We start from the raw sequence: 57,671 nt of genomic DNA, 5'->3' as shown, positions 1-57,671 counted from the left end.
ACAACAAATTTTTCAAGAACAGTATTTATTGGTAGACGAATTTCCATACATCTTTGCTGGTTTAGCCATTTCTGTTGGTTTTGCTACTTTTTTAAATGGTTCATTTGTTATGAAGTTTGGAATGCATAAACTCGTTTCATTCTTTTTAATTATGTTTTCAACTGTTCCCATTATTTATATAACATTATTTTATCAAAAGGAAAATCCAAGTATTGTAATACTATTAATTTTCTTTGCATTACAGTTTTTTTCAATCGGATTTTTATTTGGAAACCTTCGAGCATTAGCAATGCAGCCTGTTGGACATATTGCTGGTATTGGAGCTGCTATTAATGGGTTTGTATCTACCATTATGGCAGTACCAATTGCTACATTCATAGGGAAATATGTTGAAACCACTACTCTCCCACTTTTTATGGGATTTTTTATATGTGGTGCGTTATCTTTACTCCTTTTAAATTTCACCAAATTAAAACCAGTAAACGAATAGTATAATGAAGCTAGATGTTATTTATGAAGATGATTATGTGTTGTGCGTATCAAAACCTAACAATGTAGTTGTACATCACGCGCATCATTCTAGAAATGTTGCTGATGAAGACTCTTTGTTACAAATGATTCAACAGCAATTCAATCAAAAAATGTATCCAATTCATCGTCTTGATAGAAAAACGTCTGGAATTATATTACTAGCAAAAGAAACAAAGTTTGTAGCCAAGTTTCAAGAGCTGTTTACCAAAAACGAAATACAAAAAACGTATTACGGAATTGTTAGAGGTCATGCTCCTGAAACTAAAATTATAGATTCTCCAGTAAAAGGAAGAGACGCTAACGTACATAAAGATGCAGAAACACATTTAAGTACTATAAAAACGGTTACAGTAAATATTCCTGTAAAACCTTATGACACATCTAGGTATAGTTTGGTAAAGCTAGCCCCTAAAACAGGGAGATTACACCAGTTACGAATCCATATGAACAAAATTAGTCACCCACTTGTTGGAGACCCCAAATATGGTGATAAAAATCACAATACAATGTTTATTGATAATTTTGATTGTGAAAATCTTTTTTTACACGCTTATTCTTTAGAGTTCATTCATCCATATTCGAATAAAAAACTATTAATTAAAGCTGATTTCCCTAAAGATTGGTATGTAGTTTATGAAAAGTTTAATTGGAGTTTATAATAATAGTCTCCTTATACTCTACTCTTTTTTATAAATTAAATACTGTTTTTATTTGAATAGAAACAGTTAATTTATTGAAAACAATAAAAAAGGGTAGCATAATTATGCTACCCTTTTAACTTTTATAAAAATAGTTTTTAAATATCTTTAAAAATTGCGTGCATTAAACGCTTTTTATCATTGATGCTTTCTTCAAGAGCAATCATTGTTTCAGTTCTATTAACGCCATGAATATCATCTATTCTATAAATAATGTCTTTTGCATCGTTAGTGTTTTTAGCACGTACTTTACAGAAAATATTATATTTTCCTGCAGTTACGTAGGCTACAGTTACATTAGGAATCAATCTTAAATTGTCTAAAACATGTTGCGTCATAGATGTCTTCTCTAAAAAAATTCCAACGTGAGCAATAAATGAATACCCCATTTTCTCATAATTCAAGGTTAAAGTAGACCCTTGAATAATTCCTTCGTCTTCCATTTTCTTTACACGTACATGTATAGTACCAGCAGATACTAACAACTTCTTTGCGATGTCTGTAAAAGGTGTACGTGCATTCTCTATTAAAATGTCTAAAATTTGATGATCAATCTCATCTAGTATGAACTTCTTCATTTTTTTGTTTTCTTCAAGTAATATTGCTAAAATATAGTTTTTTTCTAAAAAAAATAAGTTTTATTTAAAGAAAGTAGAATTTTTAACTGTTTTTTATGAATTCTTTATGAGCTAAATACATAGATAAGTTACCTTCTTTTTCCTTTGTTAAAACGAGTGCAAATTTATCATTTTCTATAGTTTCTACATACTGATATGCAACATCTTTTTCATTATTTTTTGATCGATAAATCACATCGTAGAAGTTCTTGATATTGTTAGGAATAGCTAAATATTTTTCAAATTCTTTAAAGCTTTCTACTGAAGAAATATGGTATATTCCCTGTAATAGCGCGTAAAAATTGAATTTTCTAACCTCTTCCCTGTCGTAATCACCCGCAAAATGCCCCGCTTCAATTAATATTGTATTGTGTCCTAGCTTTTGAAAATTATCTCCTGTAGCAGTTGGATAAAATTCATCTGTATAACGACCAACATGATTGGGTATAATTTCTTGTAACAAATCATTCATAGCAACAATTACATTCATAGTTTCTTTTCTCCCTTCTGTAATTGTTCTTTTTTCTTCTTCTGAAGGTGCTAAAAACGATATTGTCGCTGGATTTTTAGTTCCTTCAACACCAAAAATGGTTCTTTGATCATGTAAATTGAAGCAAAATTGAGGATTTACTTCTTCTAAAACACTACGTAAAAGTTTACTCTCTTTGGCCTCTAACTCAACAGCATCTCTATTTAAGTCTACATTGTTAGCATTAACACGTGTGTATGCTTGTGCTCCATCTGGATTTAACATAGGAACAATGGTAATACTACAATTATCTATAATAGATTTTGTTATTTGGTGAGTAGGAAAGCGTTGTAAGAAGTTTAAAAAATCGAATACAGCTTTGGTTCCTGTACTTTCATTACCATGCATTTGACTCCAAACAAGAATTCTTTTTTTACCCTTTCCCAGTTTTAATTTATAAATGGCCCTTCCTTCTTCAGATTCTCCAATAATTTTTGTTTGAATTTCTGAGTTTTGTAAGCCTAAATATAAAGGCTCTATATCTGTTAGTGTTATCCACCTTCCAGATATAGAGTCTTCTTTAATTTTTGAATAATTGTCTTCTAAAAAAGAGCTATTTAAGTGTGTCATATCATAATTATAACGAAAACCAATCAGTTACCAGTTGCTTTTCAATTGGTTCAATGGTTTTATGTACATAATCATTTTTAGCAATGTCGTACTCATAGTCTTTAGACCATTCTTCAATATTTTCAGCTAACGCTTGTAACGATTCACAAATAAATTGTACTTCTTCATTTGTAATTGTTGGATGTACTGATAAACGTACCCAACCTGGTTTTTCTGTATTACAACCTTCTAATATTTGACCTTTTATTTCATTTGATCTTATTTGATCTACATTTAATAAGAAATGTCCATAAGTTCCTGCACATGAACATCCACCTCTAGTTTGAATTCCAAATCGGTCATTTAATAATTTTACAACAAGGTTAAAGTGATATTTTTCAAAATAGAAAGAAAAAATACTCAAACGATCTTTATGATCTGGAGCTAATATTTTAACTCCTTCCAAATTTTCTAAACAGTTAAAAATAATTGGATTGATTTCATCTTCACGTTCCTTTATTTTATTTGTACCCATTTGATCTTTTACCTGAATACATAAAGCTATTTTAATAGTTTGTAAAAAAGCTGGTGTTCCCCCATCTTCACGCGTCTCTACATCATCAAAATAATCATGCTGTCCCCATGGGTTTGTATAACTAACTGTGCCTCCTCCAGGGTTATCAGGAACCATATTTTTATACAACTTTTTATTAAAAATCAACACCCCAGAACTTCCCGGGCCTCCTAAAAATTTGTGTGGAGAAAAGAAAATAGCATCTAAATATTCATCTTCTTTTTCAGGATGCATATCAATATCAACATAAGGTGCAGAACAGGCAAAATCAACAAAGCACAAACCTCCATATTTATGAATTAATGAAGCTACTTTATGATAGTCAGTCTTTATTCCTGTTACATTTGATCCTGCTACTATAGAAGCTATTTTAATAGGTCTATCTAAGTACTTTTTTATAGTTTCTTCAAACTTATCTAAACACACTAAACCTTCATCATTACAAGGAACAACCTCTACATCTGCTATAGTTTCAATCCAAGATGTTTGGTTTGAGTGATGCTCCATATGACTTACAAAGACAATAGGTCTTTTTTCATCTGGAACCTGTGTGTTTTCTTTTAAATTTTCATTTATTTTTAGCCCTAAAATACGCTGAAATTTATTCACAACCCCCGTCATACCAGACCCTTCCGTAATTAATACATCGTTAGAAGATGCATTTACGTGACGCTTGATGATATTTCGAGCTTCATGATACGCTAAAGTCATAGCTGCTCCTGAAGTTGAAGTTTCTGTATGTGTATTGGCTACAAAAGGTCCAAACTTATTTAAAAGTTGTTCTTCTATAGGTCGATATAATCTTCCGCTTGCAGTCCAATCTGTATAAATCATTTTCTTTTCACCGTATGGTGTTTGAAAAGTTTGATCTATACCTACAATATTTTTTCTGAACTTATCAAAATACTGTTCTAAATCCATAGTTGAAATCTCTAGTTGTTTGTTATGTTACGTAAAATTAGCAGTATACTACTAGTTAGCCTAAAATAGTTATAATATTAACGTATTTATAACACTTTGTTATTAAAGTCTAAATTTACCTCCTATTAAAATGGTATTCTCAAAAAAGTAAAAACTTTGTGAGGCGGAATCTACAGAACTTTTAGTTGTCTTAACATCTGGCATATAAATATACCCTCCTTTTAAATCAGCCTGTACAAAAAAGTGTTTTAAAAATGTGATATTTAAACCACCTCCAATAGAAGCTCCGTATCCTGATAAATGAAAATCGTCGTGGCGCTCCATACCTAATAAGGTTGTATTAGTTCTTGGATATAAAATACCAAGCCCAACACCTTCTGTTAAATTGATTTGTAAGTTTTCTAAGTTTAAACCAAACCAGTGGCTTACATCGTCAAAACGCTTTACTTCTACATTAAGGTAATTTAAACCGTCGGTATGCTCAAAACGTAAAAAATCGCCTGCTAAATTGATGGTTTCATTATTATATGTTCCATCATACTTTGTGTTTCCTATATTAATGTTTCCATTGATTTTTACATCTTGATCAGCTATCATTACATATTTCATATGATCTACTCCAATAGATACAGTATAGTTTTCTTTGAAAAAATATCCTATTCTATAGTTAGTTTGAGGAATAGTCACTCTACCTGGATTAAAATAATCATTAAAAGAAAACTTTGTTTGTCTGTCTTGAGCTTTTACATTTTGTAACGTAAAATCGTAATTTGCTCCTTTAAAACGAATATCTGAATTAGAATAACTAGCCCAGTTCCATCCCCAATAGACGAAGAATTTTCCTTTGTTAGTTACTTTTTTCTTTTGAATGATTTCTTCGTTTTTCTCCTGCGCCATTATTGATGCTGAAACCATCAGCATTAATAAACTTACTATTTTTAATTTCAAAGAACTATTGTATTATTTGTTGTATTTCAGTGATAAATCTTTTGGCTAAAGCATCTGCATTGTCTTGGCTAGTACTTTCTGCATAAATTCTGATGATTGGCTCGGTATTCGACTTACGTAAGTGTACCCACTCGTTAGCAAAATCAATTTTTACGCCATCAATAGTGTTTACATCTTCATTTTTATAGTTGTTAGCCATGGTTTCTAAAATCTTATCAACATCAATTTGTGGTGTTAACTGGATTTTATTTTTGCTCATAAAGTAGCTAGGATATGAATCTCTTAAGGCTTTACAAGATGTCTTTTTGTGTGCTAAATGTGATAAAAATAAAGCGACTCCTACTAATGAATCTCTTCCATAATGAGACTCAGGATAAATAATTCCTCCATTACCTTCTCCTCCAATTACAGTATTGGTATCCTTCATCATTTGTACTACGTTCACCTCTCCTACTGCACTTGCCGTGTATATTCCTCCATGTTTTTCAGTAACATCACGTAAGGCTCTTGAAGATGATAAGTTAGAAACAGTGTTACCACCTCCTAATTGACCTAAAACATAATCGGCACAAGCTACTAAAGTGTATTCTTCTCCAAACATAGAGCCATCTTCAGAAATTAGAGCTAAACGGTCTACATCAGGGTCAACTACAATACCTAAATCTGCTTTTTCCTTCACTACTAATTCAGAAATATCCGTTAAGTGTTCTTTTAAAGGTTCTGGATTGTGTGGAAAGTGTCCGTTAGGTTCACAATATAACTCTATACATTTTACTCCTAACTCTTTTAATAAAGCAGGAATAGCAATTCCTCCAGTAGAGTTTACACCATCAACAACAACTTTAAATTTCGCTTTTTTGATGGCTTTCTTATCTACTAAATCTAGTTTTAAAACTTCTTTGATATGTTTCTTAATGTAGTTCTTCTTTTTTCTATATGATCCTAAATCATCAACTTCAGCAAACTGTATAGTAGCATCATTTTCAGCAATCTTTAAAATTTCCACTCCATCTTCACCGTTTAAAAACTCTCCTTTTTCATTCAATAATTTTAAAGCATTCCATTGTTTTGGATTGTGTGAAGCAGTTAAAATAATACCTCCATCCGCTTTTTCTAAAGGAACAGCAACTTCAACCGTTGGTGTTGTAGATAAACCTAAATCGATTACATCAATTCCTAAACCGACTAGTGTATTTGCGACTAAGTTACTTATCATTTTACCCGAAATACGGGCATCTCTACCTATTACAATGGTAATTTTTTCTTTTTCGGAGTTTTTCTTTTTTATAAACGTACCGTAAGCTGCTGCAAATTTTACAGCATCTATAGGTGTTAAGTTGTCACCTGTATTTCCGCCTATGGTACCTCTAATACCTGATATAGATTTAATAAGTGTCATATTAATTTTTAATTGGTGAGCAAATATAAAGCTATTTAAGAAAGTATCCTTTAAAAAGGGAGAGCTTTAACTGTAACATTTGTTACATAAGGAATTAAAAAAACCGCTAAGCTTTACAAGCTTAACGGTTTTTACATTTTAAGAAATTGTTCGGATTATTTTCCTTCCATTTTCTTCTTTAATTCAGCTAATCCACCGATATCTCCTAAAGTAGTTTTCTCTACTTCTTGAGCTTTAGCAGCAGCAGCTTTGATGTTCTTTTGTTCTTCTTCTCTAAAGATAGAAGTATGAGAAACAACAATTCTACGGTACTCTTTACTAAACTCAGTTACTTGGAACTTAGTCTCGTCACCTTTAGCTAATTTACCTCCGTCTTCTTTTTCTAAGAAACGAGTTGGAGCGAAAGCTTCAACACCATCAGCAAATACTACAGTTGCACCTTTATCATTTTTCTCTTTGATAGTACCTTCGTGGATAGATCCGATTGTATAAGTAGATTCATGAGCATCCCAAGGGTTATCTTGAGTTTGCTTGTGACCTAAGTTTAATTTACGGTTCTCTACGTCTAATTCTAATACTTGAACTTCTAATTGATCACCTACAGTTACGAAATCTGATGGGTGCTTAATTTTCTTAGTCCAAGATAAATCAGAGATATATACTAATCCATCAATACCTTCTTCTAACTCTACGAATACACCAAAGTTAGTGTAGTTACGTACAGTACCAGTGTGTTTAGAACCTACTGGGTATTTAGTAGTAATATCTGTCCATGGATCTGGGTGTAATTGCTTCATACCTAAAGACATTTTACGCTCTTCGCGGTCTAATGTTAAGATTTGAGCTTCTACTTCATCACCAACTTTTACGAAATCTTGTGCAGAACGTAAGTGAGTTGACCATGACATTTCAGATACGTGGATTAATCCTTCTACTCCTTCTTCAACCTCTACAAATGCACCATAATCAGCTAAAACAACTACTTTACCTTTTACTTTATCACCAACTTTTAAATCAGCATTTAAAGCTTCCCATGGGTGAGCAGATAATTGTTTTAATCCTAATTGAATTCTTGACTTGTTATCATCAAAGTCTAAGATTACAACGTTTAATTTTTGATCTAACTCAACAACTTCGTTCGGGTGGTTGATACGAGACCAAGATAAATCAGTAATGTGAATTAATCCGTCAACACCTCCTAAGTCAACAAATACACCATAAGAAGTAATGTTTTTAACAACACCTTCTAGTACTTGTCCTTTTTCTAATTGACCGATAATTTCACGTTTTTGATCTTCTAAATCAGCTTCGATTAATGCTTTATGAGATACTACTACGTTCTTAAATTCGTGGTTGATTTTCACAACTTTGAATTCCATAGTTTTTTCTACATATTGATCGTAGTCACGGATAGGCTTCACATCAATTTGAGAACCTGGTAAGAATGCTTCAATACCAAATACATCAACGATCATACCTCCACGAGTTCTACACTTAACAAAACCGTTAACGATTTCACCAGTTTCGTGTGCATTGTTAACACGATCCCAAGCTTTGATTACACGTGCTTTTTTGTGAGATAATACTAATTGACCAGAAGAGTCTTCTCTTTTGTCAACTAATACTTCTACTTTGTCTCCAACAGCTAAATTTGGATTGTAACGGAATTCGTTTAACGAAATTACACCTTCTGACTTAGAGTTGATGTCGATAATAGCATCACGATCAGTAATACGTACTACTTCACCTTCGATAACATCGCGCTCGTTTACGAACCCAACTGTACCTTCTAAGGCTTTTTCAAATTCTTTTAATTTAGACTCATCAACTTCATCAATACCTTCTTCGTATTTGTGCCAGTTAAAGGTTGCTAAAAATTCTGCTGGATTTACAGCTTCTGCTGTGTTTTTTGTTTCTTCAGACATGTCTGAAATAAATATTTGTATCTTTTTGCTAACCAGATTTTTAACGATGCTAACGCCAAGAGAAATTAAACTTAATAAATGTTATTTTCTACCCTTTTTAAATCTGTACTCGTAAAAAGGCGTGCAAATTTACGAATAATTCTTGAAGTAACCTAAAATGTTTTGGTTTTTAGGAGGTTAGTTACTTAGATTAAGTAGATGATTTTAATCATCATCATCCGGTTGTGGTTTTAATAAAAATTTTAGTACAACTTTTTCATCCAACTTCATAAAATCATTGTAAAGTATCTCAATTACTTCACTTTTTGATTTTTTAGCTTTTAATAAATCATAGGCTTTAGTAGGTGAATCTTTTATAACATCTTTTACAAGCTCCTTCCCCATTTCTATAATTTCAGATTTAGAAAAACCGTTATCAATAAAAGGTTTCACATTAGCTACAACACTAATTGCTGCTCCCTTGCAAATATTTTCTTTTCTTACTTCAGCTTGTGCTTGCGAAAAAAGTTGAAAAGAAGAAATGAATAAGTATACAATGAAGGTTAGTTTTTTCATATTCGTTTTTTTACAGTTAATATAGGACTAAAATAAACTATTTCAGTTTATTAAAAATAATTTTATTAAATATTAGCCGTAAATTAATGGTATATAGAAAACCTTTCATCTAAAAGCTACTTTATTTCCTTAATCTCCACTTTAAACAAATCATTAAAAGTTTCAAAAATACTTTCAGCTTCTTTTTTTCGCACCGAGATAGTATACTCGCAGTCTAATTCTAATTTTTGATTAATGATATCTAAGTTTCGTTCTTTAATAATACGCTGTACTTTATTCATCATATCGTAACCAAATTTCAGCTTATAGTGAATATCAATAGTTTTCTCTACAATCTCAGAAGCTTCTAATGCTAATTGCGCAGAAGTGCGATAGGCATTAATCAATCCTCCTACTCCAAGTTTAGTTCCTCCAAAATAACGTACCGAAACAATTAAGACATTGGTTACATCAAAAGATTGTATTTGTCCGTAAATTGGTTGACCTGCTGAATTACTTGGCTCCCCATCATCATTAGCACGAAAACGAATCTTTTCTGTTCCCAATTGCCACGCATAACAATGATGACGTGCCGTGTGATGCTGCTTACGAAGTTCTTCTAATCGTTCTTTAATGTCTTCTTCTGAAAAAACAGGAAAAGCATATCCGAAAAACTTACTGTTTCGGTCTTTAAACAAGGTTTCCTCAGAGGGTTTTGTAATCGTTTTGTAAGTGTCTTTTATTTCTTCATTCATTATGCCGAAACTACTAATAAAATACTAATTATGGCAAGCCCAATACCAATCCAATTTTTTTTGACCAATTTCTCTTTAAAAAATGTAAGAGCAAATACCGTGGTTAATATCACTATAGATACATTATTTATGGTGAAAACTGTAGAACTTTCAAGTCCTTTTGTTTGTAAAGCTTTTAATAAAAACTCCATAGAATAATAGTTAGGAACTCCTAAAGCAACTCCACCAAGCAACGTTTTCCATTCAAATCCTCCTTTTTTACTTAGTAATTGGGCCATTAAAAAGAAAAAACCGAAAAGCAATGCGCATCCAAAAATAGTTGATAAGAACATTGGTACGGCTTCTTTAGGAACATAAGTAGTTTCGGTATACTTTAATAATGTATCAATACTTCCTGAACCTAAAAAAAGTAATAATGGAAATAATAAATTCTTAAATTGAACAGGAGAAGTATCACTCTTTGCTGAGGATAAATATACTGCTATCAATGCTAATATTATTCCTACAACTTTCACCAACCCGATGCTTTCGTTATACAAAAAGATTCCGATAAGTACTGGAATTACCACCGACATTTTACCGGCTACTGAAGCTACTGAAAGTCCATTTTTTTGAGCTGTAATCCCCATTACATTAAACACAGTAATAAATAAAAAACCTAAAATAAAAGCTCCTAGAAACCAAGGTTGATCTGGTATCTCAGCTACCGTCATTGAAACTTCAGAATGCACAAAACCAAAAGACAGTGCTACAGCATAATTTAAAACAATAGCTTGTAATGTGTTTACTTTAAAAACATCAAAGAGTTTAAAAATTACAAACAGTAAACTAGAGATAAGAATGCTAAAAATTAAGTATATCACGCTATAAACTCTTTTCGTTTTAATAAGTCGACCACATCCTCTGTTTTTGGACAATTATTCCACACTTGAATTCCTAATTGTTGTGCAGTGTCAGTGTTCTCTTTGGTATCGTCTATAAAAAAGGTTTCAGAAGCTTGTAGACTATTCTCTTGTAACACAAACTCAAAAATATCAGCATTTGGTTTTCTGAAATTAACTTCGTGTGATAAATAAAACTGTTCAAAACAACTTTTAAATTCGTTATACAACTCTTCGCCCCAATCTTTTTGAATCCAAGAAATATGTAAATCGTTAGTGTTGCTTAGTAAAAACAGTCGATATTGATTACTGGCTGCTAATTCTTTTAAAAAACTCAATCGATGCTTAGGGAAATCTAATAAAATAGCATTCCACGAACGGATTAAATCTTCTTTTGAAATATTGAATTTATCATGAAAAAAGGACACAAACTCATCAGTCGAAATCAATCCCATTTCATACTGATAATATTGTTGCATCATTTCTTCAGAAATTTCAGTAACTCCTAATTTTGCTAATTCTTTATATGTTGCTTCTTTGTCTAAATTGATGAATACATCACCAAAATCAAAAATGATATTTTTAATCATTCCTATATATTCTTAAAGTATCGTTATCTACTTTTTCTTCAGAAGATAGCTTAGCGTTAAAAATTGGATGCTTTACTCCTTTTCCAAAAATTACATCACCAATAAAAACCCTAGCTTCATCCCATAAATTTGCATCGATAAATGTTTGTAATGTTTTAGCACCACCTTCAATTATCACTGACTGTATTTGGTGTTTGTGCAACACTTCACAAATTTGTTCCGCCACTTGAAAAGAAAAATTGATTTGTTCGTAAATGACATGTTGATTTTCCTCTTTCTTTTCTTCTGTTACAATTATTGTTTTTACATTTCCATCAAAAACAGTTACTTCTGACGGAATTCGTAAGTTTTTATCAATAACAATTCTTATAGGGTTATTTCCTTTCCAATTACGAACTGTCAGTGACGGATTGTCTGCAATTACCGTATTCGTTCCAACTAAAATAGCATGCTCTTCACTACGCCATTTATGGACTAACTGTTGAGAATATTGGTTGGAAATCCATACTGGTTTTTGCTCATCCTTTTTTAATGGAGCTATGAATCCGTCTTTCGTTTCAGCCCATTTTAAAATAATGTAAGGACGCTTTTTATTTTGAACGGTAAAAAAACGTCTGTGATGTTCTATGCAATCTTTCTGACAAACACCTACAATTACATTTCTACCAGCTTTTTTAAGACGCTCTATACCTTTACCCGCTACTAAACTATTTGTATCTACACACCCTATAATAATGTTAGGTATTCCTTTCTCTATTATTAAATCTGCACAGGGAGGTGTTTTTCCATGATGAGAACATGGTTCTAACGTAACATATATAGTTGCTTCTTTGAGTAACTCTTGATTTTGAACAGCGTTTATAGCATTTACTTCTGCATGAGGACCTCCATAAGGAGATGTAAACCCTTCTCCTATTATTTTGTTATTATGAACGATTACAGCTCCAACAGATGGATTTGGTCTTGTAGTTCCTATTCCATTTTTAGCTAATTCTAAGCAGCGTAATATGTAAAATTCATGATTCATAATGCTAGAATTTAATTTTTACATTTTCTACTTTATCAATAGGATATACATGTGAAAAACCTAAAACCTTATATTTTAAATCTCCTTTAAAATGAATTTTCAAACGCTGATTTATTAAAGAGTTTAAAACACCTCCAAAAATTCCGTTTTTATTATTTTCAAATACTCTTTTTGAAGGAATTACCACTTTTAGTGGAATATGAAATTCTTTACGAGCTGGAACTTTAAACTCTTCAGAAGAAACCTGTGCTACTTCTACTTCATCAATTAATACTTTAATTTCATCAGTAGCTATTTTACCACCTATATCGTTAGGATTTTCAAAATAAGCATTGGCACCAACTCTAATCGTGTCTGTAGAAGCGGATAGTAATTTTATATCATCAACTTTTAAAAAAATCGGTTTTTGTTTTACCGAACAACTAATAATTAGCAATAAAAAAGGTAAAAAATAAATGAATTTCTTCATGAAAACTCGTGTTTTTTTGGGTACTTTGCTCTTGCAAAAGTACTATATTCCTATGACACCATCTGATTTTATTATTAGAGAAATTAAACCACAAGATAATGCCCAAATAGCTAAAGTTATTCGTGATGTATTAATCGAGCTTGGAGCTCCAAAAGTAGGAACCGCTTATGAAGATAAGGCTACTGATGAAATGTATGAGACCTACCAAAAAGAAAAGGCTGGGTATTTTGTTGTTGAACATAATGGTGTTGTAGTTGGAGGCGCTGGTTTTGCTCAATTAGATAATTTTGAAGGGAGTATTTGTGAGCTTCAAAAAATGTATTTCTTACCAATAGTGAGAGGAAAAGGCATTGGTAGCAGATTAATAAATTTTTGTATGAATAAAGCTAAAAACCAAGGTTTCAAGCAATGTTACTTAGAAACTTTACCATACATGAAGGCAGCTACAACTTTATATAGAAAAAATGGTTTTATTGACTTGGAAGAACCTTTAGGCAACACAGGACATTATTCTTGTAATATATGGATGTTAAAAGATTTGTAAAAACTACATTTAGAGAAGCAATATGCAATTAAAACAATACAAATCATATTTTTCCGAAGAGTTAAAATCAGTTTTTCCTCAAACAGAAGTTGATTCATTTTTCTTTTTATTAATAGAAGAATATTTAGACCTCAAACGTATAGATCTCATATTACAACCTAATATTGAAATATCCTCTAATATAAAGGAGTTATTAGACAAAGCTTTGGAACGATTAAAAAAAGAAGAACCTATTCAATATATACTAGGTAAAACAGAATTTTATGGACTTCCTTTTAAGGTTAATGAAAACACATTAATTCCTCGACCTGAAACTGAAGAACTTGTTGAGTGGATTCTAGAAGAAATCAGTGTAAATGATAAACGTAATATTTTGGATATAGGTACTGGTACCGGTTGTATACCTATTAGTTTAAAAAAGAATTTACCTAGCTCAAATTTTAGTGCTATTGATGTTTCTGAAGAAGCATTAGAAATAGCTAAGCAGAATGCTAAATTGAATGAAGTTGAGATTTCCTTTATAAATGAAGATATTTTAAAAACTAAAAGGCTAAATGGTATGTTTGATATTATTGTTTCCAATCCTCCCTATGTACGTGAATTGGAAAAAGTAGAAATAAAAAATAATGTATTAAAAAACGAACCACATTTAGCTTTGTTTGTTAAAGATGACAACCCTCTTCTTTTTTATAAAAAAATAGCCGATTTAGCTAAGAGCAACTTAACTAAAAACGGACTGCTTTTTTTTGAGATCAACCAATACCTTGGTTCAGAAACTGTTGATATGCTAAAAAGCAAAGGCTTTACACAAATAGAACTTCAAAAAGACATGTTTGGTAACGATCGAATGATTAAGGCTTCTTTATAAATACCCTAATAATTGGTTAGCTATTATCAAAAATTAGCAAAGAAGCATCTCTTCATTAGTATCTCTTATTAAACTATACTCAACACAATAAACTGAAATCTTTTTTTTAATCATTTTTTTAACATAAAAAACACTTTTTTTTAATATAAATGGTATTTAAAGTTTTTTTTCAATAATAAAAAAGTTTATATTAGCTGTAAAAGTTATATAGAAATTGGATTTACAAAAATTACTTTTAGAAACTAAAACTACTGCCATTTATCTTATTGACAACGAAGGAAAAATTGTCGATTTTTATCCTCATGACAACGATTTGGTAGAAATCAAAGACAAAATAGCAGCTTTTGACGCTGTCGTTTTTAATATGTCTAGTAATTTTTTTAATCTGTTCTTTAAAACAGAGTTAAATGAAATGATTTTAAAGTCAGATAAGGAAGCTCTTTTGTTGTTCAAATACAAAGAATATGTACTATGCTTTTTGGCTGATAAAAACACCAATATAGGTCTTTTAAACTTAATGCTTAAAAAAGAAACAAATACTATTAACATTTAATATTTATTACTTAACCTAAAAACCCCCGGAATTTATGGAAAAAATCCTAACCGACTTAGTTCAAAATGTAAAAGAAAATATACCTGGGTATATTGCAATTAGTGTAGCTGAAATAGCTTCTGGAGAATCTTTAGCATCTGATTCTGCTGATTCAAATTTTGATCCTGCTTTAGCTTGTGCTTATAATGTTGAAATTATAAATGCCAAGCGTAAAGCTATAGACATCTTAGGTCTAAAAGAAAACCTTAATGATATTCATTTTAAACTTGATAATCATATTCATGTTGTAGATATGTCTCCAAGTGGAGAGTATTTTATTTATCTGGCTGTTGATTCTAACAGAGCTAATTTAGCACTTACTAGAACAATGCTAAAAAAATATAAAGCAGAATTAAATGAAGTCTTATAAAGCTATTGATATTAAAAAAATAAATATCGATAGTGAGTTTCAAAAATATATAAGCTTTTTTCAAAATGAATACAAAACTAAAGTATTGTTAAATGAATCAGCTATCGATTATGAAGAAGCTCCTAACATAAACAATGTTAACGATTTAAAAAATGCTGTTTATGATTTCTTTTTTGAACCTAGGTTTGAGAATGTTCTAGATCTAATTAAATTCAAAAAACAAAAACCACAAGACCATTAACTCAAAAAAATTGAAGTCTTTTAGAATCACCACTCTATCTATCTGATATACTATCTTTTACCTTAATGAAATTGTTAAAAAAATCACAAAGAAATATATCTAGAAAAAAATATTAAAATAACAACTTATTTTTGTGACCCTTTAAAAAAAATAGTGTCTTAAACGGGGAAGGGAGACATGAAAACAAAAAAATAGTTACAAAAAACTTAAATGGGGGAAGTAAACTTACAAACTTTAATACAAGAGTCTGAGGCTGATAAAGGTATCGTTTTTGACTCTAAGGGACAAGTAGTTGATTCTTATAATATCTCTAAAGAGAACAATATAGCAGCAATGGCAAATGTTATTGTTACTATGGCTCATGAGTTTTTTCAAGATGCTTTAGAATCTGGAAGCCTTAATCAATTAGTTTTAACTTCAAACGAAGGCTTGGTAGTTATTAACAAATACGACAACAACCATATTGTTTGTCTATTGGCTGATGATGTTTCTAAATTAGCTATGATTAAACTAACACTTAAAAATGTGACCCTTCGATAAATACAAAATATTTTTTAATTAATTATTATAACAACTATTTAGAATGAAAGAAATTATTAATGATTTTATCGAAAACTTAAAGAGTAATGTCCCTGGGTTTATTGCTGTTTCAATTACAGACGTTAGTTCTGGTGAAGCATATGATTCATTTACAGCAAACCCTGATTTTGACCCTAATTTAGCTTCAGCTTACAACTTAGGTGTTGTTAAAGCTAAATTAAAAGCTATAGATGCACTAGGGTTAAATGAAGAAATTCAAGATATTACTATTACTTTATCTAGTCAAGTTCATATTATCAATATTGCTCCTAGTGGTACTTATTTTGTTTACTTAGCTGTAGACTCTAAAGAAGCTAACTTAGGTATTACTAAGGCTTTATTAAACAAATATAAAGTAGAGTTAAATAACGCATTATAAAAATATAATTGTGAAAAACACAAATCATTTATCTATAGACAAACCCTTAAAAAAGCACCTAAACCAAACTCTAAAAGAGTTTCGCAAGTATCGATTTTCTGAAGGTGAATTAAAGTCAGAAGAAAAGAAGAGTAAAGACTTTTTCGGATTCCTATTCAAAGAATATGATAGTATGAATGATTTAGTAAAAGATATGTTTTAAAAGTGCTTAATAGGCACTTTTTTTATACTCTTAAATGTTTGTTTTAGTTTTTCAATTAATAGTTTAATCTCTTCATCATTGTAACTAGCAAAGCCAATTCGTATAGCATTATGCTTTTTATTTACTAAATCATAACGTTGCCACTCTCCTACTTCAAGTTGATGTTTACTTGCTTCTTTTGCTACTTCACTCCAGGAATATTGTTTGTTTAGATGAACCCAAATAGCCATTCCTCCTTTTGGTACTTCAAATTGGAAATAATCTCCTAATTTATTTTTTAATAACTCACAGAATAAATCTCGACGTTGTAAATATATTTTCATCAGTTTACGTATATGCCGATCTAAATCTCCAGACTTTATAAATTCAGCAAAGGTTAATTCTAATAAAGCATCACCTTGTCTATCAACGTACCCTCTTAGTTTTGCGGCTTCGTTTACAAAATCTTCAGAAGCTACTAAATACCCTACTCTAAAAACTGGCGCTACAGTTTTACATACAGAACCTATATAAATAACGTTTCCAGAACTATCATGACTTGCTAGAGGTAAAATTGGGGCATGATTATAATTAAAATCATAATCATAGTCATCTTCAATAATAGCAAAATTGTGCTTTTGAGCTAGATTTAATAGATGAATTCTCCTCTCAGCAGATAAAGTAACAGTTGTTGGGTGATGATGATGAGAAGTAACATAAACAGCCTTTATAGATTGTTTTTTACATAGTTTTTCAATTTGATCAATTACTAGACCATTTTCATCAACTGAAACCCTTTTAATTTGCGCTTTTTGATACTGAAAAGTAATATCTGCAGAAGAGTAATTAGTCTCTCCAACAACTATTATATCACCTTCTTTTAAAAGTAGTTGAGAAGACAACCACATTCCCATTTGACTACCACGAGTAATTAGAATATTTTCTTTACTTATTTTTAAACCACGTGAATTATTTAAATACACAGCCAACACTTCTCTTAACTTTACATTTCCATGTGTTGAGCTATAATCCAAAAAAGTATAAGCACTCTTTTTAGAGGCTATTTTCCTGTAAATCCTAGCTATTTCTTCTGTTGGTGTAAGTCTTGTATCTGAAGTACCATCATTTATATATATTACTCCTTTTCTTTTCTCAGTTTTTTTCTCTGATAAACAATTGTTGTCGTAAAAATTAAATCCTGAGCTTTTCTTTTTAGATGTTTTAAACGTACCAACCAATGTTGTTTTCTGAGCAAGGGGTAAACTTTTGTTTACAAAAGTTCCTTTTTTAGGAATACTCTCTACCCACCCTTGCAGTAACAACTCCTCATAACAAGCAACAACTGTTTTCCTATGCACTTGTAGCAAATCAGCCAAAGTTCTTGAACCTACTAGTTTTGTCCCTGGAGGTAGATTTCCTTCTCTAATTAATAATATAAATTGATTTGCTAGCTGCAAGTATAAAGGCTCTTTAAGGTTCTTATTAAGTTTTAATGAAGTTTTATAAGGAAACATCTGGACTATTAATTATTTAAAAACTGGATTAATATAATAGACCATAAATATACTACATTTGAAAAAGTAAATAATCTAAACAATGAAAAAACAAGAACTACAACCAACTGAGTTTAATGAATTTTATGCTGGGTATTTATCCAAAGTACCTGATAACACAGATTTAAAAGAAGGCTTTGAAAACGATAAAGAAACTGTTATAAGGTTTTTCTCATCTATTTCAAAAGACAAGCTAGAATATCGTTATCAACCAGAAAAATGGAGTATAAAGGAAGTATTACAGCACATAATTGATACTGAACGTGTTTTTATGTATCGTATACTACGAATTTCTAGAAAAGATATGACTCCAATTGAAGGTTTTGATCAAGAGATTTATATAAAACCATCAGGAGCTGATAATAAAACAATAGAAGCTTTATTGGAAGAGTTTAAAACAACCCGCTCATATTCAATTAACTTATTAAACAGTATATCAAACGAAAACTTATGCAATATTGGAGTAGCTAACAATTCTCCCGCCTCTGCAAGAGCTTGTGCTTTTATCTTATTAGGTCATAGTGTTTGGCATATGGATATTATTAAAGAGCGTTATTTAAAATAAAATTTCATGCAAGAATATCAAAAATTAAAACTTAATAGAGTTAAAAGAGGCCAAAAAAGAGCAGTTTATGATGTTGAAAAAATCAACACTATTTTAGATGCAGGCTTTATAGGTTTTGTAGGATATATACACCAAGGGAAAGCTATTTCTTTACCTATGGCTTATGGAAGGAATGGTAATAAAATATACTTACACAGCTCGCAAGCCAATAGAATGTTATTATCGCTTTTAGATGCTGGAGAAATGAGCATGACAGTAATGCATTTAGATGCTTTAGTTTTGGCACGTTCAGGATTACATCATTCTGTAAATTATCGATCAGCAACATTATATGGTTCAATAAAAAGGGTAGAAAACCCTAAGGAAAAAGAAGCTGCTTTATATTGTTTTATGGAACATATGATGAAGGGACGTTGGGATGATATTAGACCAATGAAAGCTGAAGAACTTGATAGAACATTAGTAGTAGAGATGACAATTGAAACTGCTTCAGCAAAAATTAGAGATGTTGGAGTTAACGATGAGCCTGAAGATGAACTTTTACCTGTTTGGGCAGGATTAGTCCCTTTAAAACAAATAGCCCTCCCTCCCATTTCAGATAAAAAACTAAGAGAAAATATAAAAGTACCAAATCACGTAATAGAGTATTATAATATGCATAAATAAGCATTTTATAACTTTAAAAATAGCGCTACATTGCATATATGAAAAATTACGATGTTATTATTCTCACAGATAAGAGGTATGTAAACCCTCAAAATCTTGACAACTATATCCAGAATGTATTAGATGAAGACAATTATGTCAAAACAGCTCTTGAAAATCAAGGTTTAAAAGTAGCTCGTCTCTCATGGGATGATGCTACTTTTGATTGGTCCACAACAAAGTATATTTTGTTTAGAACCACTTGGGATTATTTTGATCGATTTCCTGAATTTTCAAAATGGTTAAATACTGTAAGTAAACAAACAACACTATTAAATTCGGAAAAAATTATTCGTTGGAATATTGATAAACATTATTTACAAGACTTACAACAAAACGGAATTCATATTTGTGAGTCCTATTTCATTGAAAAAGGAACACAGTCTACATTAAAAGAACTTTCTCTAAAGTATGATTTAAAAGATTTTGTTTTAAAACCTTGTATTTCTGGTGCTGCGAGACACACTTACAAAATCAATTCAGAAAATATAAACGAATATGAAGAGACTTTCTCTTCGTTAATAACAGAAGAAGCTATGATTATCCAGCCTTTTCAGTATAACATAATTGAAAAAGGAGAAATTTCGTTAATGGTTATGAATGGTAAGTTTACACACGCTGTTTTAAAAATAGCAAAATCAGGAGACTTTAGAGTGCAAGACGATTTTGGAGGCTCAGTTCACAACTACATACCTACTAAAGAAGAAATCGCTTTTGCTGAAAATGCTGTTAAAGCTTGTGTAGAAACTCCTATTTATGCACGTGTTGATATTTTTACTGATAATTATGGTAAATTAGCTATTGCTGAATTAGAACTAATTGAACCAGAGCTTTGGTTTAGAAATTACCCTGCCGCAGCAGATGAATTAGCTAAAGGAATTAAACAATTAACAAATAAAAATGAAGAAGTTATTTAAAGTATTAGGGATACTATTGCTAATTGGAGCTATTGTATTAGCTGTTTTTTATTTTAAAAACAATGAAAGTCTTCCTACAGGTGAACAAGGACCTGAAGCAGATGCTTTAGCTACTAAAATGCTTGAAGCATTGAATTATGAAGCTTATAAAGATACTCGTTTTATTGAGTGGAGTTTTAGAGGAAAACATTTTTATAAATGGGACAAACAAGAAAACATTGTTGAAGTATCTTGGGACACCAATAAAGTAACCTTACACACAAAAAGCCCCGAAAAAAGTGTTGTTTTAGTAAACGAAAAAGAAGTTAAAGACAACGAAATACTTCAAAAAGCAATAGACTACTTTAACAATGATAGTTTTTGGTTAGTGGCTCCCTATAAAGTATTTGAAAACGGAATTGAACGTAGAATTACACAATATGAAGGGAAAGATGCTTTATTGATTACTTATACTACGGGAGGATCAACTCCAGGAGATTCTTATTTATGGATTTTAGACGAAAACGGCAGACCTACCAGTTATAAAATGTGGGTTTCTATAATCCCTACAGGCGGAATGGAAGCCACATGGAGTGACTGGATTACAACTGAATCTGGGGCAATACTACCAACAAAACATGAAATGCCAGTTGGTATTCTAGATATGGGAGATGTAAAAGCCTATAATTAACATTATTGAAACTTACAAACAATAAAAAAAGATCGCTATAAAACATTTTAGAGCGACCTTTTTATTTATACTTATTTGAAGAGACTTCTTCTACATAATAAACAAGCGTCTGTCATGCATTAAATCATACACCTTCTCTCCTATTGCCTCTAATACTTCATCATTATCAGCATTCATTAACGCTTCATCAACTAAGTCAACGATTACTTCCATATCTGCTTCTTTTAAACCACGAGTAGTAACAGCAGCAGTTCCTAAACGAATACCTGAAGTTACGAATGGAGATTCTGTATCAAAAGGAACCATGTTCTTATTTACAGTAATCTCAGCTTTTCCTAAAGCTTCTTCAGCAGCTTTACCTGTAATGTTTTTATTACGTAAATCAATTAACATACAATGGTTGTCTGTACCTCCAGAAATAATTTCATATCCTTTTGCTACAAATGCTTTAGCCATTGCTTGGGCATTTTCTTTTACTTTAATTTGATATTCTAAGAACTCATCTGTTAATGCCTCACCAAAAGCAATTGCTTTTGCAGCAATAACGTGCTCTAATGGTCCACCTTGATTTCCTGGGAATACCGCAGAATTAATCAATGTAGACATTTTCTTTAATTTTCCTGATTTTAATTTTAACCCGAATGGATTTTCAAAATCTTTTCCAATCATAATCATTCCCCCGCGAGGTCCACGTAACGTTTTGTGAGTTGTTGTGGTAACAATATGACAGTGAGGTAACGGATCAGATAAAATTCCTTTTGCAATTAATCCTGCTGGGTGTGAAATGTCAGCCATTAAAATAGCACCAACACTATCGGCAATTTCTCTAAACTTCTTAAAGTCTATATCACGAGAATATGCTGAAGCTCCTGCAATAATTAATTTTGGTTTATGCTCTTTAGCTTGCTGCTCTAAATGATTATAATCAATATACCCCGTTTCTTTATCTACACCATAAAATACTGGATTGTATAATTTACCAGAAAAGTTTACTGGTGAACCGTGAGTTAAGTGACCACCATGAGATAAATCAAATCCTAAAATAGTGTCTCCTGGTTGTAAACAAGCAGCAAAAACCGCTGTATTTGCTTGACTTCCAGAGTGTGGTTGTACGTTTACATACTCAGCTCCAAATAATTCTTTAGCTCTATCAATCGCAATTTGCTCAACGATATCTACTACTTCACATCCTCCGTAATAACGTTTACCTGGGTATCCTTCAGCATATTTATTGGTTAAAACTGATCCTTGAGCTTCCATTACTTGGTCGCTTACAAAATTTTCAGAAGCAATCAACTCTAAACCGTTTAGTTGACGTTCTTTTTCTTCTTGAATTAAATCAAATATTTGATGATCTTTTTGCATGTTGTGTGTTGTTACATAAAGTAGCCAAAAGTACTAATTTTATTATTCAAATTATATGGATTTTACAAGAAGTATCTACAAAAATACTTTCACATTTTTTTTACTCATCTTTTTGGGGTAAATTGAAAAAAATATGTAGGTTTGATGAAAATATAACAAAAACGATAAATGGAAATAACTGCTAATAACCCGAATAGAAAATCTTGGTTAACTGTAGCTGAAAACTCAGATTTCCCTATTCAAAACATACCTTTTGGGGTTTTTCTAACTAAAGATGATATCATAACGATTGGTACAAGAATTGGTGATTACGCAATTGATTTAGGTGCCTTACATCAATTAGGATATTTTGATGGAATTCCGTTAACAGATGATATCTTTTTACAAGATACCTTAAATGATTTTATAGCTGATGGACGCAAGACATGGCGTTTAGTTCGTAATAGAATTGCTGATATTTTTGATGTAAAAAATAGTAAACTAAGAGATAATGCTGAGCATAAAGACAAGATAATCTTTAGAATGGATGAAGTTGAAATGCAACTTCCTGTAGCTGTAGGAGATTATACCGATTTTTATGCCAGTAAAGAACATGCAACTAATGTAGGTAGTTTATTTAGAGATCCTGAAAATGCGTTACTACCAAACTGGCTACAAATACCTATCGGTTACCACGGAAGAAGCTCTTCAATTGTACCTTCTGGAACTCCAATTCGTCGTCCTGTAGGACAACAACGTCCTAGTGAGGGAGAAACTACACCTAACTTTGGACCTTCAAAATTATTAGATTTTGAATTAGAAATGGCGTTTATTACAACAGTAGCAAACGATTTAGGGGACAGAATTCCTATTGAAGAAGCAGAAGAATATATCTTTGGATTGGTATTATTTAATGACTGGTCTGCTCGTGATATTCAAGCTTGGGAATATGTTCCATTAGGGCCTTTCTTAGGAAAGAATTTTGCTTCAACAATCTCTCCATGGATTGTAACCTTAGATGCTTTAGAACCTTTTAGAGTAGACAACCCTAAACAAGTATACGAACCATTACCTTACCTAAAGAAAGAAGGAAAAGATAGTTACGACATCAATTTACAAATGGCTATTCAACCAGAGGGTAAAGAAGAAACTGTTGTATGTAACTCTAACTTTAAGTATATGTACTGGACAATGGTACAACAATTAGCGCATCACACGGTAAACGGATGTCCTGTAAATGCAGGTGATATGATGGGTAGTGGTACTATTTCTGGACCTACTCAGGATAGCTTTGGATCTATGCTAGAATTAACTTGGAGAGGTCAAAATCCTATTAAAATGAATGATGGTAGTGAGCGTAAATTTATTAATGATAACGATACAGTTATTATGCGCGGTTACTGTAAAAATGAAAAAATCCGTATTGGTTTTGGTGAATGCTTAGGTAAAATTTTGCCTGCTAAATAAACGTTTTAATCAAAATTGTACATAAAAAAATCCAGTTCTTTTGAACTGGATTTTTTTATTTTGACTTTTACTCTTCCTCTGGTGGTGGGTGTCCGTGAATTTGCTCATATACTTCATCAAAATTACTTCGTAAATAACTATTTAATTTTTTACGATAGTCATCTTGTAACCAATCAATGAAATTATGAGTACTCTTTGATATACACTTTGAATACCTAAAAATTCGATCATCAATATCACCTCCCAACATTTTTGCTAATATTAAAGCATCAAAAACATCTTCACTATTTTCAACACACATTTTAGCGTGGTGCTCGATTGATTTTTCTAGAACTCTTTTTGAAGATTCACCCCCTTGAATAGTATCTCTATATACTTTTTTAACATCAAAATACAAATCTTCTGAGTTAGCAAATTCTGCTTTAACATCTGCTGGCAACTCATATCTAAAGTCACTTTCTATTTCTTCATCAGATAATAAATTATCCAAATAGAAATTTGGTGCTCTAAACATTTTTTGCCAATCTAAATCGGCTCCCCAAGGTCCAAAACGATGGAAATTATTCCCTAGATCAATTACATTAAATTCTGATTTCCCAGGTAAAATACGAGAACCACGACCAATCATCTGGTAATATAAGGTTAATGATTTCGTTGCTCTATTCAGAATAATTGACTGTACAGAAGGCTCATCAAACCCTGTTGTTAAGATACTTACCGAAGTAATTATAGCATTAGGTGTTTTATGAAACCATTTTAAGATAAAATCACGTTCCTTTTTAGTGTTTGTGTTATCTAAATGTGCAATTGGATAGCCTGCTCTTTTAAAAGTATCATACACATGTAGTGATGTATTAATACCGTTATTAAAAATCAAGGTTTTTGTTCCTTTTGCTCTTTCTTCATAAGCTTGTAAAAGCTTTGAAAGCATATCTGTGTTTGTATATAAATCTTCAGATGATTTTACGGTATAATCACCATTCGCCCCTACTTCTAATGAAGTTAACCCTACATTATAAGAATAGATATTTGCTTTCGCTAAATATTCATTTTGAATTAAAGACCCAATACTTTCTCCATCAATAAGTTCGTCGTAATTGTCCTTCATAGGAAGCTTAATATTTGAACTTAAAGGAGTTGCTGTTACGCCTAAAATAAAAGACTTATCAAAGAATTTAAATAGTTTAGTAAAAGAGTTATAGTGTGCCTCATCAATAATTACTAAACCAACATCCGATATATCCAACATATCGTCATTTAAACGATTGTTTAAAGTCTCTACCATAGCCACAAAGCAATCAAACTCATCTTGGTCATCTAAACTTGCCTTACTGTCTATAATTTTATTTACTACACCAAATTCTTTAAGCATTTTTGCTGTTTGCTTACACAATTCTATTCGGTGTGTCATTATCAATACTTTCTTTTGATAATGTTTCAAGTATTGACGTGTAATTTCAGAGAAAATAACGGTCTTTCCTCCTCCTGTAGGTAGTTGATAAAGTAAATGGTAATTTTCGGGGGCATTCTCAAAACTTTTGAAAATTTTGTGCAATGCTTCTTTTTGATAATCGTATAGATTCTTTCCTTTCTTTGGTTGTGAAGTTGCTGTTTCGTTACTCAAATCTCTATAATTTTGAAATATGCAAAAATACGAGGTATTTAAGGAAATCCCATTAAAAATGGCATCTTTTTTAGATTTTTTTCAAATCAATACGAGCAATATCATAATGAGAAGCATGCGAAATTACTTCTCCATTTTTAACTACCAACAACTGAGGAGATTGATGTAAAACCTGAAATGTATACCCTATTTCATTAGAAACATCTCTATAACTGAGTAAGTCAAGATAATACACTTTAAAATCTTTTAATTCCTCATCAAAACTGTTTACAAAACGTTTAATTACCATACTACTAATTCCACACCTTGTTGAATGTTTAAAAATAGCAATTGGTTGTTTATTCGATAATTCTTTTATCTCTTTTATTTGCTCTATCGATGTTAATGGAGTCCAGTTAATAAATGACTCTTCTCCTTCTTTATTTTTGTCTTTTCTTCCAAAAATAGTGTTTAATACTCCCATTAAATTCTTATTTTAATAACATTATTGTTCTTAACTATCACTCTACCAGTCAAAAAGTCATAAAAAACTTGTTTTTAAAGACAAAATGTCTCTTATTTTTTAAAAAAATCAATTGGTACTGAATTTGACTTTTATAGAGAAAAAAAATAAAAACGATATGAATTTTAACAATTATACAATAAAATCACAAGAAACCATACAGCAAGCGCAACAATTAGCGCAAAGCTATGGTAACAACCTTATAGAAAATGAACACATTTTCAAAGCTTTATTTTTAGTCGATGAAAATGTACTTCCTTTCATTTTAAAGAAACTCAATATTAACGTTGATATTATACAGCAAGTATTAGATAAACAATTAGAAAGTTTTTCTAAAGTTACTGGTGCTGATTTAATGCTTTCTCGCGAAGCTAATAAAACATTAAATGAAGCATCTATCATCGCCAAAAAAATGAACGATGAATACGTTTCTATTGAACACTTAATCTTGGCTATTTTTAAATCTAAAAGTCAAATAGCACAAGTTTTAAAAGATCAAGGTGTTACTGAAAAGAGTTTAAAAGCAGCAATTGAAGAATTACGTAAAGGAAATCGTGTTACCTCACAAAGTGCCGAAGAGACCTATAACTCTTTAAATAAGTATGCTAAAAACCTAAATCAATTAGCACAAGACGGAAAATTAGACCCTGTAATTGGTCGTGATGAAGAAATTAGACGTTTATTACAAATTTTATCACGTAGAACTAAAAACAACCCGATTCTAGTTGGTGAACCTGGTACTGGTAAAACAGCTATTGCTGAAGGATTAGCACATCGAATTATTCGTGGAGATGTTCCTGAAAACTTAAAGGAAAAACAAATTTTCTCTCTAGATATGGGAGCATTAATTGCTGGAGCCAAATATAAAGGTGAATTTGAAGAGCGTTTAAAATCGGTTGTAAAAGAAGTTACAAAGTCTGAAGGAGACATTGTCTTATTTATTGATGAAATCCACACTTTAGTAGGTGCTGGTGGTGGTCAAGGTGCAATGGATGCTGCTAATATTTTAAAACCTGCTTTAGCACGTGGTGAGCTAAGAGCTATTGGAGCTACTACTCTAGATGAATATCAAAAGTACTTTGAAAAAGACAAAGCCTTAGAACGCCGTTTTCAAAAAGTAATGGTAGATGAGCCTGATACTGAAAGTGCTATCTCTATTTTACGTGGTATTAAAGATAAATATGAAACACATCATAAAGTTCGAATAAAAGACGAAGCTATTATTGGAGCTGTAGAATTATCACAACGTTATATTACTAATCGTTTTTTACCTGACAAAGCGATTGACTTAATGGATGAAGCTGCTTCTAAATTACGTATGGAAATCAATTCTAAACCAGAAGAATTAGATGTACTAGATCGTAAAATAATGCAATTAGAAATTGAAATTGAGGCGATTAAACGTGAAAACGATGAAACTAAGTTAAAATCTTTAAATGCCGATTTAGCTAATTTAAAAGAAGAACGTAATGAGATCAATGCAAAATGGCAATCTGAAAAAAGTGTTGTAGATACCATTCAGAACTTAAAAACTGATATAGAAAACTACAAACTAGAAGCTGAAAAAGCCGAACGTAATGGTGATTATGGTAAAGTTGCTGAGCTACGTTATGGAAAGATTAAAGATGCACAAGAAGAGCTTGATAAACAGCAAGAAGTTTTAGCTAATCAACAAGAAAACTCTTTAATTAAAGAAGAAGTAACCTATGATGATATTGCTGAAGTTGTAGCTAAATGGACTGGAGTTCCTGTTACTAAAATGTTACAATCAGAGCGTGAAAAGCTATTGTTATTAGAGGACGAATTACACAAACGTGTTGTTGGTCAAGAAGAAGCAATAGAAGCTGTTTCTGATGCGGTTCGTCGTTCAAGATCAGGTTTACAAAATCCTAACAAGCCTATTGGTTCATTTCTATTCTTAGGAACTACTGGAGTTGGTAAAACTGAGTTAGCCAAAGCCCTTGCAGAATATTTATTTGATGATGAAAACGCCATGACTCGTATTGATATGAGTGAGTACCAAGAACGTCATTCGGTAAGCAGGTTGGTAGGTGCGCCTCCTGGGTATGTTGGTTATGATGAAGGTGGACAATTAACAGAAGCCGTTAGAAGAAAACCGTATTCAGTTGTGTTGTTAGACGAGATTGAAAAAGCGCATCCAGATACCTTTAATATCTTACTACAAGTATTAGATGAAGGTAGATTAACCGATAATAAAGGACGTGTTGCTGATTTTAAAAACACCATTATTATAATGACCTCTAATATGGGAAGTCACATTATTCAGGAGAGTTTTGACAATATGAAAGGAGATTTCCATACAGCTATGGACTTAGCAAAAACAGAAGTTTTAGGATTATTAAAACAATCTGTAAGACCTGAATTCTTGAATAGAATTGATGATATTATTATGTTCACTCCATTATCAGAGGCTAACATTAAAGAAATTGTAAAACTACAATTGAATAGTGTTAAAAAGATGATTGCACAACAAAACATAACTTTTGATGCTACCGATGAAGCTATTGCTTACTTAGCAATAAAAGGCTATCAACCAGAATTTGGAGCTCGCCCTGTAAAACGTGTAATTCAAAAAGAAGTTTTAAATCAATTATCTAAAGAAATTTTATCAGGAAAAATAACTACTGATAGTATTATCTTACTAGACGCTTTTGATGATAAACTAGTTTTCAGAAACCAATCTGATTTAGTCGAGAATAAATAACAAATAAATACCTGTAAATCAATACACAAAGTGACATTGTTTCATTTTTTTAGTGAAAAAATGTCACTTTTTAAAATTGGTATTTTTTTTGAATACTAGTTATTAAAGATTAATGTTTAACTAAAAAATATAAAGTTATGTTATTAAAGAGTTCTGATTTTCCAGTATTACCAAACGTCTTTAATGATTTTTTTAGAGACTGGTCAACTTCAAATTTCTCAGATACAAACACTACATTGCCAGCTGTAAACATTAAAGAAAATGAAAATGAGTTTACAGTTGATGTAGCTGCTCCTGGAATGAATAAGGAAGATTTTCAAGTAAATCTTGAAAATGATATTTTGACTATTTCATCAGAAAAAAAAGAGAATAAAGAGAACACGAACGATAACTATACACGAAAAGAATATAGTTATATGTCGTTTAAAAGAAGTTTTACACTACCAAAAGGTATTGTTGATAGTGAAAAAATTAAAGCTACCTATAAAAATGGTGAGCTAAAAATTAACATCCCTAAATTAGAAGCTGCCAAACCCAAGCCTTCTAAACTAATTACGGTTGAATAACTTAAATCCATAATCACTTATTTTAGTTTACAAAAAACCGAGTATTCTTAACAGGAATACTCGGTTTTTTGTAAACTTCAACCAATAAAACAACTAAAAAGTATTTACTTGTATATCTTCTAAAACGATTTCAGATAATTTTTTCAATTTACTTTCTTCGTATAATTTATCAATAGTGTAAAAATCTATATCCTTATTCAGAGGTTTATAATTATTATAATCTACAAACCGAATTCCTTTAATAACTTTTTCTTCTTTTACATCTCTAAAACGTACTCCTCCTCCATTTGTATGATATTTATACGCTAAATAATCTAACTGAAAGTTATCTTTAGCAAACCAATAAATGAAAACATCGTCAAAGTCTTCTCCCCCGCCTTCTTCTGTAAAGGTTATTCTAATTTTATAATACTCTTTCCCTTTAATTATAACTGGTTCTAATAACTTTTTTTGAACCGCTTTATCATTTAATCCTAAAGGTAATACTGAAAAATAGTGAACAGAGTTTACCGAATTACTATAACGATTTTTATCTTTTTCTGATAACTCTACTAAGCTATCATTCACAAATCGTTCAAAACCATCATTTGATAATATGTCTTTTATCTTTATTGAATCATTTTTTATAACTCTTACCAGTTCAAATGTTCCATTTTTTCTGGTTGCTTCATAACTGTTTTTTCTGAAGTTGAAAGAAATTATAGCATTCTCTATTTCATTCAATTTAGAATACTCTATTGACTTGTCTATTATTTCTTGAGCAGTAAACTTTGGTTTGCATGAAACAACTAATAAAAGTAGTGAAATATATAAATATCGCATAAGTTTTGGTTTGTATTTATCTCTAATTTAGTATGCTAATTTAGGAGTATTCATTAATTTAAATTGTTAAGTTTAACACAAAAAAATAGAGCTACAAAAATGTAGCTCTATGAAAGGGGATTATAATTTATTGGTTAAAACCTCATACCTACACCAAAACCAATAAGCAAAGGGTTAATATCAACTTCTGCTGGTACGGTTGCAATACCTGCATTTACAGATACATCAGTACTTAAGCCAACATACTTAGCATCTACATTTAAAAACCAAGTATCATCTAGGTCGTAATCAAATCCTAATTGAAGAGCATATCCAAAACCATTTTCATAATCTACATCTACAACAGCTCCTGGGTCAGCATTGTAAAAAATAGTATAATTTACACCAGCACCAACATAAGGTTTAAAATCGTTTATATTAAAGTGATATTGTAAAGTTAGTGTTGGAGGTAATAACCAAACATCTCCTAAATTAACGTCTCCTAACGCTGTATTTACCGCTTTTACATCATGGTTTGTTGTACCTAAAATTAATTCAGCTGCAATATTTTCAGTAAAATAGTAAGTAAAATCTAACTCTGGAATAAAACTTTTACCTATTTCAACATCTCCACCAATAGTACCAATTGTTGCAGATTCATTTGGTAAAACACTCACCCATCTAAAACGTGCTTGCCATTTTTTAAAATCATTTGTTTTAGTAGTTTCTTGTGCATTTACATTACTAAAAAACAATATTCCTAATACAATACTTAATATAATTTTTTTCATGATTATAAGTTTAAATTTTTAGCAAAATTACATCCCACTCTCCCCTAAAAACATGACTTAAATCATAGCTTAATAATTTTATTTAACAACTTAAAATTATAGTTATATTTGTTGTTCTATTTATGCAAAAAAAGATTAACATACAGAATAAAAAAGCTCGTTTTGAATACGAGATACTTGATAAATACACAGCAGGAATTCAGCTCACTGGTACAGAAATTAAGTCTATACGACAAAGTAAAGCTCGAATTACCGAAAGCTTTTGTGAATTTAACGATAAAGGAGAACTTTTTGTGATAAATATGTATATTGAAGAATATGCTTTTGGACATCACTATAATCATAATCCAAAAAGTGAACGTCGTTTATTATTAAATAAGCGTGAGCTAAAAAAACTTGAGAAAGAAGTTGAAGCTAAAGGAAATACAATTGTTCCGTTACGATTGTTTATAAATGAAAACGGTTGGGCTAAATTAGACATTGCTTTAGCTAAAGGAAAGAAAACCCATGATAAAAGACAAAACATAAAAGATCGTGATAACAAACGTGATTTAGCCCGAATTAAAAAGGCTTATAACTAATGAATGATACTTTTTTAAATATCATTCAATGGAAGAAGATTATATACTTTATTTTTATCCTATTCTTATTTAAGTTTTCTTTTTTACACGGTTATGGATTCAAAACAACTCTTTCCTTTCTTGATTTAGGTTTATTGTCTATTTCAAGTGCTTTTTTATTGGCTTCTGGTTATTTAACTAGTTTTTTCTTCAGAAATTCACAAAAAAAAACTAGACTTCCTCTACAAAGAGTAAAAAAACTATCTATTTACTTAACGATAGTTGGTATTGTAGTTGGTTTATTTTTATCTATAAAAGTAAATAAAACTTCGTATGGGCTCATATTCATTGTCTGCCCTATTATTGTCTACCTATATTCTAAAAACAATGTTCAAAAAACTTTTTTTAGCAATATTGTTACATCATTCCTAAAACCTTTTGCGTTACTTACACTTTGGTGGTTTGATTTTCCTCTGAATTTATCTATTGAGCAATGGGAATTGTTTTACGATCTTCAGTTAATAACTATTGGTTATGTAATCATCTCTTTTTTAAGCAATATCGTTGTTGAAATAATTATTGATATTATTAACGTAAATCAAGATAACCTTAATAAACAAAATACTCTTCCTGTTTTATTAGGGCGAAAAAGAGCGAAAAACATTGCTTTAATGCTCTCTATTATTGGTTGTTTATTTGTTTTTTCAATAGCGATTGCTTTTATTAAAAATAAGTTCATTTTCTCAACAATTATGTTACTAGGAACAATTCCTGAGTTATACTTTATTTATCGACTAATGTTAGCTTCTGAAACTAAAGACTACAACTTTTTACATAAAATTAGTTACGTTAATTTTCTTTTAGCACTTTTAAGTGTTCCTACCATAGCTTACTATATAAAATATGTTATCAACTAAACTATCAAAATATTCTGTTATTCTTGCTTCAAACTCTCCAAGAAGACAAGAACTTATAAAAAGCTTAGATATTCCTTTTACCATTAAAACCAAAGAGGTAGAAGAGATTTATCCTGAGGAATTGCGCCAAACAGAAATAACTGATTTTTTGGCTGACTTAAAAGCTATTCCTTTCAAAAAAGATTTAGGAGAGAATGAGTTATTAATAACATCAGACACCATTGTATGGATAAATAATGAAGCCTTAGGAAAACCTAAAAATTACGATGAGGCATTTCAAATGCTAAAAAAACTATCCAACACCACACATGAAGTTATTACCTCCATATGTATTACTAACAAATCATTTCAAAAAACTGTGAATGATACCACTATTGTTAGTTTTAGAGAACTTTTAGACGATGAAATTGATTACTACATAAAAACGTACAAACCATTTGATAAAGCAGGAGCTTATGGTATTCAGGAATGGATAGGTAAAATAGGAATTGCTAAAATTGAAGGAAGTTATTTTAACGTTATGGGATTTCCTATTCATAAACTTTACAAAGAATTATCAAAATTGTAGCTTTACATCTATATAAAAGATTATTTTTGACGCGTATTTACACAACACAAACTGATGAAAAAATATACTTACACAGAAAAAAAAGATACCCGATCTGGGTTTGGTGATGGTTTAACAGAGTTAGGGCAAAAAAATCCTAATGTTGTAGCTCTATGTGCAGATTTAACAGGTTCTTTAAAAATGAATGAATTTGCTAAAAATCACCCTGAGCGTTTTTATCAAGTAGGAATTGCTGAAGCAAATATGATAGGAATTGCGGCTGGATTAACTATTGGAGGGAAAATTCCTTTTACAGGTACATTCGCTAACTTTTCAACTGGTAGAGTTTATGACCAAATTCGTCAATCAGTTGCTTATTCTGATAAAAATGTAAAAATTTGTGCTTCTCATGCAGGATTAACCTTAGGAGAAGATGGAGCAACACATCAAATTTTAGAAGACATCGGGTTAATGAAAATGTTGCCTGGAATGACTGTAATAAACACTTGTGATTATAGCCAAACTAAAGCTGCAACTTTAGCCATTGCGGAACATGAAGGACCTGTATATTTACGTTTTGGACGCCCAAAAGTACCTGTATTCATGACCGATCAACCTTTTGAAATAGGAAAAGCTGTTCAACTCACCGAAGGTAATGATGTTACTATTGTTGCTACAGGTCATTTAGTTTGGGAAGCTTTACAAGCTGCAGAGCAACTAGAAGAAAAAGGTATTTCTGCTGAAGTAATAAACATTCATACAATTAAACCATTAGATGAAGATGCTATTTTAAAATCTGTTGCTAAAACAGGATGTGTAGTTACAGCTGAAGAGCATAATAAGTATGGAGGTTTAGGAGAAAGTGTTGCTCGTTGTTTAGCTACTAACACTCCTACTCCACAAGAATTTGTTGCTGTAAATGATAGTTTTGGAGAATCTGCTACTCCTGCTGAGTTAATGGAAAAATATGGTTTAAATGATGAAGCTATAGTAAAAGCAGTTGAAAAAGTTATTTCTAGAAAATAAAAACACAAAATATTAAACAATAAATACATCACTTTTTAGGTTTAAAGTGATGTATTTTTTTATAATAAATTTAAGTATAACCCCAATTATTAATAAATAAATTAAACTAAAATGAAAAAAGTAATTTTAATGGTTTTCCTTTTTTTAGGAGGATTTCAACTAGCTCAAAGTCAAATACAAGGAGGTATAAAAGGAGGTATTAACTATAATTCAGACTCTTTTTCTGATGTAAAAGATGACGTTTTTAATGGAGCAAAAAGTAAAACAGGGTTTCATGCTGGAGCATGGTTACGTATAAAACTACCAGCTACTGGTTTATATATTCGTCCAGAATTGGTATATACACAATTAAGTAACGAAGTTCAATATAAGCCTACTACTACAGTAACTACTTATGATATTCAAAAAATAGATATTCCTGTTTTATTAGGGCTTAACTTTTTAAAAGTAGGACACGTCTTTGCAGGACCTTCTTTTCAGTATATTTTAGATTCTGATTTTGATATTGAAGATCTTAAACAAGTAGATTCAGATGGCTTTTCTGTTGGTTTACAGTTAGGAGCTGGTATTGAGCTTGGTAAATTGGGATTAGATGTACGTTGGGAAAGAGCTTTGTCTGATACTGAAGCTGAATTTGTAGATTCTAATGTAGGAAATGTAAATTTTGATACTCGTGTGAATCAAATCATTATAGGTTTATCATATAGGTTCTAAAGCCCTTTTAAGTTTTAAAAATAAAAAAAACGAAGTCTTAGACTTCGTTTTTTTTATTTATACTTTTTAACCTTAAAAAATGTCTCTGTTCAAATAATCAGGTACATTAGGCTTATTTGGATCACTAAAATCGTTAGCTGGATTACCATCTCCATTTTTATCCTCATCTTTTGTCAAAACTCCATCACCATCGTCGTCTGTATCCAAATAATTAGGAATTTTATCCTTATCAGTATCGTCATTTCTTGGATCACCATCTCCATCAGGGTCTTCATTAATTGAAGCTACTCCATCTCTATCATGATCTGTATCTTCTACAAAGTCGAATAAATCAATATAAAAGATTAGCTGAGAATTGGCAGGTATTCCTCCATTTACCGAATTTCTATAAGCTAAGCCTGAAGGAACAATCAAAATTCCTTTTCCAAATTTATCATAAGAAATAGGCTCTCCTTGACTAGATGTGTTAATGCCTGCTTTAAAGTTTGGAATTCCTAAGGTCCACCCTCTAATAGGCGTAGGAGCATCGAACTGACTTCCTGATAATGTCAAATTCCACCAAATTGGAGTAGTTCCTGTTTGACTTAATTCTAATTGATCTACTTTAGTTGTATACCATACTTGATAGTTAGTTAGAACAGAGTCTAACTCTGTAGGATTACCTTTCGGAGATTGTCCTTCTTCTATAACTAAATGATATAAATCATATTCAATATCGTTTTCTGTATGTGTCTTTTTTATTAACCTAGTATCTTCTGACAATGGTGTTTTACCAGCAATTATAGGTTTTATAGAATCTATTGTATCATCAAAATAATAATTCTTTAAAAATTTTGCTATCGAATCTTTATCTTTCAAAGCTTGAGCTTCATGGTCAAAATTGTCAACTAAAGAGTTGCTATCACTTCCACAAGCATACAAAAGAGTACCTATAATGGCTGTATAAAATAGATGTTTAAATTTTATCATTTAATTCTGAAATTTTAACGCGCAATTTACCATTTTTATACCTTTGTAAAAAATGAAACGATAAAAATTAACTTTTTATATGAGAATTGACAAATATTTGTGGTGCATTCGCTTATTTAAAACCCGTAGTATTGCCACAGATGCTTGCAAAAAAGGGCATGTTAAAATAAATGGGATCAATTTAAAACCATCAAAAGAAATATTTGGTAATGAAGAAATTACTATCCGAAAAAATCAAATTAACTATCAGATAAAAGTACTAGACATCCCTCCTAACCGTGTTGGAGCTAAATTGGTTGATTTATACAGAAAAGATTTAACACCTAAAGAAGAATTTGAAAAAACTGAGTTGTTAAAATATACTAAGGACTATTATCGTAAAAAAGGAACTGGACGTCCTACCAAAAAAGATCGACGTGATATTGACGATTATTATGACGATTCTAATAAAAATGATGTTAATTTGTAATACCAAATTAAGTTAAGGTTCGCTAAAAATGACAGACATAAATAATATTATCTTAAACAATACTCAAATTGAACAAAAAATTCGTCGAATCGCTTTTCAAATTTATGAAAGTAATAGTAACGAAAAAGAAATTATTATAGCTGGTATTGCTGATAATGGATATTTTTTAGCAGAAAAAATATCAAATGTATTAAGTGAAATTTCTCCTATAAGAGTAGTTTTATGCAAAGTTTCAATCGACAAGAAAAATCCTATAATCCCGATCACTACCTCTATTAACAGTGAAGAATATCAGAATAAAGCGTTGGTCTTAGTCGACGATGTTTTAAACTCAGGAACTACTTTAATATATGGTGTAAAGCACTTCTTAGAAGTTCCTTTAAAAAGATTTAAAACAGCGGTATTAGTAAACCGAAACCATAAAAAGTATCCTGTAAAAGCTGATTTTAAAGGTATTTCTCTATCAACTTCTATTAAAGAACACGTAGTCGTAGAGTTTAAAACCAACGAAACAATTGCTTACTTAACTTAATAAAGATAATAAGTCTTCCACTATTTCATCTTTATTTTTGTCATCAATAGTAATCTTATATTGAGCTTGATTGTAATAGTAACTTCGCTCAAATAAATGTTTGGCAACAAACTCTGTTAGTTCTTCTTTATTCAAACGAGCTACTAATGGGCGTTTGCTTTTTTCGCTCGTTAACCTGTTTACAATGGTATGGATGCTTGTTTTTAAATACACAGACTTCGCATTGCTAAAACTTAATAATACCTCCATATTTCTAGCATAGCATGGAGTCCCCCCTCCTAAAGATAAAACGAAATCACCTTCTTTTTCTAAAAGCTCTTTTAAATATATATGTTCTTGCTTTCTAAAATAGATTTCTCCTTTCTGTTCAAAAATTTCAGAAACTGTTTTTCTTTCCTTTTCTTCTATATATTCATCTAAATCGATAAATGAAGTTTGCATTTTTTCAGCTAAAATTCGCCCAATTGTCGATTTTCCGCTAGCCATATACCCTAATAATACAATTTTCATAAACTAGTAATTAAGCAGTTACAAATATGAGTAAAAAATATTACAAAAAAGCTTTTTTGATTTAAAGAACAGTTGTATATTTGCAACCGCTTTCACAAAGAAGCAATGACCGGGTAGCTCAGTTGGTAGAGCATCTCCCTTTTAAGGAGAGGGTCCTGGGTTCGAGCCCCAGCCCGGTCACTAAAAGTTAAGCTTTTAAAGCTTAACTTTTTTTATTTATGCACGTATGGCGGAATTGGTAGACGCGCAGGCTTGAGGGGCTTGTTCACAACGTGAGTGCAGGTTCGACTCCTGTTACGTGCACAATAAAAAAAGCACTATACATTTTTGTATAGTGCTTTTTTACTTCTGTAAAATTAAAATAACATTAATTTTATTATAAAATAAGACAAGGAGACTAAAAAGCCTCCTTGCACTTAAATTATAGATAAATTATTTAATTTAATATATATGTGTTATAGTCTAAATAACAAGTATCATCTTGAACTATGGTTCTTACACCGTTCCATGTTTGATTATGAAAACCATCTCCTACTGTATAATTATTTACATACGGATTGTGTCTTGTATAATCCTCCCATTTCTTTGAACTAAGATTATATTCATACTCATTATAAGCCTTTACTCCATCTCTATAAACATAACATCCAGAATCACATTCACCTACTACAGAAACTATTCTAAAGCGTTCTCCTGCTTTAGCTTTTACCATAAAGTCAATTACTTTTCCATCAGCTACACTTCTTTTTTGACCAAATTTATAATAGTCTAAACCTACATGCTCTTCAATTCCGTATCCCCAGTAAATTTTCTTTCCTGATAAATACCAAGATCCTAATTCTTGATCATATTTTTCTACATAAAACCTACCAAAAAGCTCAGCTCCACTAGTTCCATGATCACTTCCATATAATGCTACATTAGTTGGATCTACTCTTATTTTATCATAATACACTAAATCACATTCTTTGATAGTATACTCTAAATTTGAACTTACTTTGAAAGGTCTATTATCATAGGTGTAATTTACTTTGTATGAAATAGGATATCCAGGATTATCAACCGACACCTCTGCTCCTTCTTTTAGAAAATCAACAACTCTATCTAAATTATTAGCCATAGCAGCTAAAGATGATGCTATTCCTGAAGTTGCATTTCCTCCTAATTGCTTTACTTTAACAGTCGATTCACTGAAAATAGATTTATATCTTGCTTCTATTTCTGCATTCACTTTTGTTCCTACTGCTTTGTATGCAAAGTTCAATGCTGCTTCTACTTCCTTAGCACTACTACTAGATTCATAAATTAACGTATATAGTTTACCATAAGTTACTGACTCTATATACGAAGACGGATTTTGTTGATCTTCACTTACCTCTAAATAATCAGTAACATAAGGTTTTAACCTATCTGGAGAAACATTACTGTTAAACCAACCATTCTTTCCTATAATTCCTTCTTTAGGAGACACTGAAGCCGTAAAAAAACGTTGCTTTAAAGTAACTGCATATCTTGTTTTTTGGCTAGAAAAGTCAAGCCCAAAACTACCAGATACTTTTACGCTTGGTCCAGAGTACCCTGCATTTAAAGAAAGTTGAAATTGTTTTTCATCATGAATTCTTTGAATACTAATATCAAAGCTAGCTGGAAAATTAGCTTCACTTTTATAGTATGCATTTAAAATAGAATTCAAATTGTCTTGTACTTTTCCTGGTGTTGGCGCTTCAATTATTCTTGAAGTAGAAGCAGATGTTCCCGATAACACGTTAACTCTTACCTCTACTGGATTCCTGTCTTCTCCTGAAATAGGTATAGATACTGGAGCTCCTTCTTGTATAGATCTTGCTGCTACTAAATTACCTGGCCATAATAAAGAACTATTAGCATCTAAAATAAAGAAGTCTGAATCTGTTTGAGTAAACGATATTTCTTTATCAACACAGTTTTCTTCCATAGCCACTCTTTCGGCTTTGGATGACTTATTATCATGTAGTTCTTTAATATTTAAATTATGAATACCATCAGGAATATCTGACGTTATAAATTGAGCTATTTGCTCTGTGCTAGAGTTTATTTCTGAGTTATGTAATAAATCTTCTTTTTGACATGAAATAATTGAAAAAAGGGTTAATCCAAGTATTTTTAGATTTTTCATTTATTTGTTTTTAAAATTTAACATTGTACTAATTAAGACCTCGAGGAGTTATTAAACATCTTTAAATATGTTTTCCCTACTTTTTTATCTATTTTTTTTAATTTTAATCACTAAACAACATCATGCACTTGCATATTTAACAAACAAAACCCCTGTTTTTAAGTAATAATTAATTTCACATATTATTAACGAGTACAAAGCCTATTATTCTTATTTTCGCCTTATGCAAAAACAATTATTATTCTTAATAGCAGTAGTATTTAGTATATTATCTATTCAGGCACAAGACAAATTAAAAGGGCAAATAATAGATTCAGAATCTAAAAAACCTTTAAGTGCAGCTCATATTTTAAACCTTAATAGCGTAGTAGGTACCATTACTAATGAAAATGGACTCTTTGATCTTGTTGCTCAAGCAAACGATACTGTGTTGGTTTCTTATTTAGGCTATGCTTCTATTAAACTAAAAGTTACTAATGATCTTTTAAAAGGAAATGAAGTTGTTATATCTTTAGAGGAAAAACCCGAAGAGGTAAAAGAAGTCGTAATTAAGTCAACAAAACTAATTGGTGTCTTAGAAGTAGATGTAAAACAAGTTCCTAAAGATCGTTTTACAAGAATACATATCAATGGATTACCACAAACGTATGAAGTTGGAAGACCTCAAAAAATTTCCTCTCCTATTGCTAAACTGTTGAATCCAGTAGATTTGGTATATAACCTCTTCGGAAGCAAACCGAAACAGCTTAAAAAATTAAAGAAGCTTAAAAAAGAAGACGATTTGCGTAAAATGTTAGCTGGTAAATTTGATCGTGAAGTTATGATGGAATATCTTGAAATGGATAGAGCTGAGTTAAACAAACTATTATCTGACTGTAACTACTCTGAATATTTCATAAAAAAAGCTAGTGACTTACAATTAATTGAAGCTGTTTTAAATTGTTATGAAAATTATAAAACAGTAAAAAAAGGTAAAATAGAAAGAAACAGAATACCTGATAAGAACTAATTTTTTTTGTTAAAAAAGTAGGGTAACTCATATTTTATCTGTTATATTGTTTATAGATTAACAAATAATTACATTAAATAATGAGAAAATTAATATTATTATCTTTTGCTTTTGCGTTTTTTTTTAGTTGTAGTAAAGATGATGAGGTCATTCCTAAAGATGGAGAAAACCCTACGGATAAAGTTACACTGAATAACAAAGTGAATAACTTTGTTTGGAAAGCTATGAATTCATGGTATAATTGGCAAGAAGATGTTCCTAATTTAGCGGATAGTAAGGATGATAATACAAATGATTACTATACCTTTCTAAATTCATATAATACTCCTAATTCATTATTTGAAAGCCTTAAACATGCTGACGATGATTTTTCTTGGTTCATAGAAGATTATGTCGCTCAGCAACAACAATTTCAAGGAACTTCTAAAACTTTTGGTTTTAGACCTAGTCTCGTTAGAGTTGGTACTACTGACTATGTTGTAATATTTATCCAACATGTTTCAAAAGGTTCTCCTGCAGATTTAGCAGGATTTAAAAGAGGAGACATAATTAATGCTATAAATGGAACTGTAATGACCGTAAGTAATTATAAAACTGTACTTGATGGATATTACCAAGAGACCTCTGAATTTTCTTTTACTGAAAAAGATGGTAAAACCCTTAAAGAGAAGAAAACTATAACACAGGCTGTAGTGTCTGATAACCCCGTCCATCTAACTAAGATTTTTGATAATATAAATGGTAAAAAAGTCGGCTACTTACTATACAATGGGTTTAGATCGTCTTATAATGATGAATTAAACGCAGCCTTTGGTGAGTTAAAGTCTGCTGGAATTCAAGAACTAGTATTAGATTTAAGAATTAATGGTGGTGGTTCTGTACAAACATCTGCATATTTAGCAAGTATGATACATGCTGAAGCCGGTACTGATAAGTTTGCCGAGTTAAAATTTAACGACAAACATCCTCAACAAGATTCACCTTATTATTTTGGCAATACGTTAAATGTTTATGGAACAGATGGAAAAAAGACTAGTGAAGAAACAATCAATAGATTATCAGGTATTAATAAGTTATATGTTTTAGCATCTGGTAGTACTGCATCTGCTAGTGAAATGATTATAAATGGACTGCGTCCCTTTATTGATGTTAAAATAGTAGGGACAAAAACTGTTGGGAAAAATGAAGGTTCAATAACACTATATGACTCGCCAACTAGTGATTATACTAATGTAAATACTGCCAATTCAACCCATAAAATGGCTATGCAGCCAATTGTTTTCCAAATATATAATAAGCTAGGACAAAATGATTATGGTGATGGATTTGAGCCTAATATCTTAATCGAAGAATGGAAACATTGGGATAACATCTTACCTTTTGGTGATGAAAATGAAATTGTGCTTAAAACAGCACTAGATGATATAAGAGGCCTATCGGCAAAATCTACATATAAAGTAAAAAGTTTTGAACGTATTGATATAAACGTATCAACAAACAAGTTTGAACAAGAAATGTATATTGACAGTCATTACTTTAATAAGTAAAATTACCTTATAAAAAGCAGCAAAATTTTGCTGTTTTTTTTATGCTTCTATTTCAACCAAAAGAATTAAATTTACACCTTTCAAAAACACACACAAACACAACTAATAATGATTCATTTCTTTGGAAACACAAACAGCAAGGTTTTTGCTGTTCAAACAACAGAAGAATTAACATCTGAAACAATTTCGAAGTTAACTTGGTTATTTGGCAACCAACCGAAAATAAACGCGGCGTCTCTTGACGCCTTTTTTGTTGGGCCTAGAGCAGCTATGATTACTCCTTGGAGTACCAACGCTGTTGAAATTACTCAAAATATGGGAATTTCTGGAATTATCAGAATTGAAGAATTTGATGCAGTAGCTAATGATTTTTCTGACTTCGACCCAATGATTTCTCAAAAGTTTGACGGATTAAACCAAGAAACTTTTACTATCAATATTCAACCAGAACCAATTTTAGAAATTGATGATATTGCTACTTATAACGAGCAAGAAGGGTTAGCGTTAAGTGAAGAAGAAATTGCTTATTTAGAAGAAGTAGCAACTAAAATTGGAAGAAAGTTAACAGATTCTGAAGTATTTGGATTCTCTCAAGTAAACTCAGAGCACTGTCGCCATAAAATTTTCAACGGAACTTTTGTTATTGATGGTGAAGAAATGCCTACTTCTTTATTCAAGTTAATTAAAGAAACGTCTAAACAAAATCCTAACGATATTGTATCTGCTTATAAAGACAATGTTGCTTTTGTTAAAGGTCCAAAAGTAGAGCAATTTGCTCCTAAAAGCGCAGATAAACCAGATTTTTACGAAACAAAAGAGTTTGAATCTGTTATTTCTTTAAAAGCTGAAACACACAACTTCCCTACTACTGTTGAGCCTTTCAATGGAGCTGCTACAGGATCAGGTGGTGAAATTCGTGATAGGTTAGCTGGAGGAAAAGGATCGCTACCATTAGCTGGTACTGCTGTATATATGACTTCTTACTCTCGTTTAGAAGAGAACCGTCCTTGGGAAAAAGGAATGGATGAGCGTAAATGGTTATACCAAACTCCTATGGATATTTTAATCAAAGCTTCTAACGGAGCCTCTGATTTTGGTAATAAATTCGGACAACCTTTAATCTGTGGTTCTGTTCTTACTTTTGAGCACGAAGAAGATACTCGCAAACTTGGTTTTGATAAAGTAATCATGCAAGCAGGTGGTATCGGATATGGTAAAAAAGAGCAAGCTTTAAAAGATACTCCACAAGAAGGAGATAAAATAGTAATTTTAGGTGGTGAAAACTACCGTATTGGTATGGGAGGAGCTGCGGTTTCTTCTGCTGATACTGGAGAGTTTTCAACTGGAATTGAGTTAAACGCAATTCAACGTTCAAATCCTGAAATGCAAAAACGTGCTGCCAACGCTGTTCGTGGTATGGTAGAAAGTGATGAAAACTTTATTGTTTCAATTCACGATCACGGAGCTGGTGGACATTTGAACTGTTTATCAGAATTAGTAGAAGATACTGGTGGAAAAATCGACTTAGATAAATTACCTGTAGGAGACCCTACCCTATCTGATAAAGAGATTATCGGTAACGAATCTCAAGAACGTATGGGGTTAGTAATTGCTGAAAAACATATCGACACCCTTAATAAGATAGCTGAACGTGAACGTTCACCAATGTATACTGTTGGTGATGTTACTGGTGATCATCGTTTTACTTTTGAATCTAAAACCAACGGAAACAAGCCAATGGATTTAGCTTTAGAAGATATGTTTGGTAGTTCTCCTAAAACGATTATGACTGATAATACAGTTGATCGCAATTATGCTGATGTTGACTATTCTAAAGAAAACTTTACTCAATACTTAGAGCAAGTTTTACAATTAGAAGCTGTTGCCTGTAAAGATTGGTTGACGAATAAGGTTGACCGTTGTGTTGGAGGAAAAGTAGCGAAGCAACAATGTGTTGGTTCTTTGCAAATTCCACTAAACAATGTTGGGGTAATGGCATTAGATTATAAAGGTAAAGAAGGAATTGCTACTACGATTGGGCACTCTCCTATTTCTGGATTGATTGATCCAGAAGCAGGAAGTAAAAACTCAATTGCTGAAGCGTTAACTAATATTGTATGGGCTCCTTTAAAAGATGGTTTACAATCGGTTTCATTATCAGCAAACTGGATGTGGCCTTGTAAAAATGAAGGTGAAGATGCTCGTTTATACAAAGCAGTAAAAGCTGTTTCTGATTTTTCTATCGATTTAGGAATCAACGTTCCAACAGGAAAAGATTCTTTATCGATGAAACAAAAATATCCGAATGAAGAAGTAATTTCTCCAGGTACTGTGGTTATTTCTGCTGCGGCTAACTGTAACGATATTAATAAAGTAGTAGAACCTCTTTTACAACCAAATAAAGGAGATATCTATTACATCAACTTATCGCAAGATGATTTCAAATTAGGAGGAAGTTCATTTGCGCAGATACTAAACAAATTAGGAAACTCTGCTCCTACGATTACTAATAATGAGTTCTTTAAATCAACATTTAATGTTTTACAGAATTTAATTAAGGAAGGAAAAATTGTTGCAGGTCACGATGTTGCATCTGGGGGATTGATTACTACCTTATTAGAATTGTGTTTTGCAGATGTAAATGTAGGTGCTAACTTAGATTTATCAACTTTAAATGAAGCTGACAGTATCAAGTTGTTATTTGCTGAAAACTCAGGAATTGTTTTCCAAGCAACTGACGCTTCTATAGAACAAACTTTAGCTGATAATAACATTGAATTCTTTAAAATTGGTTCGGTAACAGAGTCTGATCGTTTAAATATTAAAAATGGATCTGATATTTTTGCTTTATCTATTGCTGAATTAAGAGATACTTGGTATAAGACTTCTTATTTGTTAGATCAAAAACAAACAGCTAATGATTTAGCTAAAGATCGTTTTGATAATTATAAAAACCAACCATTAAAATATACATTCCCAACTCACTTTACTGGAAAGCTTGCTGATACTGTGGGTACTCTAACTAACAGACCTAAAGCTGCTATCATTCGTGAAAAGGGTTCAAACTCGGAACGTGAAATGGCAAATGCTATGTATTTAGCTGGTTTTGATGTGAAGGATGTTCACATGACAGATTTAATTTCTGGTCGTGAAACTTTAGAAGATATTCAATTTATTGGAGCTGTTGGAGGTTTTTCTAATTCAGACGTTTTAGGTTCAGCAAAAGGATGGGCTGGAGCATTTTTATATAATGAAAAAGCAAACACTGCTTTGAAAAACTTCTTTAAAAGAGAAGATACACTTTCTGTTGGTATTTGTAACGGATGCCAGTTATTTATGGAATTAGAATTAATCAATCCAGAACATAACGAACATGGTAAGATGTTACACAACGATTCTAAAAAGCACGAAAGTTCATTTACATCTGTAAAAGTTCAAAAGAATAATTCAGTAATGTTGTCTAGTTTAGCTGGAACTGAATTAGGAGTTTGGATTTCTCACGGAGAAGGAAAATTCAATTTACCTGAAACTGAAGATAATTATAATATTGTTGCTAAGTATGGATATGAAGGATATCCTAACAATCCAAACGGTTCAGATTATAACACAGCAATGCTATGTGATAAGACTGGTCGTCATTTAGTAACTATGCCACATATTGAACGTTCTACTTTCCAATGGAACTGGGCTAACTACCCACAAGACAGACAAGATGAAGTTTCACCTTGGTTAGAAGCTTTTGTTAATGCAAGAAAATGGATAGAGAATAAAAAATAAGTAGAATACTACATTCTCAACTACAAAAAGCACTCTGTAAACAGAGTGCTTTCTTTTTTTTACAAAAGTAAACAGGAAAACACGTGATTTACATTTGTTAACTATTGAATTATGGTAACATTTGTAATATTCTTCTTATTTAACTTCTATTCTACATATATAATATATTATATATGTACTTTGAAAGGATATGATTAATCCCATAAGTAATTTAAAGTAATTATAGAAGCATTATAAAGTTTACAGTCTGATTTATATTTATTTAAACTAAACTACCTCAGAATCATTATTATTTACCTTAAAGTTGCTTATTTGATGTTTAAGTCAGTTAAATTAAGGATAAATGGTTATTTAAGCACATCATATTTATTAAAAAAGAGAGGTTTTTACATTTTTAAACTCAATAAAACAAGTAATTAACTTAATAACAAATGTAAATAAAGGTATTTAGTAAAAGAATAAATTTCCTCTATACAAAATACCTAAAAGCTTGTTTTACAGTAATTTAACCGCTATTTATTAAAGTGTTTAATCGTCTTGTTTTGAGTTACTTTGAAAAAATATAAAATTTTTCTTGTTTACAATTATGAAATATAATATATTTACAATCGTAAACAATCCCTAATGTTTACATCGATAAACAAATGATTGAAAGATTAAAACAGATATTAGACTATTACAATTTATCGGCGTCAAGCTTTGCAGATAAAATTGATGTTCCAAGATCTAGCATTTCTCACCTATTATCAGGAAGAAATAAACCGAGCTTAGATTTTATTATAAAAGTTGAAACGGCTTTTGATGAAGTAGACTTGAATTGGTTAGTATATGGCAAAGGTAGTTTTCCTCCAAATACAAAAAATCAAGAGAAAGAGATAAATATAGAGAAAAATGAAGCTCCTTCTCTGTTTACTGAAAATGTAGTATTTGACCAAGAACCCGAAAAAAAATCAAATACGCAATTATCAGAGAGTACTATGAAACCAAAAGAGTCAGCCGCTTTTAGAGAAATTAAAAATATTTTAGTTCTATACGATGATGGAACCTTTGAAGATTACAAAAAAAAATAGTATAAATGATTCCCTAACAATCCCCTAAGAATTTAATGAGTTGTAAAATTCAAATAACCCCTCAGTATTTGTATCCCCCAACAAATCGTTTGAATTTTATGAGTCATTAAAAACTAAACTCTCCCTAAAACTTATATCCCCTTTAAGTTGAGTTTAGAAATTGTCCCCCAAGGCAAACCCCTCGTGCTTGCCCCCTTACAAGCAAATCAACCCCTTGAAATAGAAAAAGCCTGTATTATAAAAATAATACAGGCTTTTTACTTTTTATATTTTAGTCAAATTTTATGTTAACATTCCTCCGTCAACTGATAATGTTTGACCAGTAATATATGAACTCATATCAGATGCTAAGAATACACAAGCGTTTGCAATATCTTCTGGAGTACCACCTCTTTTTAAAGGAATTTCGTTTCTCCAACCTTCAACAACTTTTTCGTCTAATTTTGCAGTCATCTCAGTTTCAATAAAACCAGGAGCAACAACGTTACTACGAATATTACGAGATCCTAACTCTAATGCTACAGATTTTGAGAATCCTAAAATTCCTGCTTTTGAAGCTGCATAATTTGCTTGACCTGCATTTCCTTTTAATCCAACTACAGAACTCATATTAATAATTGAACCCGCACGTTGTTTCATCATTGGGCGAATTACTGCTTTTGTTAAATTGAAAACTGATTTTAAATTTACTTCAATTACTTTATCAAAATCATCTTCAGAAATACGCATTAACAAATTATCTTTTGTAATACCTGCGTTGTTTACTAATACATCAATCGTTCCAAATTCTGCTAAAACATTTTTTGCCAACTCTTGAGCTGCATCAAACTCTGCCGCATTAGATTGATATCCTTTAGCGTTTACCCCTAATTCTTTTAATTCATTTTCTAAAGCAGTTGCTGCTTCTACAGAAGAATTATAAGTAAATGCAACATTACACCCTTGGTTTGCAAACTCTAATGCAATTCCTCTACCAATTCCTCTAGTAGCTCCTGTAATAATTGCTGTTTTATTTTCTAAAAGTTTCATTTATTAGTTGTTTTAATAGGGTCAAATATAAAAATAAAATCCTGCTAAAGATTATTTTTTAGCAGGATTTTATATTGATATAAACTTTAATAAATTAAGATTTTATCTTCTTTTCGTTTACATAATTAAATAAATAATCTACATCTAGTTCTTTTATTTTACCTAATTTTTGTAACGACTTAACATCTAAATCTTTTTTATTACCAATCACCATTACGTTGTAAGATTCTCCTTTTACATTTTTATCAAAAAATGCTTTTAAATCTTGCATTTCCATATTTTTAATGGTGTTGTACATTTCTTCTCTATTGTCATTATCAATACCTAACTTTTTTAATCTTTCGTAAGACCAAAAAATGTTTGATTTTGTAATTCTTTGAGCTGCTAACTTCTTAAGTGTAGCTTCTTTAGCTGCATTGAATTGCTTTTCTGCTTCTGGCATGTTATTCATTAAATCCATCATAGCATCTACCGCTTGCTCTAACTTATTTGCCTGAGTACCAACATACGCCATTACATAGTTAGGATCTTCTTTTTTACTAGCATTACTATACGATGCAAATGCTGAATATGCTAACGATTTAGATTCACGTATTTCTTGGAAAACGATTGATGATAATCCACTACCAAAATACGTATTGAATAATGTTGATGCTGCTAAGTTTTCTGGTTTGAATGGTTCTCCTTTAGCTAAAAATAGCATTTCAGTTTGTACCATGTCATAATCAGTATAAAAAACATTTCCTCCTGTTTCTGTTTCAGCATATTCTTTAGCTGCAGGATAATCTTTAAGTTCTCCTAAAATTTTATGATGATTGTTTAACGCAGCTACAGCAGCATCTACATCTTTACCATAATAGAAAATACGTTGCTTGTAATTTTTCATTCCTTTTACAATGTTTACAAGTTCTTCAGGGTTGATAGCTTTTAACTCATCAATTTGCATGATGTCTCTTAAACGAGAATTTTCTCCATATTTTCCGTAGCTATATAAACCATTCCAAAGGATATTTCCTTTTTGAGTTTTACCATCTTGACGACCTTTGTAGATTTTCTCAACATACTTATCATACGCTTCTTGATCAGCTTTAGCGTTTTCCCATAAATGCTCTAACAATTCTAAACCTTTTGGTAAATTTTCTTTCAATCCACGTAAGCCTACGTAAGTTTTATCATCTTGGGCGCTTACATAATAATCTACTCCTAACTTGTAAAACTCTTTTTTAATTTCTTCAGCAGAATATTTATCTGTTCCTATATACTCTAAGTATCCAGCAGCAAGACTTAATTTTTTATCATTATCTCTACCCATATCAAAAATGATGTTCAAGTCAAATAAGTCATTCTTTTCGTTTAAAACATAAGAAACTTTAATATCATTTGCCATTTTAGTTTCTTTTATAGCTGTTTTATAATCGATGAACTTTGGTTGTAAAGGAGCTGATTCAATTTTATTGAACTCCTTTAAAAACTCTGAACTTTTATCCCTATTCAAGTTTACTGGAGTAATTCCTGGATTTTGAACTTTTACAACATTTTTATCTTCCCCTTTACGTTTATAAGTTACAACATAATTGTTCTGATAAAATTTGTTAGCAAAATCTACTAATTCTTGCTTAGAAACCTTTTTTAAATCATCTAAAAATTTCACCTTATCAGACCAATTTTCATGATGAATAAATGCATTAAAATAAGCGCTAGCTAAAGCTGTATTATTCTCATACTGACGAGTTTGACTTAATTTTAAATCATTTACAACAGCGTCAATCATCCAATCTTCAAACTCTCCTTTCTTTAATTTTTCAATTTGCTCTAATATTAAGTCTTTAACTTCATCTAAAGTTTGTCCTGATTTAGGGTTTCCTGTAAAAGAATGGTAACCATAATCATTTAAAAATGTTGGAGAACAACTTGCTCTTTGTACTACTTGCTTTTGATTTAAATTTAAATCTAATAAACCTGCATTACCATTAGCCATAATCATATCACAAAGTGTAACAAACTTTTCTTCTTCAGTGTTTACTCCTTTTGATCTATAAGCAATAGATATTGATTCTGCAGTAGGACCAAAAACTTCTTTAATAATTGGTTGAGTAATTGGCTCTTCTTTTGGTAATGTTGGGTGAACTAATTCTTTCTTCTCCATTTTACCAAAAGTTTCACTTACTTTTTTAATAGTAGCATCAAAATCTAAATCCCCTACTAATACCACAGCCATATTATTTGGCACATAATACTTATCGAAATAATTATGAATATCAATCATTGAAGGATTTTTCAAGTGTTGACCTGTACCAATTGTAGTTTGCTGACCGTAAGGATGATTAGGAAATAAACCGTCTAACATTGCTGCATAACGCTTTCTAAAATCGTTATCTTGACCTCTGTTAAACTCTTCAAATACAGCTTCTAATTCTGTATGGAATAATCGCAATACTAAAGTACTAAAACGTTCTGCTTCTAAGTCTAACCACTTATTTAATTCGTTTGCAGGTATCTTGTTTTTATAAACAGTCTCTTCAAACCAAGTATGTGCGTTAGTTCCTGTTGCTCCTAAAGATGCAGTCATTTTATCATATTCATTTGCCACAGAATAGTTTGATGCTTCTAAAGAAACCTTATCAATTTCTTGGTAAATTGCTTTCTTTTTTTCTACATCTTCTTCTGTTCTATGTTGTTCATATAAACTAGAAATCTTATCTAAATATTCTTTTTCCTTCTCCCAATCTACTGTACCAATTTTATGAGTTCCTTTAAACACCATATGCTCTAAATAGTGCGCTAAACCTGTAGATTCTTTTGGATCGTAATTTGAACCCGCTCTTACAGCAATGTAGGTTTGAATTTTAGGTTCATCAGTATTTTTACTTAAATATACTTTAAGACCATTGTCTAAAGTATATAAGCGTAAACCTGTAGGGTCGTTAGTAACGGTTTCGTAGTTAAAACCGTTGACATCCTGTTTTTGCTCTGTCTTTACCTCTTTTTCTGAAGTAGTTGTTTGCTTACACCCAATAGCAGTAATAAGCAACATGCTAATAAATAGCAACTTAATTGTTTTCATTAATATTTAGTTTTGATTAAATTAAAAAATCCGTTGAATTTACGAATTCAACGGATTTTAAAATAATTTATGGTAAAATTTTAACAGTTATGTTAAAATTCTTTCTTTTAAATTAAGCTAAAACCTTAGCTACCATTTCTCCAATTTTAGCAGGAGATTCTACAACGTGTACTCCATTTTCAGCTAAAATTTTCATTTTTGCTTGTGCTGTATCATCAGCACCACCAACAATAGCTCCTGCGTGTCCCATTGTTCTACCTGCTGGGGCTGTTTGTCCTGCAATAAAGCCAACAACTGGTTTACGATTTCCATCAGCTTTAATCCAACGAGCAGCTTCAGCTTCTAAGTTACCTCCGATTTCACCAATCATAACGATTGCTTCAGTTTCATCATCATTCATTAATAATTCAACAGCTTCTTTAGTAGTAGTTCCAATAATTGGATCTCCACCAATACCAATAGCTGTAGTAATTCCGTAACCTTGTTTTACAACTTGATCAGCAGCTTCATATGTTAAAGTTCCTGATTTAGAAACAATACCTACTTTACCTTTTTTAAAGATAAATCCTGGCATAATCCCTACTTTTGCCTCTTCAGGAGTAATTACACCTGGACAGTTAGGTCCTACTAAAGTACAATCTAATTGGTCAATGTAAGCTTTTACTTTTACCATGTCAGCTGTAGGAATTCCTTCAGTAATACAAATAATTACTTTGATTCCTGCTTCAGCAGCTTCCATTATAGCGTCAGCAGCAAATGCTGGTGGCACAAAAATAATTGAAGTATCAGCTCCTGCTTTTTGTACAGCTTCATCAACTGTATTAAAAACTGGTTTACCTAAATGCTCTTGACCTCCTTTACCTGGTGTTACACCTCCAACTACGTTAGTTCCGTAATCGATCATTTGCCCAGCGTGGAAAGTACCTTCGCTACCTGTAAAACCTTGAACTATAATTTTTGAATCTTTATTTACTAAAACACTCATTGGTTTGCTTTTTATTATTTTTTTAAGACAGACAAAAATAACTTTTTAATTGTGTTTTCACAATTAATTTTAGGTTACTTTTTTTCTTTATTTGTTGCATTTTTTAAATAGATGACTTCCCTTAGTGTTTGACGGTACTCACGCTGTGGTGTACCAAAATAAACTCCTTTTTTCAGGGATTTTGTTACTCCTGTTTGCGCCATTAAAACGGTACCCTTTTCTATAGTTAACCCACTAATTATACCTACTTGTCCCCAAATTGTAACTTCATCTTCAATAACGGTACACCCTGCAATACCAGTCTGAGCAGCTATCAAACACTTTTTACCTATTACAGTATCGTGACCTATATGAACCTGGTTATCTATTTTTGATCCAGCACCTACTAAAGTATCTCCAGTTACACCTCTATCAATTGTACAAGAAGCTCCTAAATCTACATCATCTTCAAGCACTACTCTACCTCCAGAGATTAATTTATCAAAACCTTCTGGTCTGTTTTTATAATAGAATGCATCTGCTCCTAAAACAGTATTAGCGTGAATTACTACATTATTTCCTATTATACAGTTACTGTTAATTGACACATTTGCATGTATTAAACAATTCTTCCCTATTGTTACGTTTTCTCCTATGAAAACGTTTGGTTGTATAACAGTATTTTCTCCTATAATAGCAGATTCAGCAATACTACTTTTTGAAGCTATAAAAGGATTGAAATGTTTCGTTATTTTATTAAAATCTCTAAAAGGATCTTCAGAGATTAATAATGATTTACCTTCTGGACAATCTACTTTTTTATTTATCAGTATAGTTGTAGCAGCTGAGTTTAATGCTTTATCGTAGTATTTTGGGTGATCTACAAAGACTATATCTCCCTTTTCTACTACATGAATTTCATTAATTCCTGTTATAGGAAAACTACCATCTCCAACAAATTCTACATTTAATAAGGTAGCAATTTGCTCTAAAGTTTGAGGATGTTTAAATTTCATCTTTAAAAAGAAATTCCCGCCAAAGCGGGAATATTATATTTATTCTTTAATACGTTCTGTATAAGCTCCTTTTTCTGTATCTATTTTTATTTTGTCTCCTTCATTAATAAATAAAGGAACATTAATTCTTGCTCCCGTTTCAACGGTTGCTGGTTTAGTTGCATTTGTTGCAGTATTTCCTTTTACTCCTGGTTCAGTATGAGTTACCTCTAAAATAACATGAGAAGGCATTTCTACTGATAATGGCATTCCATCTTCAGTATTTATTAAAACAGTAACTACTTCTCCTTCTTTCATTAAATCTGGAGCATCTAATACTGATTTTTGAAGTGTAATTTGATTATAATCTTCCGTATTCATGAAGTGGTATAAATCTCCTTCAGGATATAAATACTGAAATTTATGTGTTTCTACACGAACATCTTCTATTTTATGGCCTGCAGAAAAGGTGTTGTCTATAACCTTACCTGTAGTGACGCTTTTTAATTTTGTACGTACAAAAGCAGGTCCTTTTCCTGGTTTTACATGTAAAAATTCAATGATTTTAAATATATCGTGATTATACTTTATACATAATCCTTTTTTAATATCTGATGTTGTTGCCATTTATTTGATCTTTATTGTTGCTCTAATAAGTGCAGATTTAATAATTAGTTTGCTTTAAAATATCCTTTCATAATTCCACGATGCGAATCTTTGATAAATTGAATAATCTCATCTCTCTCTGAAGTTGCTTCCATTTCAGCTTCAATGATATCAATCGCTTGTGAATTATTGTAATTTTTCTGAAATAAAATACGATAAACGTCTTGAATTTCTCTAATTTTTTCAGTTGTGAATCCCCTTCTTCTTAATCCTACAGAGTTAATACCAACATATGATAAGGGTTCTCTTGCCGCCTTTACATAAGGAGGAACATCTTTACGTACCAACGATCCACCTGTTACAAAAGCATGATTACCTACAGACGCAAATTGATGTACTGCCACCATACCTGCTAATACCACATTGTCACCAACAGTTACATGTCCTGCTAATGTTGAATTATTTGAAAAGATACAATTGTCTCCCACTTTACAATCATGTGCAATATGGCAATAAGCCATAATTAAACAGTTGTCTCCAATAACTGTTTTCATTCTGTCTGAAGTTCCTCTGTTAATTGTTACACACTCTCTTATAGTAACGTTATCTCCTATTTCTACGGTCGTTTCCTCATCATTATACTTTAAATCTTGAGGGATCGCTGAAATAACAGCTCCTGGAAAAATTCGACAGTTTTTACCGATGCGCGCACCTTCCATAATAGTTACATTAGAACCTATCCATGTTCCTGATCCAATTTCTACATTTGCATGAATGGTAGTAAAAGGTTCAATAACTACATTTCTAGCTATTTTTGCTTGAGGGTGTACGTACGCAAGTGGTTGATTCATATTATTTTACTTTTGAAATTTGTGCCATAAGCTCTGCTTCACACACTAGTTTTCCATTAGCGTATGCATAAGCTTGCATATGAGCAATACCTCTTCTTATTGGAGTTATTAATTCACTTTTAAATATTAATGTATCTCCTGGTAATACTTTTTGTTTGAATTTAACATTATCCATTTTCATGAAGTATGTTAAATAGTTTTCTGGGTCAGGAACTGTGTTTAATACTAAAACTCCTCCACATTGTGCCATAGCCTCCACTTGAAGAACTCCTGGCATAACTGGTGCTCCAGGGAAATGTCCAACAAAGAAATTTTCATTCATTGTTACATTTTTCATACCTACCACATGCTTGTCTGATAATTCAATAATTCTATCAATCAATAAAAATGGTGGTCTGTGAGGTAAAATATCCATTATTTTATGGATATCCATTAATGGTGGTTGGTTTAAATCATAAGAAGGAACATTGTTTCTTTTTTCCTTTTTAATGATTTTAGCTAATTTCTTAGCAAAAGTAGTATTTACAGAATGTCCTGGTTTGTTAGCAATTACTTTACCTTTAATTCGAGTACCCGTTAAAGCTAAATCACCAATAACATCTAACAATTTATGACGTGCAGCTTCATTAGCCCAATGTAACGTTAAATTGTCTAATACTCCATTAGGTTTTACAGTAATATTATCTTTATTAAAGGCTTTTTTTAACTTTTCCATTGTACTGTCAGACAACTCTTTGTCTACATAAACAATAGCGTTATTTAAATCTCCTCCTTTAATTAAGTCATTTTCTAACAACATTTCAATTTCATGTAAGAAACTAAATGTTCTTGCTGCTGAAATTTCTTCTTTAAAATCTGAAATTGTATTTAATGTGGCATTTTGAGTACCTAAAATCTTAGTTCCAAAATCTACCATAGTAGTTACTTGGTATTCATCTGAAGGCATTAAAATAATTTCACTTCCTGTTACTTCATCTTTGTATGAAATAACTTCTTTTACCACATACTCTTCAATTTCTGCTTCTTGCTCAACAATTCCAGCTTCTTCTAGAGCTTCTATAAAAAACTTAGACGATCCGTCCATTATTGGAGGTTCAGAAGCATTAATTTCTATCAACAAGTTATCGATGTCTAAACCAACAGCAGCAGCTAAAACGTGTTCAGATGTTTGTATTTGAACGCCATTTTTTTCAAGGTTTGTTCCTCTTTGCGTATTTGTTACATACTCTGCTTTAGCTTCTATTACGGGTTCTCCTTCTAAATCTACTCGCTTAAATGCAAATCCGTGATTTTCTGGGGCTGGTTTAAAAACCATCGTAACCTCATTACCAGTATGTAACCCTACACCTGATAATGTAACTTCGTTTTGTATTGTTTTTTGTTTCTTACTCATCTTTTACTTTTTGAGCATTCAACTCTTTTTCTATTTTATGTACTGTAGATGCTAATTTTGGTAAATTTTTAAAATGTACATAAGACTTGCTATAGTCTGAATATCCAAACGCTGGAGACCCTTGTACAACTTCTTCATCTTTTAAACTTTTCCCTATCCCTGATTGAGCTTGAATTTTCACATTGTTTCCAATAGTGATATGGCCAACAATACCTACTTGACCTCCAATCATACAGTTTTCTCCTATTTTAGTTGATCCTGCAATCCCTGTTTGAGAAGCTATCACGGTATTTTTACCAATCTCTACGTTATGAGCTATCTGAATTTGGTTATCTAATTTTACTCCTTTTCTAATTATTGTAGATCCAAGAGTAGCTCTGTCAATAGTTGAATTAGACCCCACGTCTACATTATCTTCTATAATAACGTTTCCTATTTGTGGAATTGCTTTATATTCTCCATTTTCATCTGGTGCAAATCCAAAACCATCTGCTCCAATCACTGTTCCTGAATGTATCTTACAATTGTTACCTACAATGGTTTCAGAGTAAATCTTTACTCCTGCAAAAACAACTGTATTATCACCAATAGTAACATTATCGCCTATATAAGAATTAGGATAAATTTTAACATTATTGCCTAAAACCACATTTTCTCCAACATAAGCATAAGCTCCAATGTACTCGTTATCTCCAATAGTAGCTGATTCAGCAATAAAATGAGGGTTTTCTCTTCCTCGCTTATTATTCTTTACCTCATTGTAAAACTCTAAAAGTTTTGAAAATGATTTATAAGCATCTTCAACTTTAATCAAAGTAGTTTCTATTTCCTTTTCAGGAACAAAACTTTTATTTACAATAGCTACCGATGCTTTGGTTGTATATATGTATGAGTTATATTTTGGGTTTGATAAAAAGGTTAAAGAACCTTCCTTGCCTTCTTCTATCTTAGAAAGTGTAGATACTTCAGCTTCCGGATTTCCTTCAATCTCTCCCTCTAAAATATCGGCTATTTGTTTTGCTGTAAATTTCATTATCTGCAAAAGTAATTATTTTTGTTCAAATACTTCCCGATTAGAATTTGTTTCTAAGTATTCACCTACTTTATTTTCTTAGGATAGCACAGGTAATATTTTACCACAGGTTTTGTTAACGCTTTAAGGTTTAACTGATCAGAAGCCTTTGCTATGTCTTTTAACTTCCCTTTTTTTGTGTAAATTTTAATTGGTTTCTTTGTATTATATGCTTGGTGTTTTATTTCATTTGAAAAAACAAAATATTCAAGCTCTTGTTCACTTAAGTCTACAAGTTTTCTAAGCTTTCTACGCCTCTTTTCAATGTACTCCTCAGTAAATGGTTTTTCCTGAATTTCAATCTTTAACAAGCTTCTATCAATAATTTTTGTTGCTAACGTAGATAATATAAAGTCTTCATGATTCTTCCATTCTTTTATTGCTGATAAAACATCATAATCGTCTAACTCTGAAAATATTTCTAATGTTGTATTTGAAAAATTTTCTTTATTTATCGGATTATATAAGAAGTACTTGAGTGCTCTACTAGAAGGTAGTTCTACTCCTTTTGTTGCTAATTCCTTTGCTCTCTTTAATATGCTTACCAAAAGGTTTTCAGCTACTAAACCTGTTTTATGTAGATAAACTTGCCAATACATTAGACGTCGCGCAATAACAAATTTTTCTACCGAATAAATTCCTTTTTGTTCAATAACCAATTCGTTATCCACCACATTCATCATTGCTATTAAACGATCTGATGAAATGTTTCCTTCTGCTACTCCAGTAAAAAAACTATCTCTTTTTAAATAATCCAATCGGTCAATATCTAATTGACTTGATATTAATTGGTATAAAAACTTACGTGGGTGTTTCCCTTCAAATACTTGAATAGCTAAACTTAATTTTCCTTCAAATTCATCATTCAAGGATTTCATAAATTTTAATGAAATTTCTTCATGAGTTATTTCATTCACAATACTGTGCTCTAAGGCATGTGAGTATGCTCCATGACCTATATCAT

At 31.2% G+C, this 57,671-nt stretch carries 58 protein-coding genes and 2 tRNA genes (2 of these 60 only partly in view); 30 read left to right on the top strand and 30 right to left on the bottom strand.

Annotation, left to right across the window (positions count from 1 at the left end; genetic code table 11):
- Positions 1-490 carry the end of a multidrug effflux MFS transporter gene (locus D6T69_RS09815; RefSeq protein WP_125067563.1) on the top strand. Its footprint begins 713 nt before the window's first position, so the window shows 490 of its 1,203 coding nt (coding positions 714-1,203); its start codon lies off the left edge, out of view; its stop codon occupies positions 488-490.
- A 4-nt stretch (positions 491-494) separates the two neighbouring features.
- Positions 495-1,190 (top strand): pseudouridine synthase, encoded by a 696-nt coding sequence (locus tag D6T69_RS09810; protein WP_125067562.1) that lies wholly within the window; start codon positions 495-497, stop codon positions 1,188-1,190.
- Between the two features lie 137 nt (positions 1,191-1,327).
- Here the strand turns inward: D6T69_RS09810 and D6T69_RS09805 are convergent, their stop codons facing one another.
- From D6T69_RS09805 to D6T69_RS09750, 12 genes are all read right to left on the bottom strand, one after another.
- On the bottom strand, positions 1,328-1,807 hold the full coding sequence (locus tag D6T69_RS09805; protein WP_047788824.1) for an Lrp/AsnC family transcriptional regulator: 480 nt from the start codon (positions 1,805-1,807) through the stop codon (positions 1,328-1,330).
- A gap of 82 nt (positions 1,808-1,889) precedes the next feature.
- Entirely contained in the window at positions 1,890-2,945 is a 1,056-nt protein-coding gene (locus D6T69_RS09800; protein WP_125067561.1) for a M14 family zinc carboxypeptidase, read from the bottom strand.
- A gap of 7 nt (positions 2,946-2,952) precedes the next feature.
- The gene (locus tag D6T69_RS09795) at positions 2,953-4,419 is read right to left on the bottom strand and encodes an aminotransferase class V-fold PLP-dependent enzyme (protein ID WP_125067560.1); all 1,467 of its coding nucleotides are present in this window, start codon (positions 4,417-4,419) and stop codon (positions 2,953-2,955) included.
- 102 nt (positions 4,420-4,521) lie between these two features.
- Complete coding sequence (locus D6T69_RS09790) at positions 4,522-5,340, bottom strand: hypothetical protein (RefSeq protein ID WP_206197847.1); 819 nt, start codon at positions 5,338-5,340, stop codon at positions 4,522-4,524.
- Positions 5,341-5,371: 31 nt separating this feature from the next.
- Positions 5,372-6,766: a phosphoglucosamine mutase gene (gene glmM, locus D6T69_RS09785; protein WP_125067559.1), complete on the bottom strand. Its 1,395-nt coding sequence runs from the start codon at positions 6,764-6,766 to the stop codon at positions 5,372-5,374.
- A gap of 155 nt (positions 6,767-6,921) precedes the next feature.
- Positions 6,922-8,691, bottom strand: coding sequence for a 30S ribosomal protein S1 (rpsA, locus tag D6T69_RS09780; RefSeq protein WP_047788829.1), 1,770 nt, complete (start codon positions 8,689-8,691; stop codon positions 6,922-6,924).
- Between the two features lie 204 nt (positions 8,692-8,895).
- Complete coding sequence (locus tag D6T69_RS09775) at positions 8,896-9,246, bottom strand: hypothetical protein (protein ID WP_125067558.1); 351 nt, start codon at positions 9,244-9,246, stop codon at positions 8,896-8,898.
- 116 nt (positions 9,247-9,362) lie between these two features.
- A complete protein-coding gene (locus D6T69_RS09770; RefSeq protein ID WP_206197804.1) occupies positions 9,363-9,980 on the bottom strand; it encodes an IMPACT family protein in 618 nt (205 codons plus the stop codon).
- On the bottom strand, positions 9,980-10,843 hold the full coding sequence (locus D6T69_RS09765; RefSeq protein ID WP_125067557.1) for an EamA family transporter: 864 nt from the start codon (positions 10,841-10,843) through the stop codon (positions 9,980-9,982). The genes D6T69_RS09770 and D6T69_RS09765 overlap by 1 nt, the downstream gene beginning before the upstream one ends.
- The gene (locus tag D6T69_RS09760; protein ID WP_125067556.1) at positions 10,840-11,451 is read right to left on the bottom strand and encodes an HAD-IA family hydrolase; all 612 of its coding nucleotides are present in this window, start codon (positions 11,449-11,451) and stop codon (positions 10,840-10,842) included. Before D6T69_RS09760 ends, D6T69_RS09765 begins: the two co-directional genes overlap by 4 nt.
- A complete protein-coding gene (gene ribD, locus D6T69_RS09755; protein ID WP_125067555.1) occupies positions 11,444-12,481 on the bottom strand; it encodes a bifunctional diaminohydroxyphosphoribosylaminopyrimidine deaminase/5-amino-6-(5-phosphoribosylamino)uracil reductase RibD in 1,038 nt (345 codons plus the stop codon). Before ribD ends, D6T69_RS09760 begins: the two co-directional genes overlap by 8 nt.
- 1 nt (position 12,482) lies before the next feature.
- On the bottom strand, positions 12,483-12,947 hold the full coding sequence (locus D6T69_RS09750) for an LEA type 2 family protein (RefSeq protein ID WP_125067554.1): 465 nt from the start codon (positions 12,945-12,947) through the stop codon (positions 12,483-12,485).
- Between the two features lie 52 nt (positions 12,948-12,999).
- Between D6T69_RS09750 and D6T69_RS09745 the strand changes: the two genes are divergently transcribed.
- From D6T69_RS09745 to D6T69_RS09710, 8 genes are all read left to right on the top strand, one after another.
- Positions 13,000-13,491 (top strand): GNAT family N-acetyltransferase, encoded by a 492-nt coding sequence (locus D6T69_RS09745; protein ID WP_125069247.1) that lies wholly within the window; start codon positions 13,000-13,002, stop codon positions 13,489-13,491.
- A gap of 22 nt (positions 13,492-13,513) precedes the next feature.
- Positions 13,514-14,359 (top strand): peptide chain release factor N(5)-glutamine methyltransferase, encoded by an 846-nt coding sequence (prmC, locus tag D6T69_RS09740; protein ID WP_125067553.1) that lies wholly within the window; start codon positions 13,514-13,516, stop codon positions 14,357-14,359.
- Positions 14,360-14,573: 214 nt separating this feature from the next.
- On the top strand, positions 14,574-14,912 hold the full coding sequence (locus D6T69_RS09735) for a roadblock/LC7 domain-containing protein (RefSeq protein ID WP_125067552.1): 339 nt from the start codon (positions 14,574-14,576) through the stop codon (positions 14,910-14,912).
- A gap of 34 nt (positions 14,913-14,946) precedes the next feature.
- Positions 14,947-15,321 (top strand): hypothetical protein, encoded by a 375-nt coding sequence (locus tag D6T69_RS09730; RefSeq protein WP_125067551.1) that lies wholly within the window; start codon positions 14,947-14,949, stop codon positions 15,319-15,321.
- Positions 15,308-15,562: a hypothetical protein gene (locus tag D6T69_RS09725; RefSeq protein WP_125067550.1), complete on the top strand. Its 255-nt coding sequence runs from the start codon at positions 15,308-15,310 to the stop codon at positions 15,560-15,562. Before D6T69_RS09730 ends, D6T69_RS09725 begins: the two co-directional genes overlap by 14 nt.
- A gap of 210 nt (positions 15,563-15,772) precedes the next feature.
- Positions 15,773-16,102, top strand: a complete 330-nt coding sequence (locus D6T69_RS09720; protein WP_125067549.1) for a roadblock/LC7 domain-containing protein — start codon at positions 15,773-15,775, stop codon at positions 16,100-16,102.
- A 43-nt stretch (positions 16,103-16,145) separates the two neighbouring features.
- Entirely contained in the window at positions 16,146-16,520 is a 375-nt protein-coding gene (locus D6T69_RS09715) for a hypothetical protein (RefSeq protein ID WP_125067548.1), read from the top strand.
- Positions 16,521-16,530: 10 nt separating this feature from the next.
- Positions 16,531-16,722, top strand: a complete 192-nt coding sequence (locus D6T69_RS09710) for a hypothetical protein (protein ID WP_099214411.1) — start codon at positions 16,531-16,533, stop codon at positions 16,720-16,722.
- Here the strand turns inward: D6T69_RS09710 and pdxR are convergent.
- Positions 16,719-18,215 carry a MocR-like pyridoxine biosynthesis transcription factor PdxR gene (pdxR, locus tag D6T69_RS09705; protein WP_125067547.1) on the bottom strand — a complete coding sequence of 499 codons (1,497 nt, stop codon included), beginning with the start codon at positions 18,213-18,215 and terminating at the stop codon, positions 16,719-16,721. The two genes, D6T69_RS09710 and pdxR, sit on opposite strands and share 4 nt — an antisense overlap.
- A gap of 82 nt (positions 18,216-18,297) precedes the next feature.
- Here pdxR and D6T69_RS09700 point away from each other — a divergent pair, with 82 nt between their 5' ends.
- From D6T69_RS09700 to D6T69_RS09685, 4 genes are read left to right on the top strand one after another with little or no spacing between them, the layout of a single operon-like run.
- Positions 18,298-18,819 carry a DinB family protein gene (locus D6T69_RS09700; RefSeq protein WP_125067546.1) on the top strand — a complete coding sequence of 174 codons (522 nt, stop codon included), beginning with the start codon at positions 18,298-18,300 and terminating at the stop codon, positions 18,817-18,819.
- Positions 18,820-18,825: 6 nt separating this feature from the next.
- Positions 18,826-19,485, top strand: coding sequence for a pyridoxamine 5'-phosphate oxidase family protein (locus D6T69_RS09695; RefSeq protein WP_125067545.1), 660 nt, complete (start codon positions 18,826-18,828; stop codon positions 19,483-19,485).
- 38 nt (positions 19,486-19,523) lie between these two features.
- A complete protein-coding gene (locus tag D6T69_RS09690; protein WP_125067544.1) occupies positions 19,524-20,441 on the top strand; it encodes an ATP-grasp domain-containing protein in 918 nt (305 codons plus the stop codon).
- Positions 20,425-21,111 (top strand): hypothetical protein, encoded by a 687-nt coding sequence (locus tag D6T69_RS09685; RefSeq protein WP_125067543.1) that lies wholly within the window; start codon positions 20,425-20,427, stop codon positions 21,109-21,111. The genes D6T69_RS09690 and D6T69_RS09685 overlap by 17 nt, the downstream gene beginning before the upstream one ends.
- A gap of 90 nt (positions 21,112-21,201) precedes the next feature.
- Here the strand turns inward: D6T69_RS09685 and glyA are convergent, their stop codons facing one another.
- Positions 21,202-22,476, bottom strand: a complete 1,275-nt coding sequence (gene glyA, locus D6T69_RS09680; protein ID WP_125067542.1) for a serine hydroxymethyltransferase — start codon at positions 22,474-22,476, stop codon at positions 21,202-21,204.
- A gap of 168 nt (positions 22,477-22,644) precedes the next feature.
- On the opposite strand from glyA, the gene fahA reads away from it, so the two are divergent.
- The gene (gene fahA, locus D6T69_RS09675; RefSeq protein WP_125067541.1) at positions 22,645-23,922 is read left to right on the top strand and encodes a fumarylacetoacetase; all 1,278 of its coding nucleotides are present in this window, start codon (positions 22,645-22,647) and stop codon (positions 23,920-23,922) included.
- Positions 23,923-23,989: 67 nt separating this feature from the next.
- Here fahA and D6T69_RS09670 read toward each other — a convergent pair whose 3' ends face one another.
- Positions 23,990-25,546: a DEAD/DEAH box helicase gene (locus D6T69_RS09670; RefSeq protein ID WP_125067540.1), complete on the bottom strand. Its 1,557-nt coding sequence runs from the start codon at positions 25,544-25,546 to the stop codon at positions 23,990-23,992.
- 70 nt (positions 25,547-25,616) lie between these two features.
- Positions 25,617-26,009 carry a bacillithiol system redox-active protein YtxJ gene (gene ytxJ / locus D6T69_RS09665; protein WP_125067539.1) on the bottom strand — a complete coding sequence of 131 codons (393 nt, stop codon included), beginning with the start codon at positions 26,007-26,009 and terminating at the stop codon, positions 25,617-25,619.
- A gap of 157 nt (positions 26,010-26,166) precedes the next feature.
- Between ytxJ and clpB the strand changes: the two genes are divergently transcribed.
- Both clpB and D6T69_RS09655 read left to right on the top strand, forming a co-directional pair.
- Positions 26,167-28,773, top strand: a complete 2,607-nt coding sequence (clpB, locus tag D6T69_RS09660; RefSeq protein ID WP_125067538.1) for an ATP-dependent chaperone ClpB — start codon at positions 26,167-26,169, stop codon at positions 28,771-28,773.
- A 137-nt stretch (positions 28,774-28,910) separates the two neighbouring features.
- Positions 28,911-29,339, top strand: coding sequence for an Hsp20/alpha crystallin family protein (locus D6T69_RS09655; RefSeq protein ID WP_125067537.1), 429 nt, complete (start codon positions 28,911-28,913; stop codon positions 29,337-29,339).
- Between the two features lie 93 nt (positions 29,340-29,432).
- On the opposite strand, the gene D6T69_RS09650 is transcribed toward D6T69_RS09655, so the two are convergent.
- Together D6T69_RS09650 and D6T69_RS09645 are read right to left on the bottom strand one after the other, a co-directional pair.
- Positions 29,433-30,161, bottom strand: coding sequence for a DUF6503 family protein (locus tag D6T69_RS09650; RefSeq protein WP_125067536.1), 729 nt, complete (start codon positions 30,159-30,161; stop codon positions 29,433-29,435).
- 134 nt (positions 30,162-30,295) lie between these two features.
- On the bottom strand, positions 30,296-30,931 hold the full coding sequence (locus tag D6T69_RS09645; RefSeq protein WP_125067535.1) for an OmpW/AlkL family protein: 636 nt from the start codon (positions 30,929-30,931) through the stop codon (positions 30,296-30,298).
- Positions 30,932-31,053: 122 nt separating this feature from the next.
- Here D6T69_RS09645 and smpB point away from each other — a divergent pair, with 122 nt between their 5' ends.
- The 5 genes from smpB (at position 31,054) to D6T69_RS09620 (ending at position 34,695) form a co-directional block, all read left to right on the top strand.
- Complete coding sequence (gene smpB, locus D6T69_RS09640) at positions 31,054-31,512, top strand: SsrA-binding protein SmpB (protein WP_125067534.1); 459 nt, start codon at positions 31,054-31,056, stop codon at positions 31,510-31,512.
- Complete coding sequence (locus tag D6T69_RS09635; RefSeq protein WP_125067533.1) at positions 31,512-32,408, top strand: UbiA prenyltransferase family protein; 897 nt, start codon at positions 31,512-31,514, stop codon at positions 32,406-32,408. Before smpB ends, D6T69_RS09635 begins: the two co-directional genes overlap by 1 nt.
- Positions 32,395-32,976 carry a Maf-like protein gene (locus D6T69_RS09630; protein WP_125067532.1) on the top strand — a complete coding sequence of 194 codons (582 nt, stop codon included), beginning with the start codon at positions 32,395-32,397 and terminating at the stop codon, positions 32,974-32,976. Before D6T69_RS09635 ends, D6T69_RS09630 begins: the two co-directional genes overlap by 14 nt.
- A 54-nt stretch (positions 32,977-33,030) precedes the next feature.
- Entirely contained in the window at positions 33,031-33,981 is a 951-nt protein-coding gene (locus D6T69_RS09625; protein ID WP_125067531.1) for a transketolase family protein, read from the top strand.
- A gap of 111 nt (positions 33,982-34,092) precedes the next feature.
- The gene (locus tag D6T69_RS09620; protein WP_125067530.1) at positions 34,093-34,695 is read left to right on the top strand and encodes a porin family protein; all 603 of its coding nucleotides are present in this window, start codon (positions 34,093-34,095) and stop codon (positions 34,693-34,695) included.
- A 72-nt stretch (positions 34,696-34,767) separates the two neighbouring features.
- Here D6T69_RS09620 and D6T69_RS09615 read toward each other — a convergent pair whose 3' ends face one another.
- Positions 34,768-35,664, bottom strand: a complete 897-nt coding sequence (locus D6T69_RS09615) for an FKBP-type peptidyl-prolyl cis-trans isomerase (protein ID WP_240628295.1) — start codon at positions 35,662-35,664, stop codon at positions 34,768-34,770.
- A 79-nt stretch (positions 35,665-35,743) separates the two neighbouring features.
- On the opposite strand from D6T69_RS09615, the gene D6T69_RS09610 reads away from it, so the two are divergent.
- Entirely contained in the window at positions 35,744-36,133 is a 390-nt protein-coding gene (locus D6T69_RS09610; protein WP_125067529.1) for an RNA-binding S4 domain-containing protein, read from the top strand.
- Positions 36,134-36,161: 28 nt separating this feature from the next.
- Complete coding sequence (locus D6T69_RS09605) at positions 36,162-36,665, top strand: phosphoribosyltransferase domain-containing protein (protein ID WP_125067528.1); 504 nt, start codon at positions 36,162-36,164, stop codon at positions 36,663-36,665.
- On the opposite strand, the gene D6T69_RS09600 is transcribed toward D6T69_RS09605, so the two are convergent.
- Positions 36,657-37,175 (bottom strand): shikimate kinase, encoded by a 519-nt coding sequence (locus tag D6T69_RS09600; RefSeq protein ID WP_125067527.1) that lies wholly within the window; start codon positions 37,173-37,175, stop codon positions 36,657-36,659. The genes D6T69_RS09605 and D6T69_RS09600 overlap by 9 nt on opposite strands.
- A 107-nt stretch (positions 37,176-37,282) precedes the next feature.
- Here D6T69_RS09600 and D6T69_RS09595 point away from each other — a divergent pair.
- Together D6T69_RS09595 and D6T69_RS09590 are read left to right on the top strand one after the other, a co-directional pair.
- Positions 37,283-37,355: transfer RNA gene (locus D6T69_RS09595), tRNA-Lys, on the top strand.
- Between the two features lie 40 nt (positions 37,356-37,395).
- Positions 37,396-37,478, top strand: a tRNA-Leu gene (locus tag D6T69_RS09590).
- Between the two features lie 133 nt (positions 37,479-37,611).
- Here D6T69_RS09590 and D6T69_RS09585 read toward each other — a convergent pair.
- On the bottom strand, positions 37,612-39,330 hold the full coding sequence (locus D6T69_RS09585) for a thiol-activated cytolysin family protein (RefSeq protein WP_125067526.1): 1,719 nt from the start codon (positions 39,328-39,330) through the stop codon (positions 37,612-37,614).
- 223 nt (positions 39,331-39,553) lie between these two features.
- On the opposite strand from D6T69_RS09585, the gene D6T69_RS09580 reads away from it, so the two are divergent.
- The 4 genes from D6T69_RS09580 to D6T69_RS09565 all read left to right on the top strand — a co-directional run bounded on the left by D6T69_RS09580 (position 39,554) and on the right by D6T69_RS09565 (position 46,733).
- Positions 39,554-40,339 carry a carboxypeptidase-like regulatory domain-containing protein gene (locus D6T69_RS09580; RefSeq protein WP_125067525.1) on the top strand — a complete coding sequence of 262 codons (786 nt, stop codon included), beginning with the start codon at positions 39,554-39,556 and terminating at the stop codon, positions 40,337-40,339.
- Positions 40,340-40,419: 80 nt separating this feature from the next.
- Positions 40,420-41,886 carry a S41 family peptidase gene (locus D6T69_RS09575; RefSeq protein WP_125067524.1) on the top strand — a complete coding sequence of 489 codons (1,467 nt, stop codon included), beginning with the start codon at positions 40,420-40,422 and terminating at the stop codon, positions 41,884-41,886.
- A gap of 108 nt (positions 41,887-41,994) precedes the next feature.
- Positions 41,995-45,663: a phosphoribosylformylglycinamidine synthase gene (gene purL / locus D6T69_RS09570; RefSeq protein WP_125067523.1), complete on the top strand. Its 3,669-nt coding sequence runs from the start codon at positions 41,995-41,997 to the stop codon at positions 45,661-45,663.
- Between the two features lie 644 nt (positions 45,664-46,307).
- On the top strand, positions 46,308-46,733 hold the full coding sequence (locus D6T69_RS09565) for a helix-turn-helix domain-containing protein (protein ID WP_125067522.1): 426 nt from the start codon (positions 46,308-46,310) through the stop codon (positions 46,731-46,733).
- A gap of 282 nt (positions 46,734-47,015) precedes the next feature.
- Here the strand turns inward: D6T69_RS09565 and fabG are convergent, their stop codons facing one another.
- The 9 genes from fabG to D6T69_RS09520 all read right to left on the bottom strand — a co-directional run.
- The gene (gene fabG, locus D6T69_RS09560; protein ID WP_125067521.1) at positions 47,016-47,762 is read right to left on the bottom strand and encodes a 3-oxoacyl-[acyl-carrier-protein] reductase; all 747 of its coding nucleotides are present in this window, start codon (positions 47,760-47,762) and stop codon (positions 47,016-47,018) included.
- Between the two features lie 94 nt (positions 47,763-47,856).
- The gene (locus D6T69_RS09555; protein ID WP_125067520.1) at positions 47,857-50,826 is read right to left on the bottom strand and encodes a M16 family metallopeptidase; all 2,970 of its coding nucleotides are present in this window, start codon (positions 50,824-50,826) and stop codon (positions 47,857-47,859) included.
- Between the two features lie 112 nt (positions 50,827-50,938).
- Entirely contained in the window at positions 50,939-51,811 is an 873-nt protein-coding gene (gene sucD, locus D6T69_RS09550; protein ID WP_099214339.1) for a succinate--CoA ligase subunit alpha, read from the bottom strand.
- Positions 51,812-51,885: 74 nt separating this feature from the next.
- The gene (locus tag D6T69_RS09545; RefSeq protein WP_125067519.1) at positions 51,886-52,806 is read right to left on the bottom strand and encodes a UDP-3-O-(3-hydroxymyristoyl)glucosamine N-acyltransferase; all 921 of its coding nucleotides are present in this window, start codon (positions 52,804-52,806) and stop codon (positions 51,886-51,888) included.
- A gap of 39 nt (positions 52,807-52,845) precedes the next feature.
- Complete coding sequence (gene efp / locus D6T69_RS09540; protein ID WP_125067518.1) at positions 52,846-53,412, bottom strand: elongation factor P; 567 nt, start codon at positions 53,410-53,412, stop codon at positions 52,846-52,848.
- Between the two features lie 44 nt (positions 53,413-53,456).
- Positions 53,457-54,242: an acyl-ACP--UDP-N-acetylglucosamine O-acyltransferase gene (lpxA, locus tag D6T69_RS09535; RefSeq protein ID WP_125067517.1), complete on the bottom strand. Its 786-nt coding sequence runs from the start codon at positions 54,240-54,242 to the stop codon at positions 53,457-53,459.
- 1 nt (position 54,243) lies between these two features.
- Positions 54,244-55,635, bottom strand: a complete 1,392-nt coding sequence (locus tag D6T69_RS09530; RefSeq protein ID WP_125067516.1) for a bifunctional UDP-3-O-[3-hydroxymyristoyl] N-acetylglucosamine deacetylase/3-hydroxyacyl-ACP dehydratase — start codon at positions 55,633-55,635, stop codon at positions 54,244-54,246.
- Complete coding sequence (gene lpxD / locus D6T69_RS09525; protein WP_125067515.1) at positions 55,628-56,668, bottom strand: UDP-3-O-(3-hydroxymyristoyl)glucosamine N-acyltransferase; 1,041 nt, start codon at positions 56,666-56,668, stop codon at positions 55,628-55,630. Before lpxD ends, D6T69_RS09530 begins: the two co-directional genes overlap by 8 nt.
- A 65-nt stretch (positions 56,669-56,733) precedes the next feature.
- Positions 56,734-57,671, bottom strand: the 3' portion of a protein-coding gene (locus D6T69_RS09520) for an HD domain-containing protein (RefSeq protein ID WP_125067514.1). The gene runs 295 nt beyond the window's last position; the window shows 938 of its 1,233 coding nt (coding positions 296-1,233); the start codon falls outside the window, past its right edge; its stop codon occupies positions 56,734-56,736.

Origin of the sequence: Tenacibaculum singaporense (assembly GCF_003867015.1) — a bacterium.
Lineage (GTDB): Bacteria > Bacteroidota > Bacteroidia > Flavobacteriales > Flavobacteriaceae > Polaribacter > Polaribacter singaporensis.
Note: the sequence above shows the minus strand (reverse complement) of the source record. Positions and strands in the feature narration are given on the sequence as shown.

Excerpts from the sequence above, each read along its gene's own strand:
- purL (WP_125067523.1), top strand. The coding sequence starts at position 41,995 with ATGATTCATTTCTTTGGAAACACAAACAGCAAGGTTTTTGCTGTTCAA.
- fabG (WP_125067521.1), bottom strand. The coding sequence starts at position 47,762 with ATGAAACTTTTAGAAAATAAAACAGCAATTATTACAGGAGCTACTAGA.
- D6T69_RS09810 (WP_125067562.1), top strand. The coding sequence starts at position 495 with ATGAAGCTAGATGTTATTTATGAAGATGATTATGTGTTGTGCGTATCA.
- glmM (WP_125067559.1), bottom strand. The coding sequence starts at position 6,766 with ATGACACTTATTAAATCTATATCAGGTATTAGAGGTACCATAGGCGGA.
- D6T69_RS09690 (WP_125067544.1), top strand. The coding sequence starts at position 19,524 with ATGAAAAATTACGATGTTATTATTCTCACAGATAAGAGGTATGTAAAC.
- D6T69_RS09605 (WP_125067528.1), top strand. The coding sequence starts at position 36,162 with ATGACAGACATAAATAATATTATCTTAAACAATACTCAAATTGAACAA.
- rpsA (WP_047788829.1), bottom strand. The coding sequence starts at position 8,691 with ATGTCTGAAGAAACAAAAAACACAGCAGAAGCTGTAAATCCAGCAGAA.
- D6T69_RS09555 (WP_125067520.1), bottom strand. The coding sequence starts at position 50,826 with ATGAAAACAATTAAGTTGCTATTTATTAGCATGTTGCTTATTACTGCT.
- prmC (WP_125067553.1), top strand. The coding sequence starts at position 13,514 with ATGCAATTAAAACAATACAAATCATATTTTTCCGAAGAGTTAAAATCA.
- D6T69_RS09650 (WP_125067536.1), bottom strand. The coding sequence starts at position 30,161 with ATGCGATATTTATATATTTCACTACTTTTATTAGTTGTTTCATGCAAA.
- lpxD (WP_125067515.1), bottom strand. The coding sequence starts at position 56,668 with ATGAAATTTACAGCAAAACAAATAGCCGATATTTTAGAGGGAGAGATT.
- D6T69_RS09545 (WP_125067519.1), bottom strand. The coding sequence starts at position 52,806 with ATGAAATTTAAACATCCTCAAACTTTAGAGCAAATTGCTACCTTATTA.
- D6T69_RS09715 (WP_125067548.1), top strand. The coding sequence starts at position 16,146 with ATGAAAGAAATTATTAATGATTTTATCGAAAACTTAAAGAGTAATGTC.
- efp (WP_125067518.1), bottom strand. The coding sequence starts at position 53,412 with ATGGCAACAACATCAGATATTAAAAAAGGATTATGTATAAAGTATAAT.
- D6T69_RS09750 (WP_125067554.1), bottom strand. The coding sequence starts at position 12,947 with ATGAAGAAATTCATTTATTTTTTACCTTTTTTATTGCTAATTATTAGT.
- D6T69_RS09800 (WP_125067561.1), bottom strand. The coding sequence starts at position 2,945 with ATGACACACTTAAATAGCTCTTTTTTAGAAGACAATTATTCAAAAATT.
- D6T69_RS09805 (WP_047788824.1), bottom strand. The coding sequence starts at position 1,807 with ATGAAGAAGTTCATACTAGATGAGATTGATCATCAAATTTTAGACATT.
- D6T69_RS09730 (WP_125067551.1), top strand. The coding sequence starts at position 14,947 with ATGGAAAAAATCCTAACCGACTTAGTTCAAAATGTAAAAGAAAATATA.
- D6T69_RS09600 (WP_125067527.1), bottom strand. The coding sequence starts at position 37,175 with ATGAAAATTGTATTATTAGGGTATATGGCTAGCGGAAAATCGACAATT.
- D6T69_RS09610 (WP_125067529.1), top strand. The coding sequence starts at position 35,744 with ATGAGAATTGACAAATATTTGTGGTGCATTCGCTTATTTAAAACCCGT.
- D6T69_RS09725 (WP_125067550.1), top strand. The coding sequence starts at position 15,308 with ATGAAGTCTTATAAAGCTATTGATATTAAAAAAATAAATATCGATAGT.
- D6T69_RS09620 (WP_125067530.1), top strand. The coding sequence starts at position 34,093 with ATGAAAAAAGTAATTTTAATGGTTTTCCTTTTTTTAGGAGGATTTCAA.
- D6T69_RS09790 (WP_206197847.1), bottom strand. The coding sequence starts at position 5,340 with ATGCTGATGGTTTCAGCATCAATAATGGCGCAGGAGAAAAACGAAGAA.
- D6T69_RS09685 (WP_125067543.1), top strand. The coding sequence starts at position 20,425 with ATGAAGAAGTTATTTAAAGTATTAGGGATACTATTGCTAATTGGAGCT.
- pdxR (WP_125067547.1), bottom strand. The coding sequence starts at position 18,215 with ATGTTTCCTTATAAAACTTCATTAAAACTTAATAAGAACCTTAAAGAG.
- D6T69_RS09630 (WP_125067532.1), top strand. The coding sequence starts at position 32,395 with ATGTTATCAACTAAACTATCAAAATATTCTGTTATTCTTGCTTCAAAC.
- D6T69_RS09635 (WP_125067533.1), top strand. The coding sequence starts at position 31,512 with ATGAATGATACTTTTTTAAATATCATTCAATGGAAGAAGATTATATAC.
- clpB (WP_125067538.1), top strand. The coding sequence starts at position 26,167 with ATGAATTTTAACAATTATACAATAAAATCACAAGAAACCATACAGCAA.
- D6T69_RS09775 (WP_125067558.1), bottom strand. The coding sequence starts at position 9,246 with ATGAAAAAACTAACCTTCATTGTATACTTATTCATTTCTTCTTTTCAA.
- D6T69_RS09585 (WP_125067526.1), bottom strand. The coding sequence starts at position 39,330 with ATGAAAAATCTAAAAATACTTGGATTAACCCTTTTTTCAATTATTTCA.
- D6T69_RS09575 (WP_125067524.1), top strand. The coding sequence starts at position 40,420 with ATGAGAAAATTAATATTATTATCTTTTGCTTTTGCGTTTTTTTTTAGT.
- D6T69_RS09530 (WP_125067516.1), bottom strand. The coding sequence starts at position 55,635 with ATGAGTAAGAAACAAAAAACAATACAAAACGAAGTTACATTATCAGGT.
- sucD (WP_099214339.1), bottom strand. The coding sequence starts at position 51,811 with ATGAGTGTTTTAGTAAATAAAGATTCAAAAATTATAGTTCAAGGTTTT.
- D6T69_RS09695 (WP_125067545.1), top strand. The coding sequence starts at position 18,826 with ATGCAAGAATATCAAAAATTAAAACTTAATAGAGTTAAAAGAGGCCAA.
- D6T69_RS09700 (WP_125067546.1), top strand. The coding sequence starts at position 18,298 with ATGAAAAAACAAGAACTACAACCAACTGAGTTTAATGAATTTTATGCT.
- ytxJ (WP_125067539.1), bottom strand. The coding sequence starts at position 26,009 with ATGGGAGTATTAAACACTATTTTTGGAAGAAAAGACAAAAATAAAGAA.
- D6T69_RS09760 (WP_125067556.1), bottom strand. The coding sequence starts at position 11,451 with ATGATTAAAAATATCATTTTTGATTTTGGTGATGTATTCATCAATTTA.
- lpxA (WP_125067517.1), bottom strand. The coding sequence starts at position 54,242 with ATGAATCAACCACTTGCGTACGTACACCCTCAAGCAAAAATAGCTAGA.
- D6T69_RS09655 (WP_125067537.1), top strand. The coding sequence starts at position 28,911 with ATGTTATTAAAGAGTTCTGATTTTCCAGTATTACCAAACGTCTTTAAT.
- D6T69_RS09565 (WP_125067522.1), top strand. The coding sequence starts at position 46,308 with ATGATTGAAAGATTAAAACAGATATTAGACTATTACAATTTATCGGCG.
- smpB (WP_125067534.1), top strand. The coding sequence starts at position 31,054 with ATGCAAAAAAAGATTAACATACAGAATAAAAAAGCTCGTTTTGAATAC.
- D6T69_RS09720 (WP_125067549.1), top strand. The coding sequence starts at position 15,773 with ATGGGGGAAGTAAACTTACAAACTTTAATACAAGAGTCTGAGGCTGAT.
- D6T69_RS09770 (WP_206197804.1), bottom strand. The coding sequence starts at position 9,980 with ATGAATGAAGAAATAAAAGACACTTACAAAACGATTACAAAACCCTCT.
- D6T69_RS09625 (WP_125067531.1), top strand. The coding sequence starts at position 33,031 with ATGAAAAAATATACTTACACAGAAAAAAAAGATACCCGATCTGGGTTT.
- D6T69_RS09615 (WP_240628295.1), bottom strand. The coding sequence starts at position 35,664 with ATGATAAAATTTAAACATCTATTTTATACAGCCATTATAGGTACTCTT.
- D6T69_RS09645 (WP_125067535.1), bottom strand. The coding sequence starts at position 30,931 with ATGAAAAAAATTATATTAAGTATTGTATTAGGAATATTGTTTTTTAGT.
- D6T69_RS09795 (WP_125067560.1), bottom strand. The coding sequence starts at position 4,419 with ATGGATTTAGAACAGTATTTTGATAAGTTCAGAAAAAATATTGTAGGT.
- D6T69_RS09745 (WP_125069247.1), top strand. The coding sequence starts at position 13,000 with ATGACACCATCTGATTTTATTATTAGAGAAATTAAACCACAAGATAAT.
- D6T69_RS09580 (WP_125067525.1), top strand. The coding sequence starts at position 39,554 with ATGCAAAAACAATTATTATTCTTAATAGCAGTAGTATTTAGTATATTA.
- glyA (WP_125067542.1), bottom strand. The coding sequence starts at position 22,476 with ATGCAAAAAGATCATCAAATATTTGATTTAATTCAAGAAGAAAAAGAA.
- fahA (WP_125067541.1), top strand. The coding sequence starts at position 22,645 with ATGGAAATAACTGCTAATAACCCGAATAGAAAATCTTGGTTAACTGTA.